Source organism: Streptantibioticus cattleyicolor NRRL 8057 = DSM 46488 (assembly GCF_000240165.1).
Lineage (GTDB): Bacteria > Actinomycetota > Actinomycetes > Streptomycetales > Streptomycetaceae > Streptantibioticus > Streptantibioticus cattleyicolor.
In genome coordinates, this window is the sequence record NC_017585.1 from 1,235,698 (window position 1) to 1,291,306 (window position 55,609).

56 protein-coding genes (2 of these 56 running past the window's edge) are annotated in these 55,609 nt (G+C 73.1%); 28 read left to right on the forward strand and 28 right to left on the reverse strand.

The genetic code is table 11. The features are described from left to right. The 3 genes from SCATT_RS33190 to SCATT_RS33200 all read right to left on the reverse strand — a co-directional run. A protein-coding gene (locus SCATT_RS33190; RefSeq protein WP_014150965.1) for a LysR family transcriptional regulator crosses the window boundary here: on the reverse strand, positions 1-749 show its 5' portion. The gene continues 199 nt to the left of window position 1, outside the view; 749 of the gene's 948 nt are visible here — the first part of the coding sequence; its start codon is at positions 747-749; the stop codon falls past the left edge of the window. Positions 750-787: 38 nt separating this feature from the next. Then, the gene (locus SCATT_RS33195; RefSeq protein WP_014150964.1) at positions 788-1,711 is read right to left on the reverse strand and encodes a DMT family transporter; all 924 of its coding nucleotides are present in this window, start codon (positions 1,709-1,711) and stop codon (positions 788-790) included. 91 nt (positions 1,712-1,802) lie between these two features. After that, positions 1,803-2,330, reverse strand: a complete 528-nt coding sequence (locus SCATT_RS33200) for a MarR family winged helix-turn-helix transcriptional regulator (RefSeq protein WP_014150963.1) — start codon at positions 2,328-2,330, stop codon at positions 1,803-1,805. Positions 2,331-2,564: 234 nt separating this feature from the next. Here SCATT_RS33200 and SCATT_RS33205 point away from each other — a divergent pair, with 234 nt between their 5' ends. Beyond that, entirely contained in the window at positions 2,565-4,364 is a 1,800-nt protein-coding gene (locus SCATT_RS33205; protein WP_231904978.1) for a chloride channel protein, read from the forward strand. Positions 4,365-4,406: 42 nt separating this feature from the next. Here SCATT_RS33205 and SCATT_RS33210 read toward each other — a convergent pair whose 3' ends face one another. Next, positions 4,407-4,970 carry a hemerythrin domain-containing protein gene (locus SCATT_RS33210; protein WP_014150961.1) on the reverse strand — a complete coding sequence of 188 codons (564 nt, stop codon included), beginning with the start codon at positions 4,968-4,970 and terminating at the stop codon, positions 4,407-4,409. Between the two features lie 228 nt (positions 4,971-5,198). Between SCATT_RS33210 and SCATT_RS33215 the strand changes: the two genes are divergently transcribed. From SCATT_RS33215 to SCATT_RS39155, 12 genes are all read left to right on the forward strand, one after another. Beyond that, entirely contained in the window at positions 5,199-6,944 is a 1,746-nt protein-coding gene (locus tag SCATT_RS33215; RefSeq protein WP_014150960.1) for an enoyl-CoA hydratase-related protein, read from the forward strand. Next, entirely contained in the window at positions 6,941-7,471 is a 531-nt protein-coding gene (locus tag SCATT_RS33220; protein WP_014150959.1) for a hydrogenase maturation protease, read from the forward strand. Before SCATT_RS33215 ends, SCATT_RS33220 begins: the two co-directional genes overlap by 4 nt. A 33-nt stretch (positions 7,472-7,504) precedes the next feature. Further along, entirely contained in the window at positions 7,505-7,885 is a 381-nt protein-coding gene (locus SCATT_RS33225; protein WP_014150958.1) for a hydrogenase maturation nickel metallochaperone HypA/HybF, read from the forward strand. Between the two features lie 5 nt (positions 7,886-7,890). Continuing rightward, positions 7,891-8,646, forward strand: a complete 756-nt coding sequence (gene hypB / locus SCATT_RS33230; RefSeq protein WP_042507790.1) for a hydrogenase nickel incorporation protein HypB — start codon at positions 7,891-7,893, stop codon at positions 8,644-8,646. 80 nt (positions 8,647-8,726) lie between these two features. Then, the gene (locus SCATT_RS33235; RefSeq protein WP_014150956.1) at positions 8,727-10,160 is read left to right on the forward strand and encodes a hypothetical protein; all 1,434 of its coding nucleotides are present in this window, start codon (positions 8,727-8,729) and stop codon (positions 10,158-10,160) included. Continuing rightward, positions 10,132-10,677, forward strand: a complete 546-nt coding sequence (locus tag SCATT_RS33240; protein WP_014150955.1) for a hemerythrin domain-containing protein — start codon at positions 10,132-10,134, stop codon at positions 10,675-10,677. Before SCATT_RS33235 ends, SCATT_RS33240 begins: the two co-directional genes overlap by 29 nt. Continuing rightward, the gene (locus SCATT_RS33245; protein WP_014150954.1) at positions 10,674-11,762 is read left to right on the forward strand and encodes an NADH-quinone oxidoreductase subunit B family protein; all 1,089 of its coding nucleotides are present in this window, start codon (positions 10,674-10,676) and stop codon (positions 11,760-11,762) included. The genes SCATT_RS33240 and SCATT_RS33245 overlap by 4 nt, the downstream gene beginning before the upstream one ends. A 46-nt stretch (positions 11,763-11,808) precedes the next feature. After that, the gene (locus tag SCATT_RS33250) at positions 11,809-13,608 is read left to right on the forward strand and encodes a nickel-dependent hydrogenase large subunit (protein WP_014150953.1); all 1,800 of its coding nucleotides are present in this window, start codon (positions 11,809-11,811) and stop codon (positions 13,606-13,608) included. Continuing rightward, positions 13,601-14,143 carry a NifU family protein gene (locus SCATT_RS33255; protein ID WP_014150952.1) on the forward strand — a complete coding sequence of 181 codons (543 nt, stop codon included), beginning with the start codon at positions 13,601-13,603 and terminating at the stop codon, positions 14,141-14,143. Before SCATT_RS33250 ends, SCATT_RS33255 begins: the two co-directional genes overlap by 8 nt. Beyond that, positions 14,143-14,730, forward strand: a complete 588-nt coding sequence (locus tag SCATT_RS33260) for a DUF5947 family protein (protein ID WP_014150951.1) — start codon at positions 14,143-14,145, stop codon at positions 14,728-14,730. The genes SCATT_RS33255 and SCATT_RS33260 overlap by 1 nt, the downstream gene beginning before the upstream one ends. A 13-nt stretch (positions 14,731-14,743) precedes the next feature. After that, positions 14,744-14,950, forward strand: a complete 207-nt coding sequence (locus SCATT_RS33265; protein ID WP_014150950.1) for a hypothetical protein — start codon at positions 14,744-14,746, stop codon at positions 14,948-14,950. Between the two features lie 67 nt (positions 14,951-15,017). Beyond that, positions 15,018-15,164, forward strand: a complete 147-nt coding sequence (locus SCATT_RS39155) for a hypothetical protein (RefSeq protein WP_014150949.1) — start codon at positions 15,018-15,020, stop codon at positions 15,162-15,164. A gap of 42 nt (positions 15,165-15,206) precedes the next feature. Here the strand turns inward: SCATT_RS39155 and SCATT_RS33275 are convergent, their stop codons facing one another. Beyond that, positions 15,207-15,749, reverse strand: a complete 543-nt coding sequence (locus tag SCATT_RS33275; RefSeq protein WP_231904895.1) for a fasciclin domain-containing protein — start codon at positions 15,747-15,749, stop codon at positions 15,207-15,209. Positions 15,750-16,032: 283 nt separating this feature from the next. Here SCATT_RS33275 and ctaD point away from each other — a divergent pair, with 283 nt between their 5' ends. Then, the gene (gene ctaD, locus SCATT_RS33280) at positions 16,033-17,751 is read left to right on the forward strand and encodes an aa3-type cytochrome oxidase subunit I (protein ID WP_014150946.1); all 1,719 of its coding nucleotides are present in this window, start codon (positions 16,033-16,035) and stop codon (positions 17,749-17,751) included. Then, positions 17,748-18,137 carry an aa3-type cytochrome oxidase subunit IV gene (gene ctaF / locus SCATT_RS33285; protein ID WP_014150945.1) on the forward strand — a complete coding sequence of 130 codons (390 nt, stop codon included), beginning with the start codon at positions 17,748-17,750 and terminating at the stop codon, positions 18,135-18,137. Before ctaD ends, ctaF begins: the two co-directional genes overlap by 4 nt. 15 nt (positions 18,138-18,152) lie before the next feature. Here the strand turns inward: ctaF and qcrB are convergent, their stop codons facing one another. After that, positions 18,153-19,784, reverse strand: coding sequence for a cytochrome bc1 complex cytochrome b subunit (gene qcrB / locus SCATT_RS33290; RefSeq protein WP_014150944.1), 1,632 nt, complete (start codon positions 19,782-19,784; stop codon positions 18,153-18,155). A 438-nt stretch (positions 19,785-20,222) separates the two neighbouring features. Here qcrB and SCATT_RS33295 point away from each other — a divergent pair, with 438 nt between their 5' ends. The 3 genes from SCATT_RS33295 (at position 20,223) to SCATT_RS33305 (ending at position 23,155) form a co-directional block, all read left to right on the forward strand. After that, positions 20,223-20,441 (forward strand): hypothetical protein, encoded by a 219-nt coding sequence (locus tag SCATT_RS33295; RefSeq protein WP_157894780.1) that lies wholly within the window; start codon positions 20,223-20,225, stop codon positions 20,439-20,441. A 351-nt stretch (positions 20,442-20,792) separates the two neighbouring features. Beyond that, entirely contained in the window at positions 20,793-21,866 is a 1,074-nt protein-coding gene (locus tag SCATT_RS33300) for an acyltransferase family protein (protein WP_014627015.1), read from the forward strand. Between the two features lie 35 nt (positions 21,867-21,901). Next, a complete protein-coding gene (locus SCATT_RS33305) occupies positions 21,902-23,155 on the forward strand; it encodes a cytochrome P450 (RefSeq protein WP_014150940.1) in 1,254 nt (417 codons plus the stop codon). A gap of 2 nt (positions 23,156-23,157) precedes the next feature. Here the strand turns inward: SCATT_RS33305 and SCATT_RS33310 are convergent, their stop codons facing one another. The 4 genes from SCATT_RS33310 to SCATT_RS33325 all read right to left on the reverse strand — a co-directional run bounded on the left by SCATT_RS33310 (position 23,158) and on the right by SCATT_RS33325 (position 26,196). After that, complete coding sequence (locus tag SCATT_RS33310; protein ID WP_014150939.1) at positions 23,158-24,084, reverse strand: RNA polymerase sigma-70 factor; 927 nt, start codon at positions 24,082-24,084, stop codon at positions 23,158-23,160. 119 nt (positions 24,085-24,203) lie between these two features. Beyond that, entirely contained in the window at positions 24,204-24,677 is a 474-nt protein-coding gene (locus SCATT_RS33315; protein WP_014150938.1) for a carboxymuconolactone decarboxylase family protein, read from the reverse strand. 110 nt (positions 24,678-24,787) lie between these two features. Then, a complete protein-coding gene (locus SCATT_RS33320; protein ID WP_041823883.1) occupies positions 24,788-25,258 on the reverse strand; it encodes a DUF6228 family protein in 471 nt (156 codons plus the stop codon). A gap of 50 nt (positions 25,259-25,308) precedes the next feature. After that, complete coding sequence (locus SCATT_RS33325; protein WP_014150936.1) at positions 25,309-26,196, reverse strand: DMT family transporter; 888 nt, start codon at positions 26,194-26,196, stop codon at positions 25,309-25,311. An 85-nt stretch (positions 26,197-26,281) separates the two neighbouring features. On the opposite strand from SCATT_RS33325, the gene SCATT_RS33330 reads away from it, so the two are divergent. Next, positions 26,282-27,724 carry an aminotransferase-like domain-containing protein gene (locus SCATT_RS33330; protein WP_014150935.1) on the forward strand — a complete coding sequence of 481 codons (1,443 nt, stop codon included), beginning with the start codon at positions 26,282-26,284 and terminating at the stop codon, positions 27,722-27,724. Positions 27,725-27,728: 4 nt separating this feature from the next. Here the strand turns inward: SCATT_RS33330 and SCATT_RS33335 are convergent, their stop codons facing one another. From SCATT_RS33335 to SCATT_RS33365, 7 genes are all read right to left on the reverse strand, one after another. After that, the gene (locus SCATT_RS33335; RefSeq protein ID WP_014150934.1) at positions 27,729-28,544 is read right to left on the reverse strand and encodes an enoyl-CoA hydratase/isomerase family protein; all 816 of its coding nucleotides are present in this window, start codon (positions 28,542-28,544) and stop codon (positions 27,729-27,731) included. Then, positions 28,541-29,743, reverse strand: a complete 1,203-nt coding sequence (locus SCATT_RS33340; RefSeq protein ID WP_014150933.1) for a cytochrome P450 — start codon at positions 29,741-29,743, stop codon at positions 28,541-28,543. Before SCATT_RS33340 ends, SCATT_RS33335 begins: the two co-directional genes overlap by 4 nt. A gap of 176 nt (positions 29,744-29,919) precedes the next feature. Further along, positions 29,920-31,311: a cytochrome P450 family protein gene (locus SCATT_RS33345; RefSeq protein WP_014150932.1), complete on the reverse strand. Its 1,392-nt coding sequence runs from the start codon at positions 31,309-31,311 to the stop codon at positions 29,920-29,922. A gap of 67 nt (positions 31,312-31,378) precedes the next feature. Further along, the gene (locus tag SCATT_RS33350) at positions 31,379-31,969 is read right to left on the reverse strand and encodes a GTP-binding protein (RefSeq protein WP_014150931.1); all 591 of its coding nucleotides are present in this window, start codon (positions 31,967-31,969) and stop codon (positions 31,379-31,381) included. After that, positions 31,944-32,318 (reverse strand): DUF742 domain-containing protein, encoded by a 375-nt coding sequence (locus SCATT_RS33355; protein WP_014150930.1) that lies wholly within the window; start codon positions 32,316-32,318, stop codon positions 31,944-31,946. Before SCATT_RS33355 ends, SCATT_RS33350 begins: the two co-directional genes overlap by 26 nt. Then, complete coding sequence (locus tag SCATT_RS33360; RefSeq protein ID WP_014627018.1) at positions 32,315-32,728, reverse strand: roadblock/LC7 domain-containing protein; 414 nt, start codon at positions 32,726-32,728, stop codon at positions 32,315-32,317. The genes SCATT_RS33355 and SCATT_RS33360 overlap by 4 nt, the downstream gene beginning before the upstream one ends. Next, positions 32,725-33,948, reverse strand: a complete 1,224-nt coding sequence (locus tag SCATT_RS33365) for an ATP-binding protein (RefSeq protein WP_014150928.1) — start codon at positions 33,946-33,948, stop codon at positions 32,725-32,727. Before SCATT_RS33365 ends, SCATT_RS33360 begins: the two co-directional genes overlap by 4 nt. 426 nt (positions 33,949-34,374) lie before the next feature. Here SCATT_RS33365 and SCATT_RS33370 point away from each other — a divergent pair, with 426 nt between their 5' ends. Further along, complete coding sequence (locus SCATT_RS33370; RefSeq protein ID WP_014150927.1) at positions 34,375-34,758, forward strand: profilin; 384 nt, start codon at positions 34,375-34,377, stop codon at positions 34,756-34,758. Positions 34,759-34,764: 6 nt separating this feature from the next. Here SCATT_RS33370 and SCATT_RS33375 read toward each other — a convergent pair whose 3' ends face one another. Beyond that, on the reverse strand, positions 34,765-35,853 hold the full coding sequence (locus SCATT_RS33375; RefSeq protein WP_041823605.1) for a PP2C family protein-serine/threonine phosphatase: 1,089 nt from the start codon (positions 35,851-35,853) through the stop codon (positions 34,765-34,767). A gap of 291 nt (positions 35,854-36,144) precedes the next feature. Here SCATT_RS33375 and SCATT_RS33380 point away from each other — a divergent pair, with 291 nt between their 5' ends. Then, positions 36,145-38,529, forward strand: coding sequence for an ATP-binding cassette domain-containing protein (locus tag SCATT_RS33380; protein WP_014150925.1), 2,385 nt, complete (start codon positions 36,145-36,147; stop codon positions 38,527-38,529). A gap of 14 nt (positions 38,530-38,543) precedes the next feature. Here SCATT_RS33380 and SCATT_RS33385 read toward each other — a convergent pair whose 3' ends face one another. From SCATT_RS33385 to htpG, 5 genes are all read right to left on the reverse strand, one after another. Further along, positions 38,544-39,713, reverse strand: a complete 1,170-nt coding sequence (locus SCATT_RS33385) for an FUSC family protein (protein WP_014150924.1) — start codon at positions 39,711-39,713, stop codon at positions 38,544-38,546. A gap of 65 nt (positions 39,714-39,778) precedes the next feature. Continuing rightward, positions 39,779-40,618, reverse strand: coding sequence for a SigB/SigF/SigG family RNA polymerase sigma factor (locus SCATT_RS33390; protein WP_014150923.1), 840 nt, complete (start codon positions 40,616-40,618; stop codon positions 39,779-39,781). 110 nt (positions 40,619-40,728) lie between these two features. Continuing rightward, positions 40,729-40,905 (reverse strand): hypothetical protein, encoded by a 177-nt coding sequence (locus SCATT_RS39160; protein ID WP_014150922.1) that lies wholly within the window; start codon positions 40,903-40,905, stop codon positions 40,729-40,731. Positions 40,906-41,041: 136 nt separating this feature from the next. Further along, positions 41,042-42,148: a YihY/virulence factor BrkB family protein gene (locus tag SCATT_RS33395; RefSeq protein ID WP_014150921.1), complete on the reverse strand. Its 1,107-nt coding sequence runs from the start codon at positions 42,146-42,148 to the stop codon at positions 41,042-41,044. Positions 42,149-42,249: 101 nt separating this feature from the next. Beyond that, positions 42,250-44,187, reverse strand: coding sequence for a molecular chaperone HtpG (htpG, locus tag SCATT_RS33400; RefSeq protein WP_014150920.1), 1,938 nt, complete (start codon positions 44,185-44,187; stop codon positions 42,250-42,252). Positions 44,188-44,386: 199 nt separating this feature from the next. Here htpG and SCATT_RS33405 point away from each other — a divergent pair, with 199 nt between their 5' ends. From SCATT_RS33405 to SCATT_RS33425, 5 genes are all read left to right on the forward strand, one after another. Further along, a complete protein-coding gene (locus SCATT_RS33405) occupies positions 44,387-44,722 on the forward strand; it encodes a hypothetical protein (RefSeq protein WP_014150919.1) in 336 nt (111 codons plus the stop codon). A 149-nt stretch (positions 44,723-44,871) separates the two neighbouring features. Beyond that, positions 44,872-45,075 (forward strand): cold-shock protein, encoded by a 204-nt coding sequence (locus tag SCATT_RS33410; protein ID WP_014150918.1) that lies wholly within the window; start codon positions 44,872-44,874, stop codon positions 45,073-45,075. A 515-nt stretch (positions 45,076-45,590) separates the two neighbouring features. After that, the gene (locus SCATT_RS33415) at positions 45,591-46,130 is read left to right on the forward strand and encodes a hypothetical protein (RefSeq protein ID WP_014150917.1); all 540 of its coding nucleotides are present in this window, start codon (positions 45,591-45,593) and stop codon (positions 46,128-46,130) included. A 146-nt stretch (positions 46,131-46,276) separates the two neighbouring features. Further along, positions 46,277-46,990 (forward strand): ATP-binding cassette domain-containing protein, encoded by a 714-nt coding sequence (locus SCATT_RS33420; RefSeq protein WP_014150915.1) that lies wholly within the window; start codon positions 46,277-46,279, stop codon positions 46,988-46,990. Beyond that, positions 46,984-48,243 carry a glycosyltransferase 87 family protein gene (locus SCATT_RS33425; protein ID WP_014627023.1) on the forward strand — a complete coding sequence of 420 codons (1,260 nt, stop codon included), beginning with the start codon at positions 46,984-46,986 and terminating at the stop codon, positions 48,241-48,243. The genes SCATT_RS33420 and SCATT_RS33425 overlap by 7 nt, the downstream gene beginning before the upstream one ends. 46 nt (positions 48,244-48,289) lie before the next feature. Here the strand turns inward: SCATT_RS33425 and SCATT_RS33430 are convergent, their stop codons facing one another. Both SCATT_RS33430 and SCATT_RS33435 read right to left on the reverse strand, forming a co-directional pair. Next, positions 48,290-49,420 carry a hypothetical protein gene (locus tag SCATT_RS33430; RefSeq protein ID WP_014150913.1) on the reverse strand — a complete coding sequence of 377 codons (1,131 nt, stop codon included), beginning with the start codon at positions 49,418-49,420 and terminating at the stop codon, positions 48,290-48,292. Between the two features lie 196 nt (positions 49,421-49,616). Then, on the reverse strand, positions 49,617-50,525 hold the full coding sequence (locus SCATT_RS33435) for an AraC family transcriptional regulator (protein WP_014150912.1): 909 nt from the start codon (positions 50,523-50,525) through the stop codon (positions 49,617-49,619). A 314-nt stretch (positions 50,526-50,839) separates the two neighbouring features. On the opposite strand from SCATT_RS33435, the gene SCATT_RS33440 reads away from it, so the two are divergent. Then, positions 50,840-52,459, forward strand: coding sequence for a cellulose binding domain-containing protein (locus tag SCATT_RS33440; RefSeq protein ID WP_014150911.1), 1,620 nt, complete (start codon positions 50,840-50,842; stop codon positions 52,457-52,459). Positions 52,460-52,493: 34 nt separating this feature from the next. On the opposite strand, the gene SCATT_RS33445 is transcribed toward SCATT_RS33440, so the two are convergent. The 3 genes from SCATT_RS33445 to SCATT_RS33455 form a co-directional block, all read right to left on the reverse strand. Next, complete coding sequence (locus SCATT_RS33445; RefSeq protein ID WP_041823876.1) at positions 52,494-52,970, reverse strand: MSMEG_6728 family protein; 477 nt, start codon at positions 52,968-52,970, stop codon at positions 52,494-52,496. A 77-nt stretch (positions 52,971-53,047) separates the two neighbouring features. Continuing rightward, on the reverse strand, positions 53,048-53,905 hold the full coding sequence (locus SCATT_RS33450) for a hypothetical protein (protein ID WP_014150909.1): 858 nt from the start codon (positions 53,903-53,905) through the stop codon (positions 53,048-53,050). Beyond that, positions 53,902-54,705, reverse strand: coding sequence for a MerR family transcriptional regulator (locus tag SCATT_RS33455; protein ID WP_014150908.1), 804 nt, complete (start codon positions 54,703-54,705; stop codon positions 53,902-53,904). The genes SCATT_RS33450 and SCATT_RS33455 overlap by 4 nt, the downstream gene beginning before the upstream one ends. 335 nt (positions 54,706-55,040) lie before the next feature. Here SCATT_RS33455 and SCATT_RS33460 point away from each other — a divergent pair, with 335 nt between their 5' ends. Next, positions 55,041-55,609: the beginning of a PP2C family protein-serine/threonine phosphatase gene (locus tag SCATT_RS33460; protein ID WP_014627025.1), read on the forward strand. 622 nt of this gene lie beyond the right edge of the window; 569 of the gene's 1,191 nt are visible here — the first part of the coding sequence; the start codon lies at positions 55,041-55,043; its stop codon lies beyond the right edge, outside the window.

Consider the following 55,609-nt stretch of genomic DNA (forward strand, 5'->3'; position numbering starts at 1 on the left):
ACCAGCGCGGCCCCGGCGCCCGCCGCCACCAGGGCGGTGAGCACGGAGAAGTCACTGCTGCGGGCGCGTACGTCGGGGACGAAACCGGCGGCGCCGCAGGCCCGTTGGATCATCTCGTAGCAGGAGGTCTCCGGCCCCGGGACCAGCCACGGCAGATGCGCGAGACGGGTCAGGTCGGCCGACTCCCCGGCGGCCAGGCCGAGTTGGCCGGCGCACGAGGGGTGCAGGGCGAGCAGCACCGGCTCCTCCATGAGCACCGTCTGCTCGCATCCGGCGGGGAAGCTGCGCGGCAGCACGGTGTAGCTGTGCACCAGGGCCAGGTCGGTCCCGCGCTTGCGCAGTTCGTCCAGGGCCTCGTGGGGTTCCTGGACGGCCAGCCGTACGGTCAGCGCCTCGTCCCGACCGGCGAGCCGCCGCCAGACCCGGGGGAGGAGGACGCGCGCGGCGGAGGCGAAGGCGGCCACCCGCACCACACCGCGCCGGCCGCTGCGCAGCGCGGCCAGCCCCGACTCGGCCGCGGCCAGCTCGGCGAGGATGATCTCGGCGTGCGCGACCAGCAGTTCACCGGTGGCCGTCAGCCGCAGGGTGCGGCCGTGCTTCTCCACCACCGGGGTGCCCGCCTCCCGTTCCAGGGCGGCGAGGTGCTGGGATATCGCCGGTGCCGTCAGATGCAGCGCCTCGGCGGTGGCCGCCACGGTGCCGTAGGCGGCCAGGTGTTGCAGGATGCGCAGTCGGCGCACGTCGAGCATGGCTCCTCGGGTCTCCTTCCCGGGCGGTGGTCGGCCGGTCACCTGGCGACCCGGTCGGGTACGGCGGGGGAGGCCGCCGGGCCGGGCGCGGGGGACGCCGTACGGCGCCGGTTGATCAGGACGACACCCAGCACGCTCACCGCGCCTCCGGCCAGCTCCAGCGGGCGCGGCACCTGAGCGAGCCAGACGAAGGAGACCACCAGCGCCACCGGCGGCACCAGGTACAGCGCCGCGGTCGAGGCGGACAGCGGCAGTCGGGCCACCGCGTACCCCCAGATGACGAACCCCAGCGCGGACGGCAGCAGCCCCAGGTAGACGGCCGACCCCAGCGCGCCGGCCGGCGCGTGGCGCACCGCGTGCCAGGCGTCCGGCAGCAGCGGCAGCGCGAAGACGGTGCCGGCGACCATGGCGTAGGTGGCCACCTCCAGCCCGGTGTACCGGCGCAGCAGCGGCTTGGTGGCGAAGTGGTACACCCCCTGCACCACGGCCGCCGCCAGCACGACCAAGGACGAGACGGTGAACCCCGAGGCGCCGCCGGCCAGGCTGACCACCGCGGAACCGGCCAGGGCCACCACGCTGCCGACGACCACCTGCCGGGTCAGCCGCTCGCCGAGGAAGACACCGCCCAGCAGGACGCTGAAGACCGGCGCCACGGCGATCAGCAGACTCGCCGTCCCCGCGGCGACGTGCACCTCGCCCCAGTTGAGCAGCAACTGGTAGACGGTCATCCCGCAGGCGCCGCACAAGGCGATCAACGGCAGGTCGCGGCGCCGGGGCAACCGCACCCGGGCCAGCGGTGCCACCACCGCCAGCGCGACGGCCGCCACCGCCAGCCGCAGGAACGACAGCGCCGCCACCCCCAGCCCCGCGTCACCCACCGCGATCGCGGGGAACGCCGACGCCCACAGCACCACGGTGCCGGCCAGGGCGAGGAACCGCGGCGGGACGATACGCACGGACATGCGCTCCAGCCTCGCCGTCCCCGGGGAATAGATCCAGTTAGTGTTTGTTGCGCGAAGGTTCAGTGGGCCTTACGGTTCCGGCGCGCGGGGGTCAGCCGTGGCGGGCGTCCTCCGGCATCCCGAGGGCCGGCTCGTCGGCGGCGGCGATCAGTTCCCGCAGGGAGCGGACGAGGTCGGTGCGGCGCCGGGCGGGCAGCCGGCCGACGATCTCGGCGATCTCCCGGTGCCGGTGGGCCATGACCTGGTCGACCAGGTGCCGCCCGTCCCGGGTCAGCCGCAGGATCACCTCCCGGCGGTTGCCCGGGTTGACCTGCCGGTCCACCAGGCCGTGCGCCTCCAGCTTGTCGACCATGCGCATGGCCGTGGACGGGTTGACGTCCAGCGCCGCCGCCAGCGCCGCCAGCTTCACCGGTCCCTCGCCGTGCAGCACCACCAGGGTGCGCAGTTGCGGCAGGGTCAGCGCGGGGTCGATGGCGGCGAGCGCCCGGGCCGAGATGGCCATGAAGAGCCGGGAGGCCGCCAGTACGGCGTCGCTGACGTCCTCGGCGGCGTCGTGGAGGCGTTCGTCCTCCCGGTCCTTCGAGCGCGCCCGCGGGCCGTGGCTCACCTGATCAGTCATGGTCCCGTTATATCCCGGCCCACGGTCCGTACCGAACGCTTGTGCGTCATCGTTCGGCCGGATCGCGCGGACGGCCGGTGGCCGGTTCCCGTGCGACCGGGGAGGGGGCGTCTTCATCGAAGTCTTGCGTACTGCAATACTTAGACCATGGAAAACATAGCCGCAAAGGCGAGAGAGAAACTGACACAACGTCAGCATCCGGTGGCCCTCGGCGACTTCACGGTCCGGCCGCGCATGCTGCTGATCACCGCGTGGGCACTGCCGGTGGGCGGGGCGGGCGCGGTGGCGGCGCTCGCGCTACTGAAGCTGATCGGCCTCGTCACCAACCTGGTCTTCTACCAGCGCGTCCAGTCCTCGCTGGTCGCGCCGGGCCCCGGCCACCCGTGGTGGCTGGTGCTGGGCGCCCCGGTGGCCGGCGGCCTGGTCATCGGGCTGATGGCCCGGTACGGCACCGAGAAGATCCGCGGCCACGGCATGCCGGAGGCGATCGAGGCGATCCTGACCGGCGGCAGCCGGGTCGCGCCCCGGGTGGCCGTGCTCAAGCCGATCTCCGCCGCCGTCAGCATCGGCACCGGCGGCCCGTTCGGCGCCGAGGGCCCGATCATCATGACCGGCGGTGCCATCGGCTCGATCCTCGCGCAGGCGCTGCGGCTGAGCGCCGACGAACGCAAGACGCTGCTGGTGTCGGGGGCCGCGGCCGGGATGGCGGCGACGTTCAACTCCCCGCTGGCCGCCGTGCTGTTGGCGGTGGAGCTGCTGCTGTTCGAGTGGCGGCCCCGCAGCTTCGTCCCGGTGGTGGGGGCGGTCGCGGTGAGCACCGTGTGCCGCGGCTTCCTGCTGGGCACCGCCCCGATCTTCCCGGTGTCCACCGTCGGGATGCACGTCACCGCGGCCGACAGCGCGCTGTGCGTGGTGGCCGGCGTGCTCGGCGGCGCCCTCGCGGTGGTGGCGACCTGGCTGGTCTACCGCGCCGAGGACGCCTTCTCCCGGCTGCCGTTCCACTGGATGTGGTGGCCGGCCATCGGCGGCGCCGTCATCGGCGTCGGCGGGCTGATCGAGCCGCGCGCGCTCGGCGTCGGCTACGACGTCATCGACCAGCTGCTGACCGGCCGGGCCACGGTCTCCCTGATCGTCGGCATCCTGGTGGTCAAGACGCTGATCTGGGGGCTCTCGCTCGGCTCGGGCACCTCCGGCGGCGTCCTGGCGCCGGTCTTCATGATCGGCGGCGCCGTCGGGGCCGCCGAGGGGCTGCTCTTCCCGCACGTCCTCCCCGGCTTCTGGGCGATGATGGGGCTGGCCGCGGTGGTCGGCGGCGTGATGCGTTCCCCGCTGACCGGGGTGGTCTTCACCCTGGAGCTCACCCACGCCTGGCCGGCCGCGCTGCCGCTGCTGATCTCCTCCACCGCCGCCTACGGACTCTCCGTCCTGGTGCTGCGGCGCTCGGTGCTCACCGAGAAGATCGCGCGCCGCGGCCTCCATCTGACCCGCGAGTACTCCACCGACCCGCTGGAGAGCTTCTTCGTCGCCGAGGTGATGGACCGCCGCCCGGTCGTCCTGCGCCGCGGCGACAGCCTGGACTCCGCCCTGGCGGCCACCTTGCGCACCGACGGCGGCGAACCCGAGGGCAGGCGGCTCTTCCCGGTCGTCCCGGACGGCGCCGCCTACCCGGTCGCCGTGGTCACCCGCCGCGCCCTGCTGCACGCCGCCGCCCGGCGGGACCCGGACGGCCCGGCCCCCACGGTCGCCGACATCTGCCGTCCCGCCCCCGTCGTCCTGCGCCCCGACGACACCCTGCGCCGCGCCGCCTACGTCTTCGCCGAACACGGCGTCACCGAGGCACCCGTCGTCGGCCACGCCCCGGACGAACACGTGGTGGGCACCGTGGCCCTGCGCCACCTGCTGCACGCCCGGCGCCACGACCTCACCGAGGAACACCACCGCCAGCGGCTGATCATGCGCAGGACCGTGCCGCGCGACACCCCCCGCCACGAGGACGAGCACGCCCCCGCCGACGGGGACCGCATCGGTTCGTGACGGCGCCGGTACGCGCCCGTACCCGGCCGCGCCCGCCGGGGCTCAGCGCCTGCCGCGGCGGCCCAGGAGATCCCGCAGCCGGTCGGAGACGGCGGTACCCGGTGCCACCAGCTTGTTCACCGGAGGGGTGTCCGGGGCCCCGGGGTGCGGGCGGGTGGGCGCGGTCCGCTTGGCGGAGCGCACCTTCTCGCCCAGCTCACGCAGCGTCCCGGGCGGGCAGACGGCCAGCAGCTTGGGGAAGAGGCGCTGCTCCTCGTCGGTGGCGTGCTCGGTGACCTCGGTGACCAGGGTGAGCAGCAGCTCGTCGAAGTCCGGGTCGTCCGGCTCCCGGTGGGTCAGCGCGTCGAGGACCCGCTCCACCCGCGCGTGGTCGGCCAGCTCCTTGTCGGCGAGGGCGGCCCCGCCGACCACGCGCTCGCGCACGGCGGGGTAGAGGTATTCGCGCTCCGCCTCGGAGTGGCGCACCAGCTCCACCGTGACCTCCGCGACCAGGTCGCCGCGCTCGGCGCTGCCCGGGGCGGCCGAACGGATCCGGTCGAAGAGCCGCTGCACCCCGCGGTGGTCGGCCGACAGCTCCGCGATGACATCCGCCCGCTCACGCCCCATCCGTTCCTCCCGACCGCCGTCCGCCCCGCCCGGCCACGGGTACCCCGGCCGGGCCGCCCGACACGGCCGGGGTTCAGCCGCACGCCCCACCGCGTACCGGCGAATCGGGTGACCCGGCGGCCGGGGTGCGCCGGGCCGCCCCGCGCGGCGGTGACCATGAGGGCCGACAGGCCGTGGCACGCGACGCCGGGCGCACGGCACCGGGCACCAGCGGACCGAAGGACGGCCATGCGCATCCTGCTCGTCGCGTCGGCGTTCAACAGCCTGACCCAACGGGTCTTCGCCGAGCTGAGGGATCTCGGCCACGAGGTGGCGGTGGAGCTGGCGCTCGGTGGTGACGCGCTGCTGGTCCGGGTGCCGCACCACGCGCCGGACCTGGTGATCGCGCCGATGCTGAAGGCCGCCCTGCCGCGCGAGATCTGGACGGCCTACCCGTGCTTCGTCGTCCACCCCGGACCGGTCGGCGACCGCGGCCCGTCGTCGCTGGACTGGGCGGTGCTGGAAGGGGCCACCGAATGGGGGGTCACCGTGCTCCAGGCCGAGGAGGAGATGGACGCCGGCCCGGTGTGGGCCTCGGTGCCCTGCCGGCTCCCCGAGACCGGCAAGAGCGACCTGTACCGCAACGAGATCGCCGACGCCGCGCTGGACGCCGTCCACCTCGCGGTACGGCGCTTCGAGGACGGCGGCCACCTCCCGGCCCCGCAACCGGACCGCGCGCCCACCGCCACCGGGCCGGCCCCGACGGTACGGGTCAGACCCGCGATGACCCAGGACGTACGCCGGATCGACTGGACCTCCGACCCCACGGAAACGGTTCTGCGCAAACTGAGGTCGGCCGATTCCCAACCCGGCGTCCTCGACGTCCTCCTCGGCCGGGAGGTCTTCCTGCACGGCGGACACCGCGCCGAGGCGCTGCGCGGACGCCCGGGGGAACTGCTCGCCACCCGGGCCGGCGCGGTCTGCCGGGCCACCGTGGACGGCGCCGTGTGGCTGCCCAGGGCACGGCCGAGGCGACCACCCGGCGGCCCGCGTGCCGTCGCCCTGCCCACCGCCGCCGCGCTCGGCCCCCGGCTGCCCCCGCTCCCCGAGGCGCCCGAGCCGTCGCTGGACCGGCAGGCCGCCGGGGCCGTCCCCGACTGGTCCGAGATCCGCTACCGCGAGGCGGGCGAGGCCGGCTTCCTCACCTTCTCCTTCCCCGGCGGCGCGATGAGCACCGCCCAGTGCCGACGGCTGCTGCGCGCCTACCGGGCCGCCTGCGCCCGCCCCACCTCGGTGCTGGTCCTCGGCGGCCAACGCGACTTCTTCGGCAACGGCATCCACCTCGACGTCATCGAGGCCGCCCCCGACCCGGCCGCCGAGTCCTGGGCCAACATCGTCGCCATCGACGACCTGGTCGAAGCGGTGCTCACCACCACCGACCGGCTGGTCGTCGCCGCCCTGGGCGGCAACGCCGCGGCCGGCGGCTGCATGCTGGCCCTCGCCGCCGACGAGGTCTGGTGCCGCCACGGCGCCGTACTCAACCCCCACTACCGCCTCATGGGGCTCTACGGCTCCGAATACTGGACCTACACCCTGCCGCGCCGGGTGGGCGCCGCGGAGGCCGACCGGCTGACCCGCGAGGCGCTGCCGGTCAGCGCCCGCACCGCACAGGCCCTCGGACTCGTGGACCACGTGCTCACCTGCCCCCCGCGGGACTTCGCCGCCGAAGTCGCCCACCGCGCCGCCTCGTTGGCCGGCTCCGCGGCGGTACGCGGACGCATCGCCCGCAAGAAGACGGCGTACGACAGCGCGGAACGTACGGCGGCGCTGCGCCGCTGCCGTACGGACGAACTCGCCCGGATGCGCGTCGTCTTCGACGACCCCGACGCCCCCTACCACGCCCTGCGCCGCGCCTTCGTCCGCAAGGAACGCCCGCCGGCCACCCCGGGCCACCTGACGGCACCGCCCGCCGCCCGCCGGACGCCCCGGCCGTGACCGGCCCGGCCCCCGCAGCGCGGGTCCTGGTCGCCGGGATCGGCAACGTCTTCCTCGGCGACGACGGCTTCGGCGTCGAGGTCGCGCGCACCCTCGCCGGCCGCCGACTGCCCGACGGCGTCGACCTGGTGAACACCGGCGTACGCGGCGTCCACCTCGCCTACCAACTCCTCGACGGCTACCACACCGCCGTCCTGGTGGACGTCACCCGGCGCGGCGGCCGGCCCGGCACCGTCTACCTGATCGAGACCCCGCGGGCCGGGCCGGCGACCCCCGAGGACGCGCTGATCGACGGCCACCGCATGACCCCGGACGCCGTGCTGGCGCTGCTCGGCACGCTCAGCGCCGGCACCGCTGCCGACCGGCCGCGACGGGTGGTCGTCGTCGGCTGCGAACCGGAACGGCTCGCCGAGGGCATCGGACTGAGCCCGCCGGTGGCCGCCGCCGTGGCCCCCGCCGCCGACCTGGCGCTCCAGGTCGCGGGCGAGGCGGCGGCAGCGGCCCCGGACCGGTGCGCGCGGCCCTGACCACGCGCCGCCGCCGCGACGCAGGGAGGACCGATGCACGAGATGTCCATCGCCATGGCGGTGGTGGAACAGGTCGCCCGGGCCGCCCGGCCGCCGGAGCGCCACACCGTCACCTCGGTGCGGCTGCGCATCGGTGAACTGGCCGGGGTGGTCGACGAGGCGCTGCGGTTCTCCTTCGACCTCGCCTGCGAAGGCACCCCGCTGGCCGGGGCCCGGCTGGAGACCGAACCCGTCGCCGGCCGCGCCCGCTGCGCCGACTGCGCCGCGCGGTGGGCCACCGGAATGCCTCCCCACCTGTGGTGCCGGGAGTGCGGAAGCGCCCGCTGCGAACTGGTCGCCGGGCGGGAACTCGACATCGTGGACGTACGCTGGGCGCCGCGCCCCGCCGAGTCCCTTGCCGGAGAGGCGGGTTGACCGAGATGTGCCGAGCGGACGAGGTACCACAAGACGTACCGCGGGCGGTGCTCGCGCGGAACGACGCCTACGCGCGGGAGTTGCGCGCCGACCTCGCCGGACGGGGCACCGTCGTGGTCAACCTGCTCTCCAGCCCCGGCAGCGGCAAGACCGCGCTGCTGGAGGCGGAACTCACCATCGCCCGGCGGCGCGGGGTACCGGTGGCCGCCCTCACCGCCGACCTCGCCACCGAGAACGACGCCCGCCGGCTCGCCCGCTCCGGCGCCCCCGTCAAACAGGTGCTCACCGACGGCCTGTGCCACCTGGAGGCGCGGATGCTGCGCGGGCACCTCGACGGCTGGCTGCCGAAGGCCACCCGGGTGCTCTTCGTGGAGAACGTCGGCAACCTGGTCTGCCCCGCCTCCTACGACCTGGGGGAGTCGCTGCGCGTGACGCTCGCCTCGGTCACCGAGGGCGAGGACAAACCGCTGAAGTACCCGAGCGCCTTCGGCCTCGCCCACCTCGTGCTGGTCACCAAGGCGGACCTCGCCGACGCCGCCGGGTTCGACGCGCGGGCGTTCACCGCCAACGTCCAGCAGGTCAACCCCGGCGTCGAGGTGGCGTACACCTCGGCCCGCACCGGCGAGGGCACCGGCCTGCTGCTGGACCGCGCGCTGGCCGTGGCCGGCGGTGCCGCCGCGCACCGCCCCGTGATGTCCCGGCCGGCCCCGGCGGCGGACACCACGGCCACCCGGACGGCCGCCACGACGAGCGGGCCGTGAGCCCGTACCGCACCATCGAGGCGCGGGCCGGTGGCGTGCCGCTCCGCTCGGCAGACCCGGGTTCGCGGTGAGGAGACGGCATGGTGGACGACCCGGCCCGCGAAGCCACGGCCACCGCGCCGTGCGACCCGTTCGCACCGCTGCGCGCGGTCGCCGACGCGGTGCTCTACGAGGGGTACCTGCTCTACCCCTACCGCAGGTCCTCGCCGAAGAACCGGGTGCGCTGGCAGTTCGGCGTACTGGGACCGCGCGCCTGGGCCGAACGCAACGGACCCGTCACCGCGGGCGTGGCCGGCTCCGCCGAGTCCTGGTACCAGCAGACGCAAGTCGTGCTCCAGGCCGACCCCGACGCCGTGCTGCGGCTACGCCTCCGTTACCTGCACAGCCGGCACAAGAGCGTCGAGCGCCGCCACGCGGACGGCTCCCACCGGCCCGTGGCCTCCCTGGAGGCCGACGGCGAACTCCACCTCACCTTCGACGAAGCGCTGCCCCGCGAGACCGGCGCCGACATCCCGCTCGCCCAACTCCTCGCGGCGGAGCAGGCGTTCACCACCGGATCACCCGGGGGAACGCAGACCTCGCCGATCGCCGACGGCACCGCGCGGGTGGTACGCCGCGGCCACCCGGTCCACGCGGTGACCACGGTACGGGCCCAACCCGTCGACCCCGCCCGCCACGCCTACCGCCTCACCGTGCGCACCGAGAACACCGGCGAGCCGCCCGGCCCCGACGCGTCGCGCGACGAGATCCTGCGGCACGCGCTGATCGCCACCCACACCCTCCTCGGCGGCACCGGCGTCGCGTTCGTCTCGCTGCTCGACCCGCCGGACTGGGCGGCGCCCCACGTCCGCGCCTGCCGCAACCTGCACACCTTCCCGGTGCTCGGCGGCGCCCCCGGCACCGGCGACCTGATGCTCTCCGCCCCCATCATCCTGCCCGACCACCCCCAGGTCGCCCCGGAGAGCCCCGGCGACCTGCACGACGCCGCGGAGATCGACGAGATCCTGTCGCTGCGCACCGCGCTCCTGACCGAGGAGGAGAAACGGGAGGCCCGGGCCACCGACGTCCGGGCCGCGCGGATCCTCGACCGGGTCGACACCATGCCGCCCGAGGTCTTCGCCCGGCTGCACGGCGCCATCCGCTCGCTGCGCCCCCGCCCGGCCGCCGCCTGGTGGGAGGAGGGCGGCGACGACGGACTCTGCCCGGCCACCGACAGCGTCCGGGTGGGCGAGGTGGCGGTGGCCCGGGGCAGCAGGGTGCGGCTGCGCCCCGGCGGACGCGGCGCCGACGCCCAGGACATGTTCCTCGCCGGCCGCGACGCCAAGGTGGCCGCCGTCCTCCACGACGTGGACGGCACCCGGCACCTCGCCGTCACGCTGGAGGACGACCCCGGCGCCGAGCTGAACGCCTGGTACGGCCGCTACCTGTACTTCCGCCCGCACGAGATCGAGCCGCTGGCCACCACCGGCGACGAGGAAGGCCCGGATGGACGCCGTCGAGCTGTTGAAGCATGACCACCGCATGGTCGAGCAGCTGTTCCGCGACCACCACGCGGCGGCCTCCGACGAGCAGCGCCGCGCCGTGGTCGAACTCCTCGTCCGCGAACTGTCCAAGCACGCGGCCCTGGAGGAACTGCTGGTCTACCCGCTGGCCAGGCGGGTGACCCCGGACGGCGGGGCGGAGATCGACCGCCACCTGCTGGAACACCTGGACGTCAAACGCACCCTGTACGCCCTCGACCGCCTCCCGGTCGGCAGCGGCAAGGAGGAGGCGCTGATGTCCACCCTGCGCGGCGAGGTCGAGGAGCACGTGCGCGAGGAGGAATCCGTGCTGCTGCCACGGCTGGCCGACGCGCTCGGGCCCCAGGACCTGGACGACCTGGGCCAGGTGCTCGACAAGGCGAAGCAGACCGCGCCCACCCGTCCGCACCCGCACGCCCCCGACGAGCCGCCGGCGCTGACCCTGGCCGCTCCGGTGGCCGCGCTCTACGACCGGCTCCGCGACCGGCTGCAAGGGAGGCCCCGCACATGACCACCGACGACATCTCCCCGCCCGGCGGCCGACCGCCGTCGGCCGGCGAACGCCGGGAGGGCTTCGACGAGATCGACATCCTGTGGATCTCCGAAGGCATGAGCTGCGACGGCGACACCGTCGCCATGACCGCCTCCGGACAGCCCGCGATCGAGGACCTGGTACTCGGCCTCATCCCCGGGCTGCCCAAGGTCAACCTGCACAACAAGGTGCTCTCGCCCACCCTGGGCGGCGAGGAGTTCCTGGCCCCGTTCCGCGCCGCCGCCCGGGGCGAACTCTCCCCGTTCATCCTGGTCGTCGAAGGGTCGGTGCCCAACCAGAACATCATCGAGGGCGACGGCTACTGGACCTCGTTCGGCAACGACCCGCGGACCGGCGAACCGCTCACCCTCAACTGGTGGCTCGACCGACTGGCGCCCCGGGCCTGGGCGGTGGTCGCCGCCGGCACCTGCGCGACCTTCGGCGGCATCCACGCCATGGCCGGCAACCCGACCGGTTCCATGGGCCTCGCCGACTACCTGGGATGGGACTTCAAGTCCGCGGGCGCCCTGCCGGTGGTCAACGTCCCCGGCTGCCCCATCCAGCCGGAGAACTTCATGGAGACCCTGACCTGGGTGCTCCAGCACGCCGCCGGGGCCGCGCCGCCGCCCCCGCTGGACCACATGCTCAGACCGCAGTGGCTCTTCGGCAAGACGGTGCACGAGGGGTGCGACCGGGCCGCCTACTACGAGCAGGCCGACTTCGCCAAGGACTACAACTCGCCCAAGTGCCAGGTGAAGGTGGGGTGTTGGGGACCGGTGGTCAACTGCAACGTCCCCAAACGCGGCTGGATGGGCGGCATCGGCGGCTGCCCCAACGTCGGCGGCATCTGCATCGGCTGCACCATGCCCGGCTTCCCCGACACCTTCATGCCGTTCATGGACGAACCGGCCGGCGGCAGCCTGTCCTCGCTGCTGATCAAACCGTACGGGGCGTTCATCCGCCGGATGCGCGGCATCACCAACATCGCGGTCAACCGCGAACCCCGGTGGCGACACAACAAACCGGCGCTGACCAGCGGCTACGACCCCCACTGGCGCCCGTGACCCGCACCGCCGGCGCGGGCACACCACGAACGAGACAGGAACCCACATGACGGCTACCGAGGACCGGGCCACCACCGGGGAGCGCAAGCCTCCCCAGATCGTCGACATGGCGTGGGACCCGATCACCCGGATCATCGGCAACCTCGGCATCTACACCAAGATCGACTTCGCCAACCGGGAGGTGACCGAATGCCGCAGCACCTCCTCGCTCTTCCGCGGCTACTCGGTCTTCATGAAGGGCAAGGACCCCCGGGACGCCGGCTTCATCACCTCCCGCATCTGCGGCATCTGCGGTGACAACCACACCACCTGCTCCGACTACGCCCAGCAGATGGCGTACGGCATCAAACCGCCGCCGCTGGCCGAGGCCGTCGTCAACCTCGGCGAAGCCGCGGAGTACATGTTCGACCACACCATCTTCCAGGACAACATGGTCTTCGTGGACTTCTGCGAGGCCATGGTGAAGGCCACCAACCCCGGCGTGCTCGCCAGGGCGGAGAAGACACCGGCACCGCGCGGCGGCATCCACGGCTACCGCACCATCGCCGACATCATGCGTGCCTTCAACCCCTTCGAGGGCGAGGTCTACAAGGAGGCCCTGAAGGTCTCCCGGGTCACCCGGGAGATGTTCTGCATCATGGAGGGACGCCACGTCCACCCCTCGACGCTCTACCCCGGCGGCGTGGGCACCATGCCCGAGCCCACCACCTTCACCGACTACCTCACCCGGCTGCTGCGCGTCCTCGACTTCGTCAAGCAGTCGGTCGCCCTCAACGACGACGTCTTCGACTTCTTCTACGAGGCGCTGCCCGGCTACGAGGAGGTGGGCCGCCGCCGCGTCCAACTCGGCTGCTGGGGCGCCTGGCAGGACTCCGACGTGTGCGACTACCGCTACGAGACGATGAGCGACTGGGGCCGCTCGATGTTCGTCACCCCCGGGGTCGTCGTCGACGGCAAGCTGGTCACCAACGACCTGGTGGAGATCAACCTCGGCCTGCGCGTGCTGCTCGGCAGCTCCTACTACGAGGACTGGGCGGACACCGAACCCTTCGTCACCCACGACCCGCTCGGCAACCCCGTCGACATGCGCCACCCGTGGAACCAGACCACCGTCCCCGTCCCCCAGAAACGCGACTTCGACGGCAACTACAGCTGGGTGATGAGCCCGCGCTGGTACGACCGGAACACCGGTGAGCACCTGGCGCTGGACACCGGCGGCGGACCGCTCGCCCGGCTGTGGTCGACCGCCCTCAACGGCCTCGTCGACACCCCCTACGTCAAGGCCACCGGCCACAGCGTGCGCATCTCGCTGCCGAAGAGCGAGAAACTCCCGGAGACCACGCTGGAATGGCACATCCCCCGGTGGAGCAACACCATCGAACGCGACCGGGCGCGCTCGTACTTCGTGGCCTACTCCGCCGCCATGGCGCTGATGTTCCTGGAACGCGCGATGTCCCGGGTACGGGCCGGCGACACCAGGATCTTCACCGACTTCGAGGTGCCCGACGAGGCCATCGGCTGCGGCTTCCACGAGGCCGTCCGCGGGGTGCTCTCCCACCACCTGGTGATCCGCGACAAGAAGATCGCCAACTACCACCCCTACCCGCCCACCCCATGGAACGCCAGCCCCCGGGACAGCTACGGCACCCCCGGCCCCTACGAGGACGCCGTCCAGGGCCAGCCGGTCTTCGAGGAGAACGGCCCCGACGACTTCAAGGGCGTCGACATCATGCGCACCGTCCGCAGCTTCGACCCGTGTCTGCCGTGTGGCGTCCACATGTACCTCGGCGGCGGCAGCGTGCTGAAGAAACTCCACTCCCCGATGTTCGGCGCCGGCCATGGCTGACCCGCGGCGCCTGGACGACACCGCGGTCGCCGAGCGCCTCGCCGCCCTCGACCCGCTGCTGGAACGCCTGGAGACCGCGACCGGCCCCACCGCCCGCACCGCGGTACGCGCGGTACGCGAACTCACCGCCGTCTACGGCGAGGCGCTGGCCCGCGTCCTCGACCACGCCGACCCGACCCTGCGGCGGCGCCTCGCGGACGACGAACTCCTCGGCCACCTGCTGGTGCTCCACGCCATCCACCCCGACCCGGTCGCCGACCGCGTCGGCCGCGCCGTCGAACGGCTCCGCCCGGCGCTGCGGGAACACGGCGCGGACGCCGAGTTCACCGGGGTCCACGACGGCGTGGCCGAGGTCCGTCTGACGGCCACCGGATGCGGCGCCGGCGCCGCCGGGGAGGCGGTACGCGACGCCGTGCTCGCCTGCGCGCCGGAGCTGTCCGAGGTGCGTCTGCTACCGGCCCGGGAGCGCGCGGCGGCCTTCGTCCCGCTCGCCACCGTGACCCGGCGGCCGGTCCCGGCGCGGGACGGCACCTGATGCCCGGCGCGCTCGCCCGGGCGATCCGCACGGCCGGTGCCGCCGCGCCGGAGGGGGCCGGGTGCGACCTGTGCGGTGAGCCCGCGCCCGTCGGACACCGCCATCTGCTCGACACGGAGCGCGCCGAGGTGATGTGCGCCTGCCGGGCGTGCGCGCTGCTCTTCGCCGGCCCCGGCACCGGTGCGGGGCACTACCGGCTGATCCCGCGCCGCCGGGTGCGGCTGCCGCCGGTGCCGACCGCGCCGCTGGGCGTCCCCGTCGGCCTCGCCTTCTTCGTACCCCGCGCCGACGGATCGGTGACCGCGCACTACCCGAGCCCGGCCGGCGCGACCCGCTGGGAGGTGGACGCCACCACATGGCGCCGCACCACCGCCGGCCACCCCGGCCTCGCCGGCCTGGCGAGCGACGTCGAGGCGCTGCTGGTCAACACCGCGCGCGGCCAGTGCCACCACTGGATCGTGCCCGTCGACGACTGCTTCCGCGTGGTGGCCGTCGTCCGGGCCGAGTGGGAAGGGCTCTCCGGTGGCACCCGGGTATGGCAGCGGGTCGAGCAGTTCTTCGCGGAACTGACCGGGACACCGGACTGAGAAGGAGAACACCATGGGCCGCATCCGCGTCGGAAAACCGCAGGTCAAGCCCGATACCCCCAGGCACGTCCGCGGCCTGCACGAAGGCAACTCGGGCCCGTACCACAAACAGCCCGGGCACCACGAGGACGGCACCGCGGACGCCCGCCGCTCCACCGGGGTCCACTGGAAGAAGCACAACGCCATCATGAAGATCATGCCGAACATCCCGCCCGGATGAGGCGGCGCCGACACGGGCCGCGCGCCCGCCGATGACGCCGCGAGGGCCTGCAGGAAGGAGTCGTCACATGGCCAGACGCCTGCTGATCGCGCAAGCCGCCGTGCTCACCGCGCTCGGCCTGGGCATCTTCGTCAAGGAGATCCCCGGGCTGATCAGGGAGATCCGGATCTGGCGGATGGTGGGTCTGCGGGGCGGGCCGCGCCGCCCGAGGTGAGGCCATCGGCGCGGTACCGCGGGTGGTGCCGCGCCGAGGGGTTCACGGCGGCGGGGTCAGCACCCGGTCGGTGATGTACAACTGGGCGTTTCCGGTACGGATGTTGCCGCACACCACCTTGGCGTCGCCGACCTGGTAGCCGCTGCCCGACCGCCGGGTGGTCAGCGTGCCCTTCGCCAGGGTGGTGAAGGAACCGTCGGGCAGCTCGGCGGGTGCGACGCGGTGTCCGACGATCTGGTAGGTGAGGATCTTCGAGACCTGGTCCTTGTCCTGGTAGATCTGGTGCAGTTGGTCCTTGGGCAGCCGGGCGAAGGCGGCGTTGTCGGGGGCGAAGACGGTCAGATGGTCCAGCCTGTCGAAGGTGGCGACCATGTCGGCCTCGTGCACGGCGTGCACCCACTCGGTGAGCATCGGCAGGTGGGAGGCGGCGGTCACCACGGGGTCCCCGGACATCTCCGCGAAGCTGCCCATCCCGGAGCGGGGCACCGCCGAGCAGCCCGGCCCGAACGGCGGGGCGCTGTCCGGCCGTTCGGGCGGACCGGCGCACCCCGCGGCGAACCCCAGCGCCGCCACCGCGGCGGCCACCACACGAACGGTCCGATGCACCAGGCGGCCTTTCTGCGGACGGCGACGGGCCGGGACACGCGCACCACCCGGTCCGGCGCCCCGGAATGCGGATAACCCCTGACCACGGCCGCCAAACGGGCCATCGGAGGCACCCTGCGGCCGGCCGTGGCGCATACCGCGGCCGGCGGTAGGCCGGATGGTCGCGGGTGAGGTTTGTGCCGTGATCGCCGGGGCTAGACAGCAGGCGCGCGGGCGGACGCACGGGTCACGCGCGGCGCCGTATGGCCATCGGGAGGAGCCCATGTCCCAGCTGGACACGCGTCGGCGTCCGGAGCCGGAGGACCCCGAGCAGAACCCCCGCGTCACCTTGGGCAAAAGGTTCCGGACCTATCTGACCACGACCGATCACAAGACGATCGGCAACATGTACCTGACCACCACGTTCGGGTTCTTTCTGCTGGCCGGTGTGCTCGCCATGCTGATGCGGGCGGAGCTGGCCCGGCCGGGCCTCCAGATCTTCAGCACGCAGCAGTACAACCAGCTGTTCACCATCCACGGCACCGTGATGATGCTGCTCTTCGCCACCCCGACGTTCGCCGGGTTCGCCAACGTGGTGATGCCGTTGCAGATCGGCGCCCCCGACGTCGCCTTCCCCCGGCTCAACGCCTTCACCTACTGGCTCTTCCTGTTCGGCGGGCTCACCGTGGTCGCCGGGCTGGTGGTGCCGGACGGCGCGGCGAGCTTCGGGTGGTTCGCGTACGCGCCGCTCAACGGCCCGGTGCGCTCGCCCGGGGCCGGCGGCGACCTGTGGGCGCTGGGCCTGGTCACCGCGGGGCTCAGCACGACGCTGGGATCGGTGAACTTCATCGCCACCATCGTCTCGCTGCGGGCGCCCGGCATGACGATGTTCCGGATGCCGATCTTCACCTGGAACATCCTGTTCACCTCGATCCTCGCGCTGCTGGCGTTCCCGGTCTTCACCGCGATCCTGTTGTGTCTGGAGGCGGACCGGAAGTTCGGTGCCCATGTCTTCGACGCGGCCAACGGCGGGGCCATCCTGTGGCAGCACCTGTTCTGGTTCTTCGGCCACCCCGAGGTGTACATCGTCGCGCTGCCGTTCTTCGGGGTGGTCACCGAGATCGTGCCGGTCTTCAGCCGCAAGCCCGTCTTCGGCTACGTCGGGATGGTCGGCGCCACCATCGCCATCACCATGCTGTCGGCCACCGTGTGGGCCCACCACATGTTCGCCACCGGCATGGTGCTGCTGCCGTTCTTCTCGCTGATGTCCTTTCTCATCGCGGTGCCCACGGGGGTGAAGTTCTTCAACTGGATCGGCACCATGTGGAACGGCAGCGTGTCCTTCGAGACGCCCATGGTGTGGGCCGTCGGCTTCCTGGTGACGTTCCTGCTCGGCGGGCTCAGCGGGGTGATGATCGCCTCCCCGCCACTGGACTTCCACGTCACCGACACCTACTTCATCGTGGCCCACCTGCACTACGTGCTCTTCGGCACCATCGTGTTCGCGATGTTCGGCGGCTTCTACTTCTGGTGGCCGAAGATGACCGGGCGGATGCTGGACGAACGCCTGGGGAAGATCCACTTCTGGACGCTCTTCACCGGCTTCCAGATGACGTTCCTGGTGATGCACTGGCTCGGCGAGGAAGGCATGCCGCGCCGGTACGCCGACTACCTGGCGGCCGACGGCTTCACGCTGCTCAACACCATCTCCTCGATCGGCGCGTTCCTGCTGGGCGCCTCCACGCTGCCGTTCCTGTACAACGTGTGGAAGACCGCCCGGTACGCGCCCAAGGTCGAGGTGGACGACCCGTGGGGCTTCGGGCGTTCCCTGGAGTGGGCCACCTCGTGCCCGCCGCCGCGCCACAACTTCCACGCGCTGCCACGGATCCGTTCCGACTCGCCCGCCTTCGACCTGCACCACCCGGAGTTCCTCGAACTGCCGCCGGGCGAACGGGGCACCACCGAGCCGACCCCCGACACCCTGGGAGAGCAGAGCGAATGAAACACGAGGCATACCTGTTCGCCGGGGTCGCCGCATTCTTCCTGCTCACCGACGCCGCCTACATCTGGTTCGCCCGCGAGCTGGCCGGCATCGCCGCGCTCACCGTCTCCTTCGTGATGGCCTCGATCATCTCGTTCTTCTTCACCATGAACTACCGGCGCAAGGGGGAACGCCCCGAGGACCACGGCGACTCGGTGGTGCAGGACCGCTCCGGGCTGATCGACTTCTTCCCCCCGCACAGCGGCTACCCCCCGATGGCCGCCCTGGGCGTCGCGTTGATGGGGATCGGCATCGTGTACGGGCTGTGGCTCTTCCTGATCGCCTTCGGCATCATGATCACCGGGGTGGCCGGCATGGTCTTCCAGTTCGCCGGCCGCGACGACTGACCGGCACCCCGTCGCTCACTCCTCGGGGCCCGCGACCGGGTCGGCGGTGCGGCCGGTGACCTGGAGGCGCTGCTCGGTGGTGGCCGGCATCTCGACGCGGTCGCGGTAGTACCAGGCGCTGAGCGCGGCACGGAGGCGGTGCCGGCGGGCGGCGTCCGGCCCCGGGACGGGCAGCGGCCGGGGGATGTCGCGCACCAGCAGCCGGTAGCGGTGCTCGGCGGGGATCGGGCGGCTGGACTCGCCGATGCCGCCGGAGACGTCCTGGCTGACCTTGCCGGTTTCCACGCCCTCGGTCAGCAGCTCGCGGTCGTGGGCCTGGAGGGCCAGGCAGATCCGCTTGGTGACCCAGAACGCCAGCACCGGCCCGACGACCACGGCGACCCGGTAGATCCACGTCAGGGTGTTGACCGAGACCCGGAAGGCGAAGGCGGTCACGTCGTTGCCGCCGGCCAGCAGCAGCACCGCGTAGAAGACGATCGCGGCGACCCCGAGGCCGGTACGGGTCGGGCGGTCCCGGGGCCGGTCGCACAGGTGATGCTCCATCAGGTCGCCGGTGACCCAGCGCTCGAAGAAGGGGTAGAGGTACATCACCAGGAAGAGCAGGGCGGGGAGCACCACCGCGGGCAGGAAGACGTTCCACATCAGGGTGTGGCCGCCGGGCGCGTTCTCCCACGGCGGCATGATGCGCAGCGCGCCCTCCAGGAAGCCCACGTACCAGTCGGGCTGGGCGTCGGTGGCCACCTGGTCGGCCCGGAAAGGCCCGTAGTTCCAGATCGGGTTGATCTGCGCCACCGCGCCCAGCACCGTCAGAGCGCCGAAGATCATGAAGAAGAAGCCGGTGGACTTCGCGGTGAACTGCGGCACCATCGGCTGCCCCACCACGTTCCGGTTGGTCTTGCCGCGCTCGGCCCACTGGGTGTGCTTGAGGTAGACCACCATGATCAGGTGGACGGCGATCAGCGCGATCAGCAGTCCGGGGACGAAGAGCACGTGCACGATGTACAGCCGCGGGATGAGCGCGTGCCCGGGGAAGGGGCCGCGCCAGAAGAAGAAGCTCAGGTACGTGCCGACGACCGGGATCGACTGCACGATGGTGTTGGCCGTCCGCAGCCCGGTGCCGGAGAGCAGGTCGTCGGGGAGGGAGTAGCCGCAGAACCCCTCCAGCAGCGCGAGCAGGAAGAGCGTCACCCCCACGAACCAGTTGACCTCGCGCGGCCTGCGGAACGCGCCGGTGAAGAAGATCCGCAGCATGTGCACCCCGATGGCGGCCACGAAGACCAGCGCCGCCCAGTGGTGGATCTGCCGGATCAGCAGCCCGCCGCGCACGTCGAAGCTGATGTCCAGGGTGGAGGAGTAGGCGTCGGTGACCCGCAGCCCGCGCAGCGGCGCGTAGGCGCCCTGGTAGACGTGCTCGGTCATCCCGGGGTCGAAGAAGAGCGTCAGATACGTACCGGTCAGCACCAGGATGACGAAGCCGTACAGCGCGATCTCACCGAGCAGGAACGTCCAGTGGTCGGGGAACGCCTTGCGCAGCAGCTCCTTGGCCAGCTCAGAGACCGGCAGCCGCCGGTCCAGGGCGACGTACCCGGTCATCGCGGACTGCCGCGCCCGGGCCTCCATCCGCGCCTTGGTCTTCCGGAACAGCATGCACCACGCTCCCTGCTCGCCGTCTCGCACCGTTCGCGCGGCTGATGAGTAACCGCTGGACCCTGGCTCAATCCTGGCGCGGGGCCTCACCCCCGGAGCGGTACCGGCGTGGCATTGCCCCGGGATGGGTCAGCGCGGAGGCGACCGCGCTGCGGCGTTCGGGCGAACCCCGGTACGGCCTCGGCGTGCCGTGCTCCGCCGCGGTGGACCTCGGAGCGGTGGCGCAAGCCCCGGCCCGTCGGCCCGGGACACGTCCCCGCACGGCCGCCGGATGTTCTACCGTGTTGTGCGCCGACTGATGGTGTCGGTCGGCGAGTTGGGGGTACCTGTGCGGCGACCGTAGGGGGAGGGAAGCGCGATGAACTGTACGAACTGCGGTGCATCGGTTATACAGGGGCCGGACGGTCGTTGGTCGTGCGGCAATTGCGGGGCTTCTGGGTGACGGACGAACAGATCGGGGCCGGCGAGGGCAGGCGGTGCGAGAAGTGCCACCAGCCCGTCGTCGAGGGGCCCGAGGGCGGCTACGTGTGCGGCTTGTGCTTCCACCTGGTCGAGCCCGACGGCTACGCGGAACGGCGTGCGGCCGGGGTCGAGGCCGCCGCGGCGCAGCGGCGTGCCCGCACCCTCGACCGGCGCAGGCGCCGCCCCTCCGGGTGACATCCGTCCGAAGCCTCCTCGCCCCAGGGCGTTACGCCCTGGGGCGTTCACGTGCTGGGGCGTTCACGTGCTGGGGCGTGCTGCGTTGTCATGCCCATGATTACGACGGCTACGGGTCACCCTCTCCCGGATAGGGGAGCCGGGGGCGGCACAGGGGTGGTTCCGGGGTGTGGCCGTTCCCCGGCCCGCCCGTAGGTTTTCCGGCGTCGCATTCGCTCGGATGGAAAAGCACCGGTGAACACCGGACGCCGAGCGGTGGAAACGCCGAAGGAAAACCGAGGGGGAATCATGGAGGCCACGCCGAAGAGCGTGAATCCACTGGAACGGGGGCGGCTCCGGTCCCTGACCGGAATGCGTTTCCTCGCGGCTGCCATGGTGTTCTTCGGACATGCCTTCGCCGATCCGCTCAGCAAGGTGGATGCGCCGGGTCTCCTCGCCCTCGTGTGGTTCCGGGCGGGGTCGTTCGGCGTCTCCTTCTTCTTCGTCCTCAGCGGATTCGTCCTGACCTGGTCGGCCCGTCCGCACGACCGCCCGGCGCCCTTCCTCAGACGCCGGATCCTCAAGGTCTACCCCAACCACCTGGTCACCTTCGCCGGAACCGCCCTGCTGCTGTGGGCCGCCGGACAACGCCTCACCGGAGCCGTGCCCAACCTGCTGCTCCTCCAGTCCTGGCTGCCCGACGTCCGGATCGTCAACAGCGTCAACACGGTGAGCTGGACGCTCAGTTGCGAAATCCTGTTCTACGCCGCCTTCCCGCTGCTGGCGCGCTGGACCGGACGTATCCGGCCGGAACGGTTGTGGTACTGGGCGTCCGCGGTGGCGGCGGCCGTCGTTCTCGTACCGTGGTGCGCGCAGGTGCTTCCGGCCCGGCCCAGGGCCGCGCCGCCGCTCGATTTCTCGTTCCTGCAGTGGTGGTTCGTGAATTTCGCGCCGCCGGTGCGGGCGCTGGAATTCGTGCTGGGGATCCTGCTGGCCCGGCTCGTGCTGAGCGGGCGGTGGATCCGGCTGGGTCGCGGCTGGGCGGTGGCCCTGGTGGTCCTCGCCTACGCCGTGGCGTCGGTCGTCCCCTATCTGTTCGGGGTGGTCGCGGTGGGGGTCGTCCCGCTCGGTCTGCTGATCGCCGCCACCGCCGCGGCCGACACCGAGGGGCGCGGTGGACGGCTCGGCGGGCCCGTGATGACCTGGCTGGGGGAGATCTCGTTCGCCTTCTACCTGGTGCACCGTCCGCTGCTGATCGCGGCGTCCGGGGTGCTGGGCCGGGGAACGGCGGCCGGGGCGGCGACGGCGGCGGCGGTGTTCGCGGTGGCCGTGGCGGCGGCCTGGGCCCTGCACACGGGGGTCGAGCGGCCGGTGACGCGCCGCTGGAGCACACCACGGGCGATGCGGCGAGCGCGCGCGGGCGACGAGACCCCGCTGCGCGCCTGACCCCAAGACACCTTGAGACGAAGGGAGTCCCCTGAGTGGACCCCGTGCCGCCGGCCCGCCAAGCGCCCGCACCCTCCGGGACCGCGCGAGCCGCCGCCCCGCCGGTGCTGCCCGCGCCCGGCTCGATGCCCCGCAGCTGCCCGCTGGGCCCGCCGGACGCCTACCGGCACGCCCTGGAAACCCCCGGCTTCAGCCGCGTCACCCTCCAGTACGGCAGATACGGCACGCTGCTGACCCGGTACGAGGACGTGCGCGCCGCGCTGCGCGACGAACGGATCGGCTCCGCGCTGCACCAGTTGCCGCCGGTACTGGACGGACAGTCGCCGCCCGGCTGGTTCTTCGGCCTGGACGGACCCGAACACGCCCGCTACCGACGGGTGTTGGCCAAGATGTTCTCCGTCACCCGGACGCGGCGCTTCGAACCGGTGATCCGGGCGATCACCGACGAACTGCTGGACGCCCTCGAACCCCACGCCACCGGGGCGGACCGGGCCGTCGACCTCATGGCGGGGCTGGCCTGGCCGCTGGCGGTGCGGGTGCCCTGCGCCCTGCTCGGGATCTCCGGCGACGACCAGGCCACGTTCAAACGACAGGTCGACACGTTGATCGCCCCCGGGGTGACCCGCGAGGAGATCACCGAGGTCTACCGCGCCATGTGGTGGCGGATGCGCGGCCTGGTCGACGCCGAGCGGTCCGGAACCGGCGGCCAGGGACTGTTCGCCGAACTCGTCGCCGACCAGTCCGGCCCGGACGCCTTCGACGACGACGAGATCGCCTCCATCGGGCTGTCGCTGCGCATCGCGGGGCTCGACCCCATCGCCCATCTGCTGGGCCTCGGCCTGTTCGCCCTGCTGTGCCACCCCGAGCAGCTCGCCCTGGTCCGCGCGGCGGGGGCCGACGCCGTCGAGGAGCTGCTGCGTTTCGTACCGTTCAACAACATGGGGGCGGTACGCGTGGCGGTCCAGGACACCGTGGTGGACGGCGAACCGGTCGCGCAGGGCGAGGTGGTGGTCGCCTCGCTCACCGCCGCCAACCGCGACGCGACGGTCTTCGCCGACCCCGACACCCTCGACGTGACCCGTCACAACGCCGCCGCCCACCTGGCGTTCGGCCACGGCCCGCACCGTTGCCTCGGCCGGCACCTGGCCGGCCAGGTGGTCACCGTCGTCCTCGACCGGCTCCTCGGACGCTTCCCCGGGCTGCGGCTCGCGGTGGCCGCCGAGCGGGTGCCGCCGTTCGAGTCGGCGGGCTTCTACGGGGTCGCCGAGCTGCCGGTACACCTGACATAACGTCAGCGACGGGCTTCCCGGCGGGCCCGCCGCACCTCGCGGTGGATCGCCCAGGCGTCGGCGACCGGCCCGAGGTGGCCGAGCTTGTCGGGGTTGATCACCACGCGGATGTGCTGGACCCGCCCCTCGCGCACCTGAAGCACCATGGCCTGGAGGACCCGGCCGGCGCGGTCCCGGAAGACCGCGCCGGGCTCCCCGTTGACCTCGGCCGGCTCGAACCGGACGCCGACCCGGGGCAGCCAGGGGAAGACCACGCCCAGCAGCCTGGCCACGTTCCACGCGCCCGTCACGGCCCGGGCCAGCTGCGGGGTCCTGCCGCCGCCGTCGCCCGTCAACTGCGCGTCGGCGGCGAGCAGTTCCCGCAAGCCCCCCACGTCACCCTCGCGCAACGCGTCGAAGAACCGCGTCGCCAGCTCCCGCCGCTCCCGCCGGTCCGCCTCGAACCGCGGGCGCCCCGCCTCCATGTGCCGCCGCGCCCGCACCAGCAACTGCCGGCACGCCGGCTCCGAACGCCCCACCGCCGCCGCGACCTCGTCGAACCCGAAGGCGAACACCTCACGCAGCACGAACACCGCCCGCTCCAGCGGACTGAGCCGCTCCAGCAGCACCAGCGCCGCCATCGACACCGAGTCCGCCAACTCCGCCGCCCGCGCCGGATCCTGGTACGGATCGTTCAGCAACGGCTCGGGGAACCACGGGCCCACGTACGCCTCACGTCGCACCCGCGCGGAACGCAGCACGTCGATCGAGATCCGGGTCACCGTGGTGGACAGGAACGCCCTGGCCGACGCGGGCCGGGTCGCCGAGCCGGCGAAACGCAGCCACGTCTCCTGCACCGCGTCCTCGGCCTCGCCCACACTGCCCAGGATCCGGTAGGCGATCGAGAACAGCAGCGGTCGCAACTCCTCGAACTCCTCGGCCTCTCCCACGCCGGCTCTCCTCCCCCTGGACCCCTGCCACCCGGCCGTACGCGCGAACGCGGGCGGCCCGCCGGTGATCGGCCGGATCACCGGCAGGCCAGGGTAACGCCCCCGCGCCCCGCGCCGGTTCAGTGGAGTCGGCCCGGCTCGTAGCCGCCGGCCGGCTGCCGGGTGACGACGTTGAGCCGGTTGACCATGTTCATGAACGAGATCAGCACCACCAGAGCGGTCAACTGCGCCTCGTCGTAGTGCTCGGCGGCGCGTGCCCACACCTCGTCGCCGACCCCGCCCGCCCCGTCGGCGATCCGGGTCGCCTGCTCCGCCAGCTCCAGCGCCGCGCGTTCGGCCTCGGTGAAGACCGTGGCCTCCCGCCACACCGCCACCAGATGCAGCCGCACCGCGCTCTCCCCGGCCGCGGCGGCCTCCTTGGTGTGCATGTCGACGCAGGCACCGCACCCGTTGACCTGGCTGACCCGCAGCGCCACCAACTCCTGCGTCGCCGCCGGCAGCGACGACTCCTTGATCGCCTTGCCCGCCGCCATCAGATGCTTGATCGCCTTGCCGGCCGTCGCGTCGGCGAAGAAATCCAGTCGCGCGTCCATCGCGTTCTCCCCGGTGTCCGTCGGTGCGTACACCCTTGGGACGAGACGGCCCGGCCCGCTGTGACATCGCCGGGTGTGACGTGCGTCGTTCCGCGTCCCGGCGTGACCGCTCAGCCGCGACAGCCCGGCGACGCGGTGAGGAAATGCCGGATGCCGGCGGCCAGGGCCGACATCTGCTCCCCGGCTTCGAGCCACGTCGTCACCGAGGCGCCCCATCCGCCCGCGGCGTTCCGCCAGGGGCGCAGCGTCCAGGTGAGGCCGACGTGGCCGCCGGAGCGGAACACGGCGGAGACGGCCAGGTCCCGGTTGTCGGTCCGCCAACGGCGTTCGCCCCGCCATCCCCGGTAGTCGGCGGCCAGGCTCTCCAGGAACGGGGCGAGGTCGGGGTCCGTGAACCAGGCCACCACCTCGTCCACGCGCGCGGTGAGGCCGGGGGCCCACGCTTCGACGGTGTAGCGCGCGGAGTCCTGGTCGTCGCGGAAGCGGTCGCGGAACCGCACGCCGACGGACGGGTTGTCGCGGCAGCGGACGACGACGTCCGCCGGTTCGTGGGGCGGGCTGTCGCCGTGCGGGGAGGTCATGAGCGGGACGGTACGCGGTACCGCGTACGCCGTCATCCGGGTTCCGCGCGTCAGGTGCGTTGCGTCACCGCCACGCAGACCAGCACGGCGACCGCGGCCGGGATGGTCGCCGTGCTCAGGTGCTCGCCGAGCAGGGACCAGGACCAGGCCAACGTCAGCAGGGGCTGGGCTAGTTGGAACTGGCTGGCGCGGGCGACGCCGACCAGGGCCATGCCGCGGTACCAGAGCGCGAGGCCCACCGTCTGCGAGCCGACGGCCAGGTAGAGCAGGCCGGCGACCGGGAGGGCGGTGAGGTGGACGGGTTCGGCGCGCAGCGCGAGGACGGCACCGGGCAGGGTGACGGGGAGCGAGGCGACCAGGGCCCAGCTGATGACCTGCCAGCCGGGCATGACACCGGCCAGCCGTCCGCCGGCCACGTACCCGGCGGCGCACACCACCAGTGAGGCGAACAGCAGCAGATCGGCACCGGTCGGGGTGCCGCTGCTCTGCGCGAGCGTGAAGACGATCACCACCGCGGTACCGGCCGAGGCCGCGATCCAGAACGCGCGGGAGTGCCGGGAGCCGGTGACCGCGGCGCCGAGCGCGGCGGTGGCCAGCGGCAGCGCGCCGACCACCACCGCGGCGTGCGAGGTCTGCGTGGTGCGCAGGGCGAGCGTGGTCAGCAACGGGAAGCCGACGACCACCCCGAGGCCCACCACGGCGAGCGCGGGCCAGTGCCGCCGGGCCGGCGGGCGCACCCGGCCGGCCAGCAGCGCCGCCCCGCCCAGCGCGGCGGCGAGCACGGCCCGCACGGTGACCGTCGTCCACGGGCCGAAACCGCCGAGCGCCCAGTGGGTGGCCGGGAAGGTGAAGGAGAACATCAGGACGCCGAGGCCGGCCAGGAGGGCGCCGTGCGGGGTGCGCCGGACGGACGGCGCGGTGGCTCCGCCGGACGTCACGTCGGGGTCCGCGGCGGACCCCGAGGGTCGAACCGCTGTCCGAACCGCTATCCGACGCTCTTCAGTAGCGCTATTCTCAATCCTCATGAACAACGGTATCAGTTACCGGAAGCTCGCCGAAGACCTGCGAAGTGACCTGGAGCGCTACTCGCCGGGCGAGCGGCTACCGTCCAGCCGTGCGCTGGTCGAGCGCTTCGCGGTGTCGCCGGTGACCGTCTCCCGGGCGCTGTCCGTGCTGGCCGCCGAGGGGCTGGTGGTGACCAGGCCGGGCGCCGGGACGTTCCGGGCGCGGCGGCCGTCCGGCCCGGCCACCGGCGCGCGGCCCGCCGACACCTCGTGGCAGCAGATCGCGCTCAGCGCGCAGGACCACGGCGACGCGGCGCCCCGCGCGGTGGACGACTCCGGCGTGCTGGCCACCCTCGCCTCACCGCCGCCCGGCGTGATCCCGTTCAACACCGGTTATCTGCACCCGTCCCTCCAGCCGGAGCGGGCGCTCGCCGCCGCGCTGGCCCGGGCCGCGCGCCGGCCCGGCGTCTGGGACCGGCCGCCGGCGGAGGGGGTGACCCCGCTGCGGGCGTGGTTCGCCAGGGAGGCCGGCGGCGCCCTCGGCCCGTCCAACGTCCTGATCACCGCGGGTGGACAGGCCGCGCTCACCACCGCGCTGCACGCGCTGGCCGCGCCCGGCTCGGCCGTGCTGGTCGAATCGCCCACCTATCCGGGGCTGTTGGCGGTCGCCCGGGCGGCGGGGCTGCGTCCGGTGCCGGTGCCGGTGGACGCCGACGGGGTGCGCCCGGATCTGCTCGCCGACGCCTTCGCCGCCACCGGCGCCCGGGTCTTCTTCTGCCAGCCGCTCTTCCAGAACCCGACCGGGACCGTGCTCACCGCCGAGCGCCGCGCCCAGGTGGTGGCGACCGCGCGGGCGGCCGGGGCCTTCGTGATCGAGGACGACTTCGCGCGCCGCCTGTCGCACGGCGGACCGCTCGGCCCGACGATGGTCGCCGACGACGCCGAGGGCACCGTGGTCCACGTCACCTCGCTGACCAAGGCCACCTCGCCGAGTCTGCGGGTGGGCGCGCTGATCGCCCGCGGTCCGGTGCTGATGCGGCTGCGCGCCATCCAGGTGGTCGACAGCTTCTTCGTACCGCGTCCGCTCCAGGAGGCCGCCCTGGAACTCGTCGGCGCCCCGGCCTGGCCGCGTCATCTGCGCACCGTCGCCGCCGAGTTGCGTACCCGGCGCGACGCGCTGGTGGCCGCGTTGCGCGGGGCGCTGCCGCGACTCGTCCCGGACCGGCTGCCCGACGGCGGCGGCCACCTGTGGCTGCGCCTGCCCGACGGCGCGGACGAGTACGCGCTCGCCACCGCCGCGTTGCGGCACGGTGTCGCGGTGGCCCCGGGCCGCCCGTACTACGCCGCCGAAGCCCCGGCCCCGCACATCCGCGTCAGCTACGCCGACACCGCGGGCCCCGAGGAGATCGCCGACGGGGTCGCCCGGCTGGCGGCGGCGTGCGCGGAGGCCGGGGTGTGCTGAGCCGTCAGTCGGTGCCGAGGCGGTGGACGTCGGCGCCGCGGCGGGTGTAGTGGGCGGCGGCGAGGACGGAGGCCATCAACTCGGAGTCGAGGGCCGAGGGGTCGGCGAGCCGGGTGGCCGCGGCGTAGGAGTTGAGCAGCGCCTTGGTCACCCGCAGCGCCGCCGGCGAACGGCGCAGGACGGGCTTGACCCAGGCGGCGACCGCGGCGTCCAGTTCCTCCTCGGGGACCACCTTCTGCAGCACCGACAGGCCGTGGGCCTCGGCGGCGCCGAACGCCCGGCCGGTGAGGACGAGTTCGCGGACCCGGGCGGCGCCCACCTCGTGCAGCAGGCGGGGGAGGAGCCCGCCCCAGGCGGTGGGGAGCCCCAGCGCGAGTTCGGGGAGGCGGAAGCTCGCGGTGTCCGCGCCCACCCGCAGGTCGCAGGCGAGGGCCAGCGCGAGGCCGGCGCCGATCGCCCGGCCCTGCACCCGGGCGACGGTGACCGCCGGACTGGCGGTGAGCGCCTCGCAGACCCGGCGGGCCTTGGTCCCCGAGACACGGATGCCCGACCCGGTGGGGTCCTCGGCCAGGTGGGCCGCGAACTCCCGCCGGTCGCCGCCGAGACAGAAGTCCCGGCCGGCGCCGGACAGGACGATCACGCGTATCTCCGGGTGCGGATCGTCCAGCACGTGCAGCAACTCGTCGAGCATGGCGTCGGTGACGACGTTCCCGGCCGTCGGACAGGCCAACTCCACGTAAAGAGCGGCGCCTTGGCGCTCCACCCGCAGCGTGGTCGGCCGGGGGGAGGCGTAGGCGGCGGAATGCTGGGCGGTGTTCACGCGGTCACCCTAAGCGAGGTCAGGCGGTGGAAGACCATGCGGGGTGCGTACTCGGGTGGCGCGACCGCGCGCAGGGCGGGGAAGCGCTGGAGCATCCGGGTCAGCAGGGTACGGGCCTCCAGCCGGCCCAGGGCCGCGCCGAGGCAGTAGTGGGCACCGCCGCCGAAGGTCAGGTGGATGCCGCGGCGCAGGATGTCGAAGACATGGGGATCGGGGTTGCGGCGCGGATCGTGGTTGGCCGCCCCGTACATCACGTGGACCATCTCGTCCTTGCGGATCGGGACCCCGGCCAGTTCGGTGTCCTCGGCGGCGACCCGGCTGTTGAGCCGGACGGGCGGGTCGTAGCGCAGGGTCTCCTCGACGGCGTCCGCGACGTGCTGGAGGTTCTCCCGCAGCCAGTCCCAGCGGGCGGGCCGGCGCAGCAGGTGCCACACCATGGAGGAGAGGAGCGTCGCCGTGGTCTCCAGCGAGGCGATGGTGATGAACATGGTGAGCCGGTAGACGATCTCGTCCACCGCGGCGCGGTCCGGCTCCATGGCGTCCCAGGTGCGGATCCAGTGGGACACCGGGTCGTCCCCCGGCGCGCGGCGCCGCTGCCGCACCAGGTCCGTGAAGTACGCCCGCAGTTGGACGGTGGCCCTCGCGGACTGTTCCAACTCGCTTTTGCGGGGCAGGAGTTCCTGGGCGTGCACCTGGTTGTGGGTGAACTGAAGGACGTGCCGGTGGTCGGCCACCGGTATGCCCAGCCATCCGCCGACGGTCAGCAGCGGTAACCGTTCGCTCACCTCGGTGACCAGGTCGGCCGTGCCGTCCGCGCGCAGCCGCCGTTCCAGCCCGTCGAGCAGGCCGGCGACGTGCCGTTCGACGTGCGGGGTCAGGGCGGTGAGGGTGGCGCGGTCGAAGAGGTTGCCGAGGCTGCGCCGTTGGCAGGTGTGGACCGGGGGGTTGAGCCGCGAGAGGGTCCCAGTCATCTCCCGGGTGGCCGGCGCCTGCCAGCGGGCGGGGTCGGGCTGCCGTTCCTGCCAGGCGAAGTCGGGGACCAGCCAGGTCCTGGAGCGCAGGACCTGGCTGCACGTCTGGAAACCGGTGACGAAGTACCCGCCCCAGGGAGCGGGGACCACATCGCCCAACGAGCGCAACTCGTCGTACAGCGGTGCGGGGTCCGCGAGCCCCTGGGCCGAGCGCAGACGTCCGAGCACGGAGACAACCGCTCTTCTGCCGGCCGATCCCCCCGGATCACCCATGACGGACACGCGACGCTCCTTCGGCTGGTACACGGGCCTACCCTTTGCCGGAAGGCGATCTACCCTCTCCCACCCCTTGGTATGCGCATGCTGATGTTGTCGGTGTCACATGCCCGGCGCTCGCGCACGCCTCAGAGCCGGAAGACGTCGAGGAACGAACTCCACCAGCCCTTCTGCTTGGCCGGGGCGGTGCCGCCGGAGGACGAGGCGGTCTGCGTCCGGGCCGGCGGGACCGTGGCCGGCTGCGACGCCGTCACCGGCCGGGCCGCGGCCGTACGCAGCCCCGGCGTCGGGGAGAACCGCACCGGCAACGCCACCAGGGCGCGGTGGAACGGTCCGGGCCGCCACCGCAAGGACCCCTGCGGAACGGCGAGCGTCAGATCCGGCAGCGCGTTGAGCAGCCGCTCGATCGCCGTCAGCGCGATCAACTGCGCCGGGTCCTTCGCCGGGCACGCGTGCGGACCGGCCCCCCAGGCCAGATGGGCGCCCTTGCTCAGCACCTGGTGCGCCTCGGTGAGCGCCGGATCGGTGTTGGCGCCGGCGAAACTGATCACCACCGGGGTGTCGGCGGGCAACGGCACGCCGCCCAGCTCGACGTCCTGCACCGGGAAGTGCGTCGCGTAGTTGGCGATCGGCGGGTTGTTCCACAGCACCTGGTCGATGGCGTCCTCCACCCGCATCCCGGAGCGCCCGGTCGAGGAGTCGGCGGACAGCAACAGCAGCAGGGCGTTGCCGATGAGGTTGCGCTCGGGCTCCACCCCGGCCCCCATCAACATCACCAACTGGTCCTTCAGCTCCTCGTCGTTGAGCCCGGAGGGGTGCTCGACCAGCCAGGAGGTGATGTCGTTGCCGGGCTGCCGGCGCTTGAGGGCGACCAGCTCCATCAGGCAGGCGGTCAGCTCCTCGTTGGCGCGCATCACGTCCTGGCCGTCGAAGATGGCGGCCATGTTGGCGGTGAGCCGGTCGCCGATGCCGGCCGGGCAGCCGAAGAGCTGGTTGAACAGCAGCAGCGGCAGGAGCTTGGCGTAGTCGTTGAGCAGATCGGCCATGCCGCGCTCGCTGAACTGGTCCAGCAGGTAGTCGGCGATCCGCTCGACGTCCCGGCCCAGCCGGTTGACGTTGAGCCGGCCCAGGCTGTCGGTGACCGCCTTGCGCAGCCGCAGGTGCTCGGTGCCGTCGGTGAACAGGCAGTTGGGCCGGTAGACCATCATCGGCAGGACGGGGCTGTCGAGCGCCACGCGCCCCTCGGCCAGCGCCTTCCACCGCCGCGAGTCCCGGGCGAAGAGCGCCGGGCTCTGCAACACCCGCAGCGCCGACTCGTGCTCGGTCACCAGCGTGGCCTCCACGCCGGGGGCCAGCTCGACCGGCGCGGCCGGACCGTACGCGCGCAACCGGTCGTAGACCGCGCCCGGATCGGCCGCGAACTCCTCGCCGTACAGCGGCATGCGCGCGGCCTGGGTGGTGTGGTGCGCCGGGCACCCCACGGGCGTGGCCGGCGGGATGGGCCCTTGCCGAGAATCCATGCGTATTTCCTTGGTGAGATCCGGGACGCGTACGGCCCGGCAGCGGGAGGGGAAAGGGGGAACAGGGTCAGGAGACGCGCTGGAGGAGGTGGCGGACGAGGGTGATCAGCGCCCCGGACGAGGTCTTCGCGTCCCGTGCGTCGCAGAACACCACCGGGGTGTGCGGCAGCAGGTCCAGCGCCTCACGCAGTTCGTCCTCGGCGAACCGGGGCTGGGCCGCGAAGGAGTTGACCGCCACGCAGTATTCGAGGCCGTACTTCTCGACCAGGTCGATGACGGGGAAGGACTCGGCGAGCCGGGAGGGGTCGACCAGCAGCAGCGCGCCGAGCGCGCCGCGGGCCATGTCCTCCCACACCTGCATGAATCGCTGCTGACCGGGGGTGCCGAACAGGTACAGCACCAGGTCCTCGCCGAGCGTGAGCCGGCCGAAGTCCAGGGCGACCGTCGTGGTCTCCTTGTCGGGGACCCCCCGCAGGTCGTCGATGTGCGCCGAGGCCTGCGTCATCCGCTCCTCGGTGCGCAGCGGCGTGATCTCCGACAGGGTGCCGATGAGCGTCGTCTTGCCGACCGCGAAGTGCCCCACGACCAGGATCTTGACGGCGGTCGTCACCGCGTCCGGGACGTAGCGCCGCTCAGCCGAATCGACGTTCGAGTCCATGCAACACCTTCTCGATGATTGTCCTGTCGACGGCTTGAGCGGGCGGTGGCGGTGCGCGGTGGAGTAAGTGGCCCTGTTCGTGTAAGTCGGTCAGCAGCAGCCGTACCACGCCCACCGGCAGCTCCAGGTGGGCTGCGACCTCGGCCACCGACAGGTAGCCGCCGGAGCACAACTCCCAGATGGCGCGGGCCTCCGGGCCCAGCCGGGGCGGCTCCTCCCGGTCGGGTGCGACGGTGACCAGGGTGACGAGGGAGAACGCGTCCGCGGCGGGCAGCGAACGCCCGCCGGTGATGACGTAGGAGCGGACGAAACCCCCGGTGACCGGCTGCTCCTCGCCGGAGTCGGTCATGAGCCGATACCGGGGTTGCGGCGCACCGGGCTGGTCATGGCCTTCCCCAGCGCGCTCACCTGCTGCTGCATCCGGAACGACATCGCCTCCATGTCCACGTCCGGCGCCGCCGACACGGCCAGATAGGCGCCGCTGCCGGCCGCGATCAGGAAGACCCAGCCGTGGTCGTACTCCACCAGCGTCTGGCGCCAGTTGCCGAATTCACCGCTGCTCTTGCCCTCGACGAACGGGGCGACGGCCCGGCTCAGCGACTGCATCGAGCTCATCGCGGCGGCGTTGGTCTCCGCCGCGTCCCGGCCGATGTCGCTGGAGCGTTCCATCAGCAGCCCGTCGGCCGAGACGAGGATGGCGTGCCGGGCACCGGGGACCTGGAGCACGTCGTTGAGCACCCACGAGAGATCGGGTTTCACTGGAGTTCGGATCCTTCCTCGGCAGACATGTCACGTCCGGACAGCGTTCCGCGCTGGAACGCGCCGAGCCGCGACGGGGTGTCCTCGACCCCCCGTGGCGGCTCGCCGAGCCGTATCGGGCCGGCGGAGACCGACTGCGGCTGCGGGACGACCGAGACCGGGCTCTTGCGGCGGCGCTTGGGCAGCCCGCCCGCCGTCGTCCCGGCGCGCTCCGGCGCCGGTGCCGCGTCGGCCACCGGGGCGAGCCGCTGGGGGGCGGGCTCCGGCTCGCTCCCCTCGGCGGCCGGCACCTCGACCGGCGGGGGCGGCGCGACGTCGTTGGTGAGCAGTTCGGACGGGAGGAGAACCACCGCGCGTACCCCCCCGTAGGGCGAGACGGAGTCGACGGAGACGCTGAAGCCGTACCGGGCGGCCAGCATGCCGCAGACGGCGAAGCCGAACTTGGGCGGGTTGCCCAGGCTGGTGATGCTGATCGGCGAGCGCGGACGGAGCAGTTCGGACGCCCGCTCCTTCTCCTCCTGGCTCATCCCGAGCCCGGCGTCGTCGACGATCAGGCAGACGCCCTTGGGCACCGACTGGATGTTGATCTCGACCGGGGCGCCGGGGGCGGAGTAGTTGGTGGCGTTGGCCAGCAGCTCCGCCAGCACCACGGCGACCGGCTCGACGGCCTTGCTGGCCACCGAGACGCTCAACTGCGCGTGGATGCGGACCCGGTCGAAGTGGCGGATCCGGCCCTGGGCGCTGCGGGCCACGTCGTAGATGGAGGCCACCTCCTCCCGGCGGCCCAGCCAGCCGCCGCACAGCACCGCGATGCCCTGCGCCCGGCGCCCGAACTGGCTGTTGGTGTGGTCGACCATCATCAGGTCGGCCAGGATCTGCGGGTCGTCGCCGTACTTCTTCTGCACCTTGTCGATGACGACCTGCTGCTCGTCGGCGAGCACCTGGAGGGTGCGCATCGCCGCCTTGAGCACCGCCTTGGTGTCCTCCTCCGCGTCGTTGCGGACCTCGGTGAGCGCGACGGCGTGCTGCTCGCGCATCCGCGAGACCACCGCGTCCAGCTCGTCGTGCCGGCGTTGCAGCCGCTGGCGTTCCTCCTCCAGCTCCGCGTTGCCCCTGCGCAGACGGAGGTTGATCCGGCGGCTGCGGGGAAAGGCGACGGCGACGACTAACAGGACGAAGAGCAAGGCCCAGAAGAAGGGATCTTTCACCAATGACGTCATGAGACTCTTTTCCAGTGGCATTCCGACGGGCGAAACGCCGCCCCGTCACCGGCCCGTGGTCGTCGGCGGCCCCCACCGCGTCTGCCCCACCAGGCTGGTAACGCCCCCCGGTAGCAACGCATAACGCTGCGGCAGCGTACTAGACCCTGGCACCGGAGATCGACCCCCGTCATGGCCCCGGGACCACCCGCCGGAGCACACCCCCATCCGCGCGCCCCGCCCCCGCGCCGCCGGTTGCCCCCCAGGTCAAGCCACCCTGTCCGAAAGGGAGTTGGCGCGCGCGCCCGTTCCTTGGGACCCGTCACGGCCACCCGGCCCCGCCGTTCACCCGATGCGTGGACAAGGGCACGGAGACCGTCACACGGGGTTCATCCGAGGCCGCAGACTGGTCGCCGACAGCTCTCGACGGTGAGGGGACGCGGCGGGATGAACACGGTGTGGCAGCAGTACGTGGACCGGCATCTGGTGGGCACCAGGCAGATGCGGCACGGGGCGATCCTGGGGCTCAACGGGAGTACGTGGGGCGCGTCGGCCGGGTTCGCCGTCCGGCCGGACGAGGGACGTTCGCTCGCCCTGCTCCTCGGTGAACGCTCCATCGCCGGACGGGTGTTCACCGTGGGCGGCGCCCGGTACACCGCCGGCCGCTGCGACCCGCACGTGGTGCACGGCACCAACAGCGACAGCGGCCTGGTCGCCCTCCAGGCCCGTGGAGCGCTGGTCGTCGGCGTCTACGACGGCCGGGACGTGCCCGAGCGCGCCAGGGAGGCCGTCGAGAAACTGGCCCGGCGCCTCCTCGACGACCGGGGCTGACCCCGCTCAGCCGGGGCACCGCGTGACGGCGAGCACCGCCATGTCGTCGTCGCGCGGCCCGCCGGTCCACTGCGTCACGTCCCGCACCAGCGCCTCCACCACGTCCTCCGGCCCCCGGGACGGGCCCCGGCCGGCGAGCCGGTCCACCGGTTCGTAGAAGACCCCGTGGCGGTCGCGGGCCTCCGTCACCCCGTCGGTGACCAGCAGCAGCGTGCCGCCGACCGGGAACGGCCGGCTCTCGGCGGGCGCCTGCGCCGCCCCCAGCACGCTCATCCCCAGCGGCAGCCCCGGCTCGTCCGGCTCCAGCGCCGTCACCGTGCCGCCGTGGAGGAGGTACGGCGCGGGGTGGCCGCAGTTGAGCAGCCACACCTCCGCCGCGTCCGGGGGGACTTCGGCCAGCACCGCCGTGACGAACCCCTCCAGCCGCACGTCCTCCTCGCGCCGGGCCGCCTCCCTCAGCAACGCTGCCTCCAGGTGTCCGGCGAGCGTCCCCAGATCCGGCGCCTGCTCCGCCGCCTCCCGGAACGTGCCGAGCAGCACGGAGACCACCCCCACCGCGCCCAGCCCCTTTCCCCGCACGTCCGCGATGAGCAGCCGGATGCCGTACGGCGTGTCCTGGACGGCGTAGGCGTCGCCGCCGATCTGCGCCTCGTCCTGCGCCGCCTGGTAGACCGCGGCCACCGCCAGCGGACCCACCCGGGACGGCGGCACCGGCAGCACCGCGCGCTGCGCCGCCTCCGCGACCGAACGCACCACGGCCAGCCGCCGCCCGTGCCGGGCGATCACCCGGTTCACCCCCAGGCCCACGAGCGCCGCGAAGACCGCGTTGGCCAACTGCACCGCGCCGGCCGGGTGCCCGAGGTAACCGTCCTTCGCCACCAGCGCGACCTCGCCCAGCACCACCGCCGCCCCGGCCGCGACGGTATGGCGCAGCGAACACAACGCCCCCGCCACCACCACGGAGGCGGCCAGCATCGGATCACCCCAGTAGTCCTGCGGCGACAGCACGTTCCAGACGATCCCGCCGGCGATCAGCGCGGCCGGCGCGAACGACACGTACCGGGGCCACCCCGTCCCCGAGGAGAGTGGGTCCATCCGCGCCCCGATCCCGCGTCCGACCGGCCATGCCCGGACCGTCATGCTACGGACCCGCCCGCGCCCGCCGTACCGCGCACCGCCGAGACCGCACCCGGACGGCCGCGGGGGGCGGTCACGTCATCCGGCGGCTGCCCACCGGGGCGACGGGGCGGGGTGACGCTCGCGCGCAGGCGCTGACCCCGGGGCGGATCCGCTGTCGCGCCGGGTGTCCGTGGTGGCGTGGATAATGCGTTGGCCGCCGCGTCGCGCCCGGCCCGGCGGCTCCGCCCGACGACCCACGGAGACACGATGAGCACGGCCCGAAGGACGGACCCGCCCGCGCCGCACGTTGCCGACAGCCACGACCTCATCCGCGTGCGGGGCGCGCGTGAGCACAACCTCAAGGACGTCAGCGTCGCGTTGCCGAAGCGCCGGCTGACGGTGTTCACCGGGGTCTCCGGGTCGGGCAAGAGCTCGCTGGTGTTCGGCACGATCGCCGCCGAGTCGCAGCGGATGATCAACGAGACGTACAGCGCCTTCGTGCAGGGCTTCATGCCGACCCTGGCGCGGCCCGACGTCGACGTGCTCGACGGGCTGACCACCGCGATCATCGTCGACCAGGAACGCATCGGCGCCAACTCGCGCTCCACCGTCGGCACCGTCACCGACGTCAACGCCATGCTGCGCATCCTGTTCAGCCGGCTCGGGCAGCCGCACATCGGCTCGCCCAAGGCGTTCTCCTTCAACGTCCCTTCGGTCAGCGGGGCGGGCGCGGTCACCTTCGAGCGCGGCGGGAAGACGGTGAAGGAGCGGCGTGAGTTCAGCGTCACCGGCGGTATGTGCCCGCGCTGCGAGGGCATGGGCACCGCCTCCGACATCGACCTCACCCAGCTCTTCGACGACACCAAGGCGCTCAACGAGGGCGCCCTGGCCATCCCCGGCTACAAGGCGGGCGGCTGGAACCACCGGCTCTACAGCGAGTCGGGCCTGTTCGACCCGGACAAGCCGATCCGTGACTTCACCGAGCGGGAACGCCACGACTTCCTCCACCGCGAGCCGGTCAGGATGAAGATCGCGGGCATCAACATGACCTACGAGGGGCTGATCCCGCGGATCCAGAAGTCGATGCTGTCCAAGGACCGGGAGGCGATGCAGCCGCACGTCCGGGAGTTCGTGGACCGGGCGGTCACCTTCACCACCTGTCCCGACTGCGCCGGCACCCGGCTGAACGAGGCGGCCCGCTCGTCGAAGATCGACGGGATCAGCATCGCCGACGCCTGCGCGATGCAGATCAGCGACCTGGCCGCCTGGGTCCGCGGCCTCGACGAGGCGTCGGTCGCGCCGCTGCTCGACGCGCTCCGCCAGACCCTCGACTCCTTCGTGGAGATCGGGCTCGGCTACCTCTCGCTCGACCGGCCGTCGGGCACCCTGTCCGGCGGTGAGGCGCAGCGCACCAAGATGATCCGCCACCTCGGCTCCTCGCTCACCGATGTCACCTACGTCTTCGACGAGCCCACCATCGGACTGCACCCGCACGACATCCAGCGGATGAACGGGCTGCTGCTGCGGTTGCGGGACAAGGGCAACACGGTGCTGGTGGTGGAGCACAAGCCGGAGGTGATCGCCATCGCCGACCACGTCGTGGACCTCGGCCCCGGCGCGGGCACGGCGGGCGGCACCGTCTGCTTCGAGGGCACCGTGGCGGGGCTGCGGGGATCCGGCACGATCACCGGCCGCCACCTCGACGACCGGGCCGCGCTGAAGAAGACGGTGCGCGAGCCCACCGGCACGCTGCCGATCCGGGGCGCGTCGGCGCACAACCTGCGCGACGTCGACGTGGACGTCCCGCTGGGGGTGCTGGTCGTCGTCACCGGGGTGGCCGGCTCCGGCAAGAGCTCGCTGGTGCACGGGTCGATCCCGGCCGGAGCGGGCGTGGTCTCGATCGACCAGGGGGCGATCCGCGGCTCGCGGCGCAGCAACCCGGCGACCTACACCGGTCTGCTGGACCCGGTGCGCAAGGCGTTCGCCAAGGCCAACGGGGTCAAGCCGGGGCTGTTCAGCGCCAACTCCGAAGGCGCCTGCCCCAGCTGCAACGGGGCCGGCGTGGTCTACACCGACCTGGCGATGATGGCCGGCGTCGCCACCGTCTGCGAGGAGTGCGAGGGCAAGCGGTTCGAGGCGTCGGTGCTGGAGTACCGCCTCGGCGGCCGGGACATCAGCGAGGTGCTGGCGATGCCGGTCTCCGAGGCCGAGGAGTTCTTCGGCACCGGCGAGGCCCGTACCCCGGCGGCCCACAGGATCCTGCGGCGCCTTTCCGACGTGGGACTGGGCTACCTCACCCTCGGGCAGCCGCTGACCACGCTCTCCGGCGGCGAGCGGCAGCGGCTGAAACTGGCCACGCACATGGGGGACAAGGGCGGTGTCTACGTCCTCGACGAGCCGACCGCCGGTCTCCACCTCGCCGACGTCGAGCAACTGCTCGGCCTGCTCGACCGGTTGGTGGACTCCGGCACGTCGGTCATCGTCGTCGAACACCACCAGGCGGTCATGGCACACGCCGACTGGATCATCGACCTCGGCCCCGGGGCCGGCCACGACGGCGGCCGGGTCGTCTTCGAGGGCACCCCGGCCGACCTCGTCGCCGCCCGTTCCACCCTCACCGGCGAACACCTCGCGGCGTACGTCGGCGGCTGACCGTCACCGGCGCGTCAGCCCGGCACCGCGCCGCCGTCCGCCCCCTCGGGCGACAGTCGGCGCAGTTCGCCGAGGATGCGTTCGGCCTCGGTGAGCAGGGTGCCGTGCAGCGGCCAGGTCGGGGAGGTGGGCCGCCGGTCGCGGTGCCGGTCGGCCAGGGTGCGGCAGTGCCGCGCGCCCTGGTGGATCGCCTCGGTGAGGTCGGGCCCCGGGCACCGGTCCTCGGGCGCGCACAGCCGCAGCGCGGTGGCGACGTGGCCGAGGAGATCGCCGTAGGCGTGCAGGAAACGGCGGTGGGTGGTGTCGTGGCCGGCGTCGGCGTCCGGTGCCGTGGCCGACAGGGCGCGGGTGATGGACCGCACGTGGGCGACGACGTGGTCCAGGGCGTCCACGAGCGCGCGGGAGGCGGACAGGTCCGGAGGTGCCGTGGTCGGCCCGCCACGCGGGTTGAGCTTGGCGTTCTCCTCCTCGCGGTGGATCACGGCCCGTACGCCGCCGATCCGGGCGGCCAGTTCGTCGCAGCGGCGGGCCCACGCGCGGGCCTGCCCGGCGTCGGCCGGTCCGTCGGCCAGCGCCGGCGCGATGTCGGCGAGGAGCGCGTGCACCGCGGCGCACACCTCGCCGGCCTGCTGCCGGGCGGTGGCGGTGTGCGTCCGCGGGGCCGGCGCGAGGTGGGCGGCGAGCCCGCAGACGACACCGATGGCGACGGCGGCCACCAGGTGACCGATGTAGGCCCACCGGCCCTGGCCCGAGGCGAACGCGAACAGCGCGGTGACCGGCACCTGCATGCGCTGCCCGCCCAGCGACGGCGTCTTCGCCACCGCCAGCGCCAGCAGCGTCACCAGCCCCAGGCTCCACGCGTGCACCCCGGCCGTGGTGCCGAACGCCCCGGCCAGCGCGGTGCCCACCGCCATCGCCACCAGGTAGCGCGACGCCTCCCACACCGAGCGGTAGAGCGTCTGCTGGAGCGCGAGCAGAGCGGTGAACGGGGCGAACGTGCGCACCTGCGCGGGCAGCAGCCACGAGGCCACCGACCAGGCGGCCACCGCAGCCGCCACCGCCTTCAGTTGCAGCAGGAGGTCGTTGCGGGCCGGCCCCGGACGGCGGACGGCCTCGGTCAGCCCCCGCCGGGTACGGTCCACGGCACCGCGCAGACGCGATGCCGCCCGGGCCGCTGCGGGCATGGTGGCTCTTCCTCCCGGTCGCCTTGGTGGGCTTCGCCGTGGTGATCGATGTGCGGGGGCGGGGCTCAGGGCTCGGCGAGGAGTTGTTCGCGCAGCGTGGCGAGGGTGCGGGTGAGCAGGCGGGAGATGTGCATCTGGGACAGGCCCAGCCGGCGGCCGATCTCGCGCTGGGTCAGCCCGGAGCCGAACCGCAGGGCGAGGATGGCGCGTTCGCGCTCCGGCAGCCGTGCGATCAGCGGGCGCAGCGCGGTCAGGTTCTCCACCCGTTCCAGCGCCGGGTCGTCCCCGCCGAGGTGGTGGGACCAGGCACTGCCTTCGTCGGCGTCCTCGTCCCGGGTGCGGGCGTCCAGCGAGGAGGCGTTGTAGGCGCCCAGCGCGGTGCGCGCCTCACGCACCTCGTCCTCGCCGATCCCCAGGTGCGCGGCGAGCTCGGCGGCCGTGGGGTCGCGGTCCAGTTCCACCGCGAGGACGTCGGTGGCCTTCGCCAGCTCGATCCGCAGCTCCTGGAGCCGGCGCGGGACGCGTACCGCCCAGCTGGTGTCACGGAAGAACCGCTTCATCTCCCCGGTGATGGTGGGCAGCGCGAAGCTGACGAACTCGGTGCCGTAGCCGGGGTCGTAGCGGTCCACCGCCTTGATCAGGCCGATCAGCCCCACTTGCAGGATGTCGTCCATCTGCTCGGCCCGCTGGGAGAACCGCCTGGCCGCGAACCGTACCAGCGCGGTGTTCAGCTCGATCAGCGAGTTTCGGACGTACTGGTACTCCTCGGTGCCTTCCTCCAGCGTCGCCAGACGGGCGAACATCACCCGGGACATCTCCCGGATCTCCGCCGTACCGGCGTCCCGCGCCGGTTCCCGTGCGCTCCTCGTGGTGGCGGCGACCTGTGCCTGCGGCTGGGCCGGCATTGCCTGTTCCCTCCCGGATGGTGTCGGTTCTCCCAGATGGGACGACACCCCCGACTAACCCGGTGGGCGCAGGGTAAACCTCAAGCTGACGAGTTGTCAGAAAAAACCCGTCACACCAGGACGATGGCGAAGATGATGATCACGATCGCCACGATGGCCACCACGACCCAGATGCCGCGGCGGCTGCGTCTCCCGGCGGGGGTCCAGTCCTCCGGCCCGCCGCCACGCGGGCGGTCGTCGGGCAGGCCGGAGTCGTCCCGCCCCTCGCCTCGTCCCGGATCAGACACGTTCCGCCTCCAGCAGTCTTGAGCACCGGGTTGGTCGTCGCGGACACCGTTACCGTGCGTTCGCCGCTGTTAAACCACCGCGGCCCCGGGCCGGGGAGGCGGGGACGATCGGCCGGGAACCGACGGTTCGCCGCGCTCACCGGGGGAAACGGCGAGATACCGCACGTCGATCGCGAGGAGGTTCCCGATGAGCCGTCTGCCCCGTCCCGGCGCCACGATCGCCGCCTTCGGCGCGGTGGCCGTGATGAGCCTGCTGTGCGCCTGGCTCGTCGTCGTGCTGCTCGCCCCCGCGGCCGGGAACGGCGGCGCCGGGTGACCCGTTACCGCACTCCGAGCCGGCCGGGGCGCCGGCCAGCACCGCGTTGAACTGGGCACCCACCACCAGCGCCAGGTTGGACAACCACAGCCACAACAGGAAGACGACGGTCCCGGCGAGCGAACCGTACAGCCGGCTGTAGGAGTTGACGTGCGCCGCGTAGAAGGCGACACCGAACGACGACAGCAGCCACAACGCCACCGCGAGGGCGCCGCCGGGCAGCGTACGCCACGGGGAACGGGCGGCGGCCGGGCCGGTACGGAAGACCACCAGCACCAGCACCACCGCCAGCACCAGCATGACCGGCCACTGCAGGACACCCCAGACGGCCACCGCGGTGCCGCCGAGCCTCAGCAGCCGTCCGACGCTCCCGGCCGCCGTGCCGCTGAGCGAGAGCGCCGCCGTGCTGGAGATCAGCACGGCCAGCACGGCGAGCGCCGTCAGCACGATCCGCGGCGCCTTCCGCCAGGCCGGCCGGCAGTCCGCCACTCCGTACAGGGAGTGCAGCATCCGGCGGAAGACACTGAGGTAGCTGGAGGCCGACCACATCGCGCTGACCGTGCCGAACACGATCAGCAGCCACGCCCCGGACGACTGCCCCAGCGCCCGCCCCAGCGAATCGCGCAGCACCGGACGCACCGCCGCCGGCACCACCTCGTCCAGGCGCCCGATCACCTCGTCCGGCGCCCCGGGCAGCGCCAGCCCCACCACCGAGACGGTGACCAGCAGCATGGGGAAGATCGCGAGCACCGCGTAGTAGGTCAGCGCCGCCGCCTCGTCCGTGCGGCTGTCGTTCCACACCGCGGCCAGGGTGCGCCACAGCGCCGTACGGTACGTCCGCGCCCTCGCCGCGACGGAGCCGGGGCGCCCGCCGCGCACCGCCTCCGGCCACGGAGCTGACGTCGGCGCCACGTGCCGATGACCCACGGTTTCCTCCCGCCGCCGGATCCCGCGGCCGAAGGCAACCGCCGTCCGCCGCCCTGGTCTTGCGGATACCCAGGCGGCGGCCGGCTACCCCGGGATGGTGACTACAGTGTGTTTTCCAGCCGCTGCGCCACCAGCTTGATGAAGCGCGACGGGTCGGTCAGCTCGCCGCCCTCGGCCAACAGGGCCATGCCGTGCAGGAGTTCGGCCGTCTCCGCCAGGGCGGGGTCGTCCGAGCGTTCGGCGTGCGCCTTGTTGAGCCCGCTCACCAGCGGGTGGCCGGGGTTGAGCTCCAGGATGCGCTTGACGTGCGGCACCTCCTGGCCCATGGCGCGGTACATCTGCTCCAGCGCCGGGGTGACGTCGTGGGTGTCGGAGACCACACAGGCCGGCGAGACGGTCAGGCGCGAGGAGAGGCGCACCTCCTTGACGTGCTCGCCGAGCAGCTCGGACATCCAGGTCAGCAGGGCCGCGTACTCCTCCTGGCGCTTCTCGCGCTCGTCCGCCGCCTCCTTCTTCTCCTCCTCGGTGCCCAGGTCCACCTCGCCCTTGGCGATGGACCGCAGCTGCTTGCCCTCGAACCCGGGGACCGCGTCCACCCACACCTCGTCCACCGGGTCGGTGAGCAGCAGCACCTCGATGCCCTTGGCGCGGAACGCCTCCATGTGCGGGGAGTTCTCGATCGCCTGCCGGGACTCGCCGGTCAGGTAGTAGATGTGCTCCTGGCCCTCCTTCATCCGCTCCACGTAGGCCTGGAGGGTGGTCAGCTCCTCCTTGTCGTGCGTGGAGGCGAACGAGGAGACCGCGAGGATGGCGTCCCGGTTCTCGAAGTCGCTCAGCAACCCTTCCTTGAGCACCCGGCCGAACTCCCGCCAGAACGTGGCGTACCGCTCCGGGGAGCCGGTCATCATGTCCTTGACGGTGGAGAGCACCTTCTTGGCCAGGCGCCGGTGCATCAGCTGGATCTGCCGGTCCTGCTGGAGGATCTCCCGGGAGACGTTGAGCGACAGGTCCTGCGCGTCCACCACGCCCTTGACGAAGCGCAGGTAGGGCGGCATCAGCTCCTCGCAGTCGTCCATGATGAAGACGCGCTTGACGTAGAGCTGGACACCGCGCTTGTACCCCTGCATGAACAGGTCGTGCGGCGCGTGGAACGGGATGAACAGCAGCGCCTGGTACTCGAAGGTGCCCTCCGCCTGGAGCCGGACGATCTCCAGCGGGTCGCTCCAGTCGTGGCTGATGTGCTTGTACAGCTCGTGGTACTCCTCGTCGGAGACCTCGTCCCGGGGGCGCGCCCACAGCGCCTTCATGGAGTTGAGGGTCTCCGGCTCGCGCGGCCCGGCCTCCTGCCCCTCCGAGGCTTCTTCGTCGGCGCCGGTGTCGCTGTCGGCCGCGGTCACCATCCTGATCGGCCAGGTGATGAAGTCCGAGTACCGCTTGACGATCTCCTTGATCTTCCACGGAGAGGTGTAGTCGTACAGCTTGTCCTCGGCGTCCGCCGGCTTCAGGCGCAGGGTGACGGAGGTGCCCTGGGGCGCGTCCGGGGCCGTGTCGATGGTGTACGTGCCCTCGCCGCTCGACGTCCAGCGGGTGCCCTTGCTCTCCCCGGCCCGCCGGGTCACCAGCGTGACCTCGTCGGCCACCATGAAGCTGGCGTAGAAGCCCACGCCGAACTGGCCGATCAGGTCCTCGGCGGTGGCGGAGTCCTTGGCCTCCTTCAGCTCCCGCACGAACTTCGCGGTGCCGGAGTTGGCGATGGTGCCGATGAGCTGGACCACCTCGTCGTGCGACATCCCGATGCCGTTGTCCCGCACCGTCAGCGTGCGGGCCTCCTTGTCGGCCTCGATCTCGATGTGGAGGTCGGACACGTCCGCGCCGAGGGTGTCGTCGCGGAGCGCCTCGATGCGCAACTTGTCGAGCGCGTCGGAGGCGTTGGAGACGAGCTCCCGCAGGAACACGTCCTTGTTCGAGTAGATTGAGTGGATCATCAGCTGGAGCAGCTGACGTGCCTCTACCTGGAACTCGAACGTCTCGGTCGGCATGATTCGCGTTTCCTTCTCAGGTCACCGGGTGACATGGACGATCACAGCACTTTAAATCACCCGGCGGGGCGCGCGCCCTCGCCCGTTCGCAGTACGCGCGGGCAGTGGTCCTTTCCCGGACCTACAGGTCTGTGCGGTGATGGAGCGGGGTAACCGAGCTGTCCCAGCACTTGTCGATCAAGAAAGACCCGTTCCGTTGATGACCAGCACCAGCAAGCCCGCGTTAACGGCCGAGCGCGCCCGGCACGTCCACCGCCGCCGGGTCGGCCCCCGCCGCCCCGGCGGCGTCTACACCAGCGGCACCGACGGCGAGACGTACGTCGTCCTCGCCGTGCACTACGGGGCGGACGCCCGGGCGGCCCTGGGCCACCCGATGGGGTGGGCCGTCACGGTGCGCACCGCCGACGGCCGCGAGCGCACGCACTGCACCCCGTGGGACCCCAGGCGCGACCGGGTCCGGGGCGACCTGTGCCCACGGTGCCTGGGCCCGCTGCGCCGCCACCCGCCGGGCGGCCCCTGCCCCGCCCGGGTCTGAGGCACCCCGCCACGGGCGGGAACCACGTTGCCCCGGCCGGGTGGTGTGGCGGGCGCCGGGCGGGGGTACACACTTGCGGAGGCCGTACGGGCGGCCTTCGGACTCGCGCCCCGCGGGGGCCGGCCGGCAGTGGAGCAAAGGAATAACGCATGGCCAGCGGTACGGTGAAGTGGTTCAACTCCGAAAAGGGCTACGGATTCATCGCCCAGGACGGAGGCGGGCCCGACGTCTTCGCCCACTACTCCAACATCTCCGGCAACGGTTACCGCGAACTCCTCGAGGGCGAGACGGTGACCTTCGACATCACCCAGGGAGCCAAGGGCCCGCAGGCCGAGAACATCGTGCGCGCCTGACACCGCGGGGACACCCGGCCCGGGGCCGCCACCACCGGTGGCGGCCCCGGGCCTCGGGCGTGAAAGGGCGCCCGTAAGGGTGAACCTCGTCGGGCCCCGGCGCGGGAGAACCCGGCGCGGTGTCACCTGCGCCACCGGCGCCCACATCACGCCCGCGCGGCCACGGCGGCCGGGCGGACGCCCGCCGGCCGGTCCGACCCCGACCCGGTGATCCGCACCAGCGGTGAGCAGCCCCGCCGAATCTCCCTCCCCGGCAGAGCGCCTACTCCGAGCCGCACTTCTGCGAGGCATACTGGCCGACGTTCCGCCAGATCGACTTCCCACGGGCCCCGCGCGGCTGCGGTGCGTCGACGCCGCTCCGGCGGCCGACCGTTCACGGGGTGCCGCGAGCGGTCGCCGGGTACGCCGGGCCGGGGACCCGCTACGGCTCCCGGGCGCGCCCGACCGGCCCGGGGACGGCCGCGGTGTGAGACTGGGCGCCGGGGGCCCGGGGCGGCACTGCGGTGAGGAGCGGCATGGGGCTGTTGGCCAGACGCGGGCACGGTGAGCGGCGCGACCCCGGGCGGCCGGGCCTGGGCAGCCGGCTGAAGGACGCGTACGGTGACCACGTCGGCCCCGCCGAGCAGTCGGTGCTGATGGCCTGGTCGGCGTTTACCGCGACGTTCGGCGTCACCCGCGCGCTGACGTACTGGATCAGGGGCGGCCACGGCCCGTCCGGCGGGGGGATCCGGCTCGGCGGGCGCCACTTCCACCACTACAACATCGGCATCGCGCTGCTGTGCGGGGTGGGCGCGGTGGCCCTGCGCGGCCAGGAACGCCACCGCCGCCACCCGCTGACCGCCATCGCCTACGGCAGCGCGAACGCTCTCATCGTCGACGAGTTGATGCTCCTGCTCGACCTGGAGGACGTCTACTGGGCCAAGGAGGGGCGCACCAGCGTCGACGTCGCCGTCGGGCTGATCGGGGCCGGCGGGATCTACTTCGCCTCCACCGGCTTCTGGCACCGCGCCACCCGCGAGGTCGCCACCTCCCTCACCCCGCGCCGCACCGGCTGACCCTCGGTCCGGCACGTTCCCGGACGGCTGTTCACCCGGCGGTATACATGACGCGTATACCCGATGTGTATAGTCGTCGGCATGCTGTTCCACCGTGATCCGCCCCCGTGCCCCGCCCGTCCCGGCCCGTGCCCGTGGGGCGTCCGATGCAGGTGAGCACGAGGCTGTGCCAGGCCGGCTCGCCGCCGTCCCGGCCGCCGAGGGTGGTGCTGGCCGCGTTCGGGGTCCGCAAGTCCTTCGGCCCGTACGTGGCGCTGGACGGGGCCTCGCTGGCGATACGTCCCGGTGAGGCCGTCGTGGTGCGCGGCGAGCCGGGCGCGGGCAAGTCGACGCTGCTGATGTGCCTGGCCAACCACTTGCGGGCGGACGCCGGACTCGTGGTCTACCAGGGCGTCCGGCTCGGCGTCGAACGCACCTCGGGCGGCCCCGCGTTGCTGACCGGGGCCGCGATGCTGCGCCCCGATCTGACCTGCGCGGAGAACGTCGCCCGGCCGCTGCGGCGGATGGGGCTGCGCCGCCGGGCCGCCCGCCGGGTGGCCACCGCGTGGCTGGACCGGCTCGGCGCCCCCGGCTGCGGCCGGCGCTACCCGGGCGAACTGTCCTGCGGCCAGTCCCACCGCGTGGCCGCCGCCACCGTACTGGCCACCGCGCCCCGGGTGGTGCTGGCCGACGACCCGGCCGAGTTGATGGACCGGGGCGAGGCGTTGGACGTCACCCGCTCGGTGCTGGAGGCCGCCCGTGCCGTCGGCGCGGCGCTGGTGCTGGCGGCCCGTGACGCGTCGGTCGCCGCGGACGCCGACCGGCAGGTGCTGCTGCGCGAGGGCCGCGTCGTCGGCGGAAGGGAGATACCGGGATGGTGACGACGACGGGGGTCCGGCGGACGGCCGCGCTGTGGCGTGCCGCGTCCCGCCTCGCCGCCCGGCCCGCCTTCGAAGTCGTGGTGCTGGCCGGCTGCGCGGTGGCCGCGCTGGCGGTGGGGGTCGCCTCGCCCGCCGGCACCGCCCAGGAGACGTGGGGCCTGGCGGCGGCCGGGGGATACGGCGCCGCCTGCCTGGTGGCCGCCGGCTCCCGGGTGCGGTGGGGGAGCGGAGCGGCGGCCGTGGCGGTGGCGGGGGCCGTCGTCGTACCGCTGGTGCGATTGGTGGTGGCCGGCAAGGCGCAGATGGAGGTCGGGGTGATCGAACGCGGCGCCGCGACGCTGCTGTCCTCCGGCACGCCCTACCTCCAACAGCCGCGCTGCGTACCGGAGTTCAACCCCTACCTGCCCGGCATGTCGGTCTTCGGGCTGCCGCACGCGCTCTTCGGCGACCATCTGCTGACCAGTGCCCGGTTGTGGATGACGGTGGCGTTCCTGGCGGCGATGGCGGCGGCCGTACGGATGTCCGGTGCCGGTGGACGGGGGTTGTTGTGGCTGACCGCCTGTCCGGTGCTGGCGCTGCCGTTGGTGATCGGCGGCGTGGATCCGCCGGTCGTCGGGCTGTTGTGTCTGGCGCTCTCCGGTGCCCGGGCCGGTCGTCCGGTGGCCGCCGGGCTGGCGGTGGGGGCCGCGGCGGCGTTGAAGTGGACGGCGTGGCCGGCCCTCGCCGTACTGCCGGTGCTCGTCGCGGTGTGCCGTGGACGCCGTGCGGCGGGCCGGTGCGCGGTGGCGATGGCGGGGGTCGCCCTGGTGTGCACGCTGCCGGCCGCGGTGGTGGACGCGGACGCCTTCGTGACCAATGTCGTCCTCTACCCCTCCGGGCTCGCCCGGACGGTGTCCACCGCGGCCAGCCCGTTGCCGGGACGGCTGATCGCGGATCTGCTGCCGGACGGCAAGGCGGTCACCATGGTGCTGCTGGGCCTGGCGGCGGCGGCCGTCGGGGTCTCGCTGCTCGTCCGCCCGCCGCGTGGCGTCGTGGCGGCGGGGGACCGGCTGGCGCTCGGCCTGACGATCGCCGTCCTGCTGATGCCCGCCACCCGCGTCGGCTCCGCCGTCTACCCCGTGGCGCTGATGGTCTGGCCCCGCCTGATCGCCGCCGTCCACCGCCGTACCGCAACGGTGACGGTGACCCGGCGCACCGCCCCGGTGCCCGTTGGGCGGGCGGTACCGGCGCGGCGGGAGGAGGCGCGGGTGTAGCGCCACGGCCGGCGATGCCCTCGCGCGGCCGCGCACCGGCGGCGGGTCAGCACACGGGGACGTCGGGGAGTTCGTTCCCCGGGTAGTCCAGGTAGATGTTGGTGATCCAGCCGCCGTACAGCGGCAGATAGGCCCACCAGTCGTTGACGTAGGAGCCGACGGTCACCGTCTGACCCTGCTTCTGGCAGGAGACCAGCGTCTCCACCCCGGAGGGGAGCGCGGTCAGCACGGTGGAGTCGGTGGTGGTGGCGGCGCGTACGTGGACGCCGGTTCCCCAGGTGCCGTACCAGCCGCCGGCCGGATGGGTACCGCCGGGGACGTTCAGCGAACGCACCAGGCGGTCGAGGTTGGTGTACGCGGCGCCGAAGGTGGTGTCGGTGGGCTGGAGGGTGAAGACGGCGATGATGGAGCGGTCGCCGGCGCCGACCGTGCCGGTGGTGTGGAGCGCGCGCCGGGTGAGGTCGACGCCGGCCGGCCGTGCGGAACGTGGCGCGGCGGCCTCGTTGCCGGTGCAGTCACCGGAGCTGCCGAAGCCGGACCAGCCCTGCTTGACCGCCCACGGGCGCTCGAACGACGCGGGGATGCCGAAGCGCTGGTCGAAGCCGTCCTTGCCGCAGCGGGTGGAGGCCCGCAGGTCGCCCATGACCAGGTCGCGTACCGGGGCCGGCGCGGTGTCGAGCAGGTAGCGGTAGATCGTGACGGTGTCGGCGGCGGACAGCGCCGTGTACCCCCAGTACCCCGGGTAGCCCGCCGGAGGTCCGGCGGTGTCGGTCAGCCCGAGCCGCGCGGTCATCCGGTCGACGATGGCGCTGCCGCCCTCCCGCGACCAGTAGAAGGAGGCCGCGTCGTCGTCGCTGCTGCGCAGCATCGAGTCCAGCCGGGCGCGGTCGTCCGGCGGCAGGTCGTAGTCGGGGCCGCGGTCCCACAGGTGGTCCAGCGCGATGAGCAGCTTGACGACCGAGGCCGAACGGAACTGGGCGTGCGCGTCGAGCTGTTCGGTGAACGTACCGGTCTGCCGGTCGAAGACCGCCACCCCGGCCGTCACCCCCGGCGGAACGACGACGCCCGCCCGTGGTGGTCCGGCCGCCCGCGCCGGGGAGACCGCCCAGCCGAGCAGGAGAGCCGTCACGACGAGCCAGCCGGACGCGACCGCCGACGCGCGGCGGGTGAGCCTCATGGATGAAGACAACCGAACATCCTCCGTGGTCGAGAGCCGGCGGTCGCGCGGACGCCACCTCCGCGGCGCCCGTGGCCGGGCGGCGGGTCCCCGGACCACCGCGCGACCCCCATCGTGCCGTGGCCCGGGGCACGGTGAGAAAACTAGGAGCGCGGGCCGGGCGCGGCATTGGAGAAATGCGAACGCCGAGGGCGCGTCACGGGTGCGGGCGGGCGTCGAGCAGTTGGGTGGGGGTGCGTCCGGCGAGGAGGCGGAAGTCCCGGTTGAGATGGGCCTGGTCGGTGTAACCGCAGGCGTGGGCGATGTCGGCCCAGGGCCGGCCGGGCGCGGCGAGGAGCAGGTGGGCGGCGTGCTGGAAGCGCCAGACGCGGGCCACGGTCTTGGGTGACAGGCCGACCTGTTCGGCGAACTTCTTCTCCAGGTGGCGTCGGCTGCACCCGAGTTCGTCCGCGATCCGGCCGATGCCCGTCCCGCCCCGGGAGGTCGCTATGCGCTGCCAGGCCCGCACCAGGGTGCCGTCCGGCACCGGTCCCGCCGACAGCCAGCGGGTCAGGGTGCGGTCGAGGACGGTGAAGCGTGCGCGCCAGGTCGGGCAGAGCGCGAGCTGTTCGGCCAGGACGGCGGCGCGGCGGCCCACCAGATCGGCGAGCGGGAGGTGGGTGTTGGCGAGTTCGCCCATGCCGACTCCGAAGAGCGCGAAGGCACTTGGCGGTGCCAGCGCCACCAGCACCGCGGCGCCGGTGATGCCGGGCCCGATCCGGTAGAAGCGGTCGTAGAGGCCGGCGACGCCCAGCGCGGGCACGGCGGCCGGACACCGTGCCGTGAACAACCGCCCCCGGCAGGCCCCCGACAGCCAGATGGTCAGCATGACGGCACACTCGGGCGGAACGCGCTGGACCGTCGCCACCGCCACGTCGGCGCCGTCGATCCCCGCGTAGCTGAGCACATGCCCGCGCAGCCGGGGATGCGGCTGCCCGATCACCACCCCGTGCGCCCCACCGACCGGCACGATCCGGGTGCCCGGGTCGGCGAGGCTGGGCCACCAGTGCTCGCCCGCCCCTGCCACGGCCCCCGGATCCGTCCCCGCCAGCCCCTCCACGGTCATGGTCCCGCCCCTTCCACCCGGTTCGGCCGATGGTGATGATGATCCCGAAGACGGGTGAATAACCGATAAACGGGCGATACGCGTCCAAGACGGTTGAGCGCACTCGCCGCCGGCCCGTCCGCCGGACGCGGACCCGTTCCGGCCAAGGGCGTCGGAGCCCCCGACTCCGGCCCGGCGTCCGGCCGTTACCCGTTCGCACCCCTTGACGCCGTGCTTTGGTCTGGACCATCTTGGGGTGGCCGCGCGGTGGATCGGCCCTACAGCTCGGTGGCGCGGCCGTGCCCTCGCCACCCTCTCCTACGGGGAGGCTCGCCATGAGGCGTGTCGTCGTGCCCTTCGTCACCGCTACCGCCCTGCTGGTAACACCCCTGGTCACGGCGCACGCCGCCACCGGGACGACCGGCCTGGTCGCCACCTGGTCGGTCGCCCAGAGCTGGCAGACCGGCTTCGAGGGCGACTACACCATCACCAACAACACCAAGGCCACCGTCCCCACCTGGTCCCTCTCCTTCGACCTGCCCTCCGGCGAGACCATCAGCAGCGTGTGGAACGCCACCCTGACCTCCACCACCACCGCGGGCGGCACCCACTACACGCTCACCTCACCGAGCTGGGCCACCCCGCTCGCCCCCGGCGCCACCGCACCCGTGGTCGGCTTCGACGTCAGCACCGGCACCGCCGGCCAGAACGCCCCGGCCAACTGCACCATCAACAACGCGCCCTGTGCCGGCCTGCCCCCGGACACCACCCCGCCGACCACCCCCACCGGGCTGGCGGTCACCGCCACCGGACCCGGCAGCATCTCCCTGAGCTGGAAGGCCTCCACCGACGACCAGGGCGTCGCCGGATACCACGTGCGTGACAACGGCGCCGTCGTCGCCACCGTCACCGGCACCTCCGCCACCCTCACCGGGCTCCTCCCCGGCAGCAGTCACACCATCACCGTCTCCGCCTTCGACGCCACGGGCAACGAATCGCCCGCCTCCGCCCCCGTGACCGCCACCGCCGGCAGCGGAACGGCCCCGGGCGCGGCGGCCCCCTACGTGGACCTGGGCGCCTACCCCACCCCGAGCCTGCCCGCGCTCGCCCAGGCGTCCGGCATCAAGCAGTTCTCCCTCGCCTTCGTCATCAACGGCGGCACACCGTGCACCGCGAGCTGGTTCGGCGCCTACGACCCGGCCACCGGATGGGACAAGGACGACATCGACGCCCTGCGCGCGGCCGGCGGTGACGTACGGGTGTCGTTCGGCGGCGCCAACGGCACCGAACTCGCCCAGTCCTGCACCTCGGTGTCGGCCCTCGCGGCCCAGTACCAGAAGGTGGTCGACGTCTACGGCCTCGACCGCGTCGACTTCGACATCGAAGGCACCGCCGTCACCGACCAGGCGTCCGTCGACCGCCGCTCGGCCGCCCTCGCCCAGGTCCAGGCCGCGCAACGGGCCAAGGGCCGCGACCTCAAGGTCAGCCTGACGCTGCCCGTGCTGCCCACCGGACTCACCTCCGACGGCCTGTACAACCTGCAGTCGGCGAAGAACGCGGGCCTCGCCGTCGACGTGGTCAACGTCATGGCGATGGACTACGGCGACGCCACCGCGCCCGACCCGAGCGGCAGGATGGGCGCCTACGCCATCCAGGCCGCCCAGTCCACCTGGAAGCAGGTGCTGTCGGTGTGGCCCACCCTCACCGACGACCAGGCGTGGGCCATGATCGGGGTCACCCCGATGCTCGGCCAGAACGACAACGCCTCCGAGGTCTTCGGGCTGTCCGACGCCTCCCAACTGGTCGCCTTCGCCCAGCAGAACCACCTCGGCGAGCTGGCATTCTGGGAGATGACCCGGGACGCCAACGCCTGCACCGGATCGCTGTCCAAGTGCACCAACATCCCGCAGAAGCCGTACGACTTCTCCAAGATCTTCGCCGGCTTCACCGGCTGAACCGCCGCCTCCCGCCCGACCGGCCGCGCCCCGCTCACACCGGCGCCGGCCGGTCCGAGGCGGGCCACACGTACGGCAGGTCGGGCGGGACGCCGGGGAACCGGGGCCCGTAGTGATCGGGGTCCTTGCGCACCAGCGCCGACTGATGACTGCGGTGGAACGCGGGCAGGCCCAGCCACGGCGGCAGCTCACCGGCCGACGCCAACTCCGCCTGACCGCGCGGCTCCGGATCCGTGGCCGCCCCCGCGCCGAGCCCCGCCACCAAGGAGACCGCGCAGGTGTCCCGGCGCCCGGCCGCCGTCCACACCCGGCAGACCTCCAGCCCGTAGGCGACCAGCGCCTCCTCGTACCCCGCCCACATCCGCACCGCCGGATGGTGCCGCCAGCCGTACCCCGGCACCGTCAGCCCGCGCAGGATCTGCAACGCCTCCACCCGCTGCTTGCCCAGCCGCCGGGCGTCGAGGACGGCCGCCGACGCCGAGAAGTCCGGATAGGGCAGAAACGTCTGCACGACCCCCATCATGCCCCGCACCGCACACCACGCGCCCACCGCCGTTGCGCCGGGCGGGTGGGCGGCGGCCACCACCGTCACCGGTCGTCCAGCACCGCCCGCGCCCGCCACGCCGCCACGGCGGCGGCCGGATCCTCGGCGTACCAGTGGAAGACCCGGGCCTCGGCCGGTCTGCCCAACGGCCGTACGAAGCCGACCGGTCGCGTCAGCTCCACGGTCACCGTCGTCTGGCCGCCCACGCCCAGACGCGTGACGCCGTCCGCGTCCACCGCCCCCATCCGGCCACCGGAGAACCGGCGGTCGACGCGCACCGAGGCCACGTACCGGGCCGGTATGCGGACGTCCACCAGCACCCCGTACCGCAGCCGCAGCGACCCGTCGGCGCCCACCACGTGCGGACGCACCACGCACGACAGCTGCAGGGCGAACACGAAGTACACCGCCCACACGTCGACGACCAGGGTGACGGCGTGCACCACCGGATCCGGGACCAGCCAGGCCAGCGCCACCGCCTCCACGACGGAGACGAACCCCAGGCCGTACATCACGTCCCGCTGCGCGGCGGCGTACGGCACCGCCGCGTCGCCCTCGCCCACCCCGTGCGGTCCACGGCCGGAGAAGCGGCGCAACACGCTGGTGAACAGGGCGAGTTCATGGGACAGCAGTCTGCGCGCGAGCGCCGGGACGGTGTCGGCGACGGCGGCGCGCAGCGCCGCGCGCCGGTCCGGGCGGTCCCGGTGGTGGCGCCGGTAGTCGAGCGCGAAGAGCGTCATCGCGGCCACCACGACGGCGCACACCAGCGACTCCACGACGACCCGCACCACCGGCGTCACCCGCGCCCCGCTCAGCAGGCACACCACCAGCACCGCCTCGCCGGGCAGCGTCACGGCGAACGACCACCGCACCGCCTTGCGCAGTACCCGCACCGCGCTCACCGGTTCCGCTCCCGCAGCAGCCGCATCGCCGAGGTCACCGCGGCGGCCTGCGCCGGGGCGAAGTCGGCCAGGAACGCCTCGGCGAAACCACCGCCGGCCTGGTCGTCCACGTCCTCGGTGGCGGGCGGGGCGAGCGCGGAGAGCACCTCGTCGGGGATGCTCCCGACGATGGCGCGCGCCGTCCGCTCCACCCGGGGGTCGTCCTCGGGCACGTCGGCCAGCTCGTCGAGCTGGGCGTAGACCGCGTAGGCCCGCGTAACGGCGTCGGGGTGGGAACGCAGCGCCGCCGTCAGCCCGTCGAGCCACGTCCGGTCGCCGCCGGGGGAGCCGGTCTCCAGCAGGGCGAGCAGTTCGCGTTCCCGGGCCGCCATCGCCGGTTCGGGGCCGGGCAGCCGGGCGGCGACGCGTGCCATCTCGTCGAAGAGCGCGGCCAGTTCGGGGGAGACCGGGGCCTGGGCGGGCAGCGCGCCGCCAGCCCCGGCCTGCCCCAGCAGCTGCGCCAGCCGTGCCCGGCGCTGCCGGATGTCCTCCTCCTGGCGGGCCAGGTCGGCGTCGAGCTCGGCGAGGACCTCGGCCAGCTCCTTGTCCGCGTCCTCGGCCAGCACGTCGCGGACTTCCTCCAGGCTGAGCCCCAGCTCGGTCAGCCGGCGGATCCGCGCCAGCTCGACGGCGTCACGCAGCGAGTACTCCCGGTAGCCGTTGGGCTGCCGCGCGGGCTCGGCCAGCAGGCCGATGCGATGGTAGTGCCGTACCGCGCGTGTGGTGACGCCGACGAGGCCGGCGAGCTCTCCGATCCGCATGCCACCAGTAGAGACGTTGACGCTGCGACAAGGTCAACCCGGCGCGTCCGGTTCGCGCCAACCGGCGTCTCCGGCGGGTGGGTTGGGGATGGACGGCGTGGCGGGCCGGGCCGGCCGGGGCGGATCTGACATGCCCAGGCTGGAGCAATGGCCGGTGCGGGCCCCCGGCCGCATTACGCTGAGCGCATCGACCAAGCCCCGCCGGGAGTTCTTGTGTCCAGGACGTGTCAGCGGATCCACGAGGGCTCCCCCGGGGGCCCAGGGCGTCCCACGGTGTCCCCGCCCGGCCGTCCGGGGGACCCGCCCGCGTCGCCGTGCCGCCGTCGGAGCCGGTGGTGAGGTGGCCCGGGCGGCGGGTCGACGGGGCGGCCGGTCCGGGCATCGGGGCGCCGGCCCGGCCCGCCTGGATCCGCTGGCTGCCGGCGCTCTACGTCGCCGCGGTGCTGGCGCTGGAACCGGTCACCCCGGTGCAGTGGCCGGTCAGCTTCCTGCTCATCGCCCTCCCGGTGGCGGCGGCCTTCGCCCACGGGCCGGTCACGGTCGCCGCCCTCACCCTCTTCGCCATCGGCTTCCAGGCCCTGCTGGCCGGCACCCCGTGCTGCGCCGGCCGCTCGGTGGGGTACGTGGGCGAGCGCCACTACGTGGCCGCCTACATCTCCACCGCCCTGGTCGGCGTGCTCGGCACCATCCTCGCCGCCCACCAGGAACGCCGGGAACGCACCCTGGCCACCGTGCGCTCCGTCGCCGAGACCGCGCAGCGCGTACTGCTGCGTCCGGTACCGGGCCGCCTCGGCCGGATCGCCGTGGAGACGCTCTACCTGTCGGCCGCCGCCGAGGCGCGGATCGGCGGCGACCTGTACGAGGCGGTGCCCACCGCGTACGGGGTACGCCTGCTCATCGGTGA

Coding starts and splice junctions, on each gene's coding strand:
- SCATT_RS33245 (WP_014150954.1), top strand. CDS start 10,674: ATGACCACCGACGACATCTCCCCGCCCGGCGGCCGACCGCCGTCGGCC.
- SCATT_RS33405 (WP_014150919.1), top strand. CDS start 44,387: ATGACCAGCACCAGCAAGCCCGCGTTAACGGCCGAGCGCGCCCGGCAC.
- SCATT_RS33390 (WP_014150923.1), bottom strand. CDS start 40,618: ATGCCGGCCCAGCCGCAGGCACAGGTCGCCGCCACCACGAGGAGCGCA.
- SCATT_RS33265 (WP_014150950.1), top strand. CDS start 14,744: ATGGGCCGCATCCGCGTCGGAAAACCGCAGGTCAAGCCCGATACCCCC.
- SCATT_RS33255 (WP_014150952.1), top strand. CDS start 13,601: ATGGCTGACCCGCGGCGCCTGGACGACACCGCGGTCGCCGAGCGCCTC.
- SCATT_RS33260 (WP_014150951.1), top strand. CDS start 14,143: ATGCCCGGCGCGCTCGCCCGGGCGATCCGCACGGCCGGTGCCGCCGCG.
- SCATT_RS33300 (WP_014627015.1), top strand. CDS start 20,793: ATGCGTTTCCTCGCGGCTGCCATGGTGTTCTTCGGACATGCCTTCGCC.
- qcrB (WP_014150944.1), bottom strand. CDS start 19,784: ATGCTGTTCCGGAAGACCAAGGCGCGGATGGAGGCCCGGGCGCGGCAG.
- SCATT_RS33425 (WP_014627023.1), top strand. CDS start 46,984: ATGGTGACGACGACGGGGGTCCGGCGGACGGCCGCGCTGTGGCGTGCC.
- SCATT_RS33370 (WP_014150927.1), top strand. CDS start 34,375: ATGAACACGGTGTGGCAGCAGTACGTGGACCGGCATCTGGTGGGCACC.
- SCATT_RS33440 (WP_014150911.1), top strand. CDS start 50,840: ATGAGGCGTGTCGTCGTGCCCTTCGTCACCGCTACCGCCCTGCTGGTA.
- SCATT_RS33430 (WP_014150913.1), bottom strand. CDS start 49,420: ATGAGGCTCACCCGCCGCGCGTCGGCGGTCGCGTCCGGCTGGCTCGTC.
- SCATT_RS33200 (WP_014150963.1), bottom strand. CDS start 2,330: ATGACTGATCAGGTGAGCCACGGCCCGCGGGCGCGCTCGAAGGACCGG.
- SCATT_RS33315 (WP_014150938.1), bottom strand. CDS start 24,677: ATGGACGCGCGACTGGATTTCTTCGCCGACGCGACGGCCGGCAAGGCG.
- SCATT_RS33375 (WP_041823605.1), bottom strand. CDS start 35,853: ATGGACCCACTCTCCTCGGGGACGGGGTGGCCCCGGTACGTGTCGTTC.
- SCATT_RS33235 (WP_014150956.1), top strand. CDS start 8,727: ATGGTGGACGACCCGGCCCGCGAAGCCACGGCCACCGCGCCGTGCGAC.
- SCATT_RS33240 (WP_014150955.1), top strand. CDS start 10,132: ATGGACGCCGTCGAGCTGTTGAAGCATGACCACCGCATGGTCGAGCAG.
- SCATT_RS33350 (WP_014150931.1), bottom strand. CDS start 31,969: ATGGACTCGAACGTCGATTCGGCTGAGCGGCGCTACGTCCCGGACGCG.
- SCATT_RS33365 (WP_014150928.1), bottom strand. CDS start 33,948: ATGACGTCATTGGTGAAAGATCCCTTCTTCTGGGCCTTGCTCTTCGTC.
- SCATT_RS33205 (WP_231904978.1), top strand. CDS start 2,565: ATGCTGCTGATCACCGCGTGGGCACTGCCGGTGGGCGGGGCGGGCGCG.
- SCATT_RS33225 (WP_014150958.1), top strand. CDS start 7,505: ATGCACGAGATGTCCATCGCCATGGCGGTGGTGGAACAGGTCGCCCGG.
- SCATT_RS33250 (WP_014150953.1), top strand. CDS start 11,809: ATGACGGCTACCGAGGACCGGGCCACCACCGGGGAGCGCAAGCCTCCC.
- SCATT_RS33210 (WP_014150961.1), bottom strand. CDS start 4,970: ATGGGGCGTGAGCGGGCGGATGTCATCGCGGAGCTGTCGGCCGACCAC.
- SCATT_RS33435 (WP_014150912.1), bottom strand. CDS start 50,525: ATGACCGTGGAGGGGCTGGCGGGGACGGATCCGGGGGCCGTGGCAGGG.
- ctaD (WP_014150946.1), top strand. CDS start 16,033: ATGTCCCAGCTGGACACGCGTCGGCGTCCGGAGCCGGAGGACCCCGAG.
- SCATT_RS33320 (WP_041823883.1), bottom strand. CDS start 25,258: ATGACCTCCCCGCACGGCGACAGCCCGCCCCACGAACCGGCGGACGTC.
- SCATT_RS33420 (WP_014150915.1), top strand. CDS start 46,277: ATGCAGGTGAGCACGAGGCTGTGCCAGGCCGGCTCGCCGCCGTCCCGG.
- SCATT_RS33455 (WP_014150908.1), bottom strand. CDS start 54,705: ATGCGGATCGGAGAGCTCGCCGGCCTCGTCGGCGTCACCACACGCGCG.
- SCATT_RS33385 (WP_014150924.1), bottom strand. CDS start 39,713: ATGCCCGCAGCGGCCCGGGCGGCATCGCGTCTGCGCGGTGCCGTGGAC.
- SCATT_RS33345 (WP_014150932.1), bottom strand. CDS start 31,311: ATGGATTCTCGGCAAGGGCCCATCCCGCCGGCCACGCCCGTGGGGTGC.
- SCATT_RS33410 (WP_014150918.1), top strand. CDS start 44,872: ATGGCCAGCGGTACGGTGAAGTGGTTCAACTCCGAAAAGGGCTACGGA.
- SCATT_RS33355 (WP_014150930.1), bottom strand. CDS start 32,318: ATGACCGACTCCGGCGAGGAGCAGCCGGTCACCGGGGGTTTCGTCCGC.
- SCATT_RS33415 (WP_014150917.1), top strand. CDS start 45,591: ATGGGGCTGTTGGCCAGACGCGGGCACGGTGAGCGGCGCGACCCCGGG.
- hypB (WP_042507790.1), top strand. CDS start 7,891: ATGTGCCGAGCGGACGAGGTACCACAAGACGTACCGCGGGCGGTGCTC.
- SCATT_RS33380 (WP_014150925.1), top strand. CDS start 36,145: ATGAGCACGGCCCGAAGGACGGACCCGCCCGCGCCGCACGTTGCCGAC.
- SCATT_RS33215 (WP_014150960.1), top strand. CDS start 5,199: ATGCGCATCCTGCTCGTCGCGTCGGCGTTCAACAGCCTGACCCAACGG.
- SCATT_RS39155 (WP_014150949.1), top strand. CDS start 15,018: ATGGCCAGACGCCTGCTGATCGCGCAAGCCGCCGTGCTCACCGCGCTC.
- SCATT_RS33330 (WP_014150935.1), top strand. CDS start 26,282: ATGAACAACGGTATCAGTTACCGGAAGCTCGCCGAAGACCTGCGAAGT.
- SCATT_RS33195 (WP_014150964.1), bottom strand. CDS start 1,711: ATGTCCGTGCGTATCGTCCCGCCGCGGTTCCTCGCCCTGGCCGGCACC.
- ctaF (WP_014150945.1), top strand. CDS start 17,748: ATGAAACACGAGGCATACCTGTTCGCCGGGGTCGCCGCATTCTTCCTG.
- htpG (WP_014150920.1), bottom strand. CDS start 44,187: ATGCCGACCGAGACGTTCGAGTTCCAGGTAGAGGCACGTCAGCTGCTC.